43 protein-coding genes and 1 pseudogene are annotated in these 47,279 nt (G+C 71.2%); 32 read left to right on the plus strand and 12 right to left on the minus strand.

All coding sequences use genetic code 11. The features are described from left to right. From rimM to AB0B68_RS29080, 8 genes are all read left to right on the plus strand, one after another. On the plus strand, positions 1-434 hold a 434-nt coding region (gene rimM / locus AB0B68_RS29045), incomplete at its 5' end, for a ribosome maturation factor RimM (RefSeq protein WP_357264085.1). 11 nt (positions 435-445) lie between these two features. Next, positions 446-1,219 (plus strand): tRNA (guanosine(37)-N1)-methyltransferase TrmD, encoded by a 774-nt coding sequence (gene trmD / locus AB0B68_RS29050; RefSeq protein WP_357205591.1) that lies wholly within the window; start codon positions 446-448, stop codon positions 1,217-1,219. Between the two features lie 143 nt (positions 1,220-1,362). After that, positions 1,363-1,719 (plus strand): 50S ribosomal protein L19, encoded by a 357-nt coding sequence (rplS, locus tag AB0B68_RS29055; protein ID WP_088991045.1) that lies wholly within the window; start codon positions 1,363-1,365, stop codon positions 1,717-1,719. 183 nt (positions 1,720-1,902) lie between these two features. Beyond that, positions 1,903-2,772, plus strand: coding sequence for a signal peptidase I (gene lepB / locus AB0B68_RS29060; RefSeq protein WP_357205587.1), 870 nt, complete (start codon positions 1,903-1,905; stop codon positions 2,770-2,772). A gap of 10 nt (positions 2,773-2,782) precedes the next feature. Continuing rightward, positions 2,783-3,418: a signal peptidase I gene (gene lepB / locus AB0B68_RS29065; RefSeq protein WP_357205585.1), complete on the plus strand. Its 636-nt coding sequence runs from the start codon at positions 2,783-2,785 to the stop codon at positions 3,416-3,418. Between the two features lie 47 nt (positions 3,419-3,465). Further along, complete coding sequence (locus AB0B68_RS29070) at positions 3,466-3,951, plus strand: NUDIX domain-containing protein (protein WP_357205582.1); 486 nt, start codon at positions 3,466-3,468, stop codon at positions 3,949-3,951. Then, positions 3,945-4,757: a ribonuclease HII gene (locus AB0B68_RS29075; RefSeq protein ID WP_357205579.1), complete on the plus strand. Its 813-nt coding sequence runs from the start codon at positions 3,945-3,947 to the stop codon at positions 4,755-4,757. Before AB0B68_RS29070 ends, AB0B68_RS29075 begins: the two co-directional genes overlap by 7 nt. After that, positions 4,754-5,077 (plus strand): DUF2469 domain-containing protein, encoded by a 324-nt coding sequence (locus AB0B68_RS29080; protein ID WP_007075222.1) that lies wholly within the window; start codon positions 4,754-4,756, stop codon positions 5,075-5,077. Before AB0B68_RS29075 ends, AB0B68_RS29080 begins: the two co-directional genes overlap by 4 nt. Positions 5,078-5,140: 63 nt before the next feature. Here AB0B68_RS29080 and AB0B68_RS29085 read toward each other — a convergent pair whose 3' ends face one another. Continuing rightward, positions 5,141-6,292: a sulfite oxidase gene (locus AB0B68_RS29085; protein WP_357264089.1), complete on the minus strand. Its 1,152-nt coding sequence runs from the start codon at positions 6,290-6,292 to the stop codon at positions 5,141-5,143. A gap of 146 nt (positions 6,293-6,438) precedes the next feature. On the opposite strand from AB0B68_RS29085, the gene AB0B68_RS29090 reads away from it, so the two are divergent. Together AB0B68_RS29090 and AB0B68_RS29095 are read left to right on the plus strand one after the other, a co-directional pair. Next, the gene (locus tag AB0B68_RS29090) at positions 6,439-6,885 is read left to right on the plus strand and encodes a DUF4240 domain-containing protein (RefSeq protein ID WP_357264124.1); all 447 of its coding nucleotides are present in this window, start codon (positions 6,439-6,441) and stop codon (positions 6,883-6,885) included. A 142-nt stretch (positions 6,886-7,027) separates the two neighbouring features. Continuing rightward, positions 7,028-7,738, plus strand: coding sequence for a M23 family metallopeptidase (locus AB0B68_RS29095; protein WP_357264092.1), 711 nt, complete (start codon positions 7,028-7,030; stop codon positions 7,736-7,738). Here AB0B68_RS29095 and AB0B68_RS29100 read toward each other — a convergent pair. From AB0B68_RS29100 to AB0B68_RS29120, 5 genes are all read right to left on the minus strand, one after another. Next, the gene (locus AB0B68_RS29100; protein ID WP_357264095.1) at positions 7,672-8,853 is read right to left on the minus strand and encodes an aminotransferase class V-fold PLP-dependent enzyme; all 1,182 of its coding nucleotides are present in this window, start codon (positions 8,851-8,853) and stop codon (positions 7,672-7,674) included. The two genes, AB0B68_RS29095 and AB0B68_RS29100, sit on opposite strands and share 67 nt — an antisense overlap. A 76-nt stretch (positions 8,854-8,929) precedes the next feature. Further along, positions 8,930-9,916 (minus strand): tyrosine recombinase XerC, encoded by a 987-nt coding sequence (locus tag AB0B68_RS29105; RefSeq protein WP_357205568.1) that lies wholly within the window; start codon positions 9,914-9,916, stop codon positions 8,930-8,932. A 366-nt stretch (positions 9,917-10,282) separates the two neighbouring features. Beyond that, positions 10,283-11,500 (minus strand): DNA-processing protein DprA, encoded by a 1,218-nt coding sequence (gene dprA, locus AB0B68_RS29110; protein WP_357264098.1) that lies wholly within the window; start codon positions 11,498-11,500, stop codon positions 10,283-10,285. Then, positions 11,497-13,017: a YifB family Mg chelatase-like AAA ATPase gene (locus AB0B68_RS29115; protein ID WP_357264101.1), complete on the minus strand. Its 1,521-nt coding sequence runs from the start codon at positions 13,015-13,017 to the stop codon at positions 11,497-11,499. The genes dprA and AB0B68_RS29115 overlap by 4 nt, the downstream gene beginning before the upstream one ends. A gap of 30 nt (positions 13,018-13,047) precedes the next feature. After that, a complete protein-coding gene (locus AB0B68_RS29120) occupies positions 13,048-13,407 on the minus strand; it encodes a YraN family protein (protein WP_355005226.1) in 360 nt (119 codons plus the stop codon). A 166-nt stretch (positions 13,408-13,573) separates the two neighbouring features. Here AB0B68_RS29120 and AB0B68_RS29125 point away from each other — a divergent pair. The 8 genes and pseudogenes from AB0B68_RS29125 to AB0B68_RS29160 all read left to right on the plus strand — a co-directional run bounded on the left by AB0B68_RS29125 (position 13,574) and on the right by AB0B68_RS29160 (position 22,701). After that, positions 13,574-14,675 (plus strand): annotated as a pseudogene (locus AB0B68_RS29125) (hypothetical protein). Positions 14,676-14,958: 283 nt separating this feature from the next. Beyond that, the gene (gene rpsB, locus AB0B68_RS29130; RefSeq protein WP_357205559.1) at positions 14,959-15,858 is read left to right on the plus strand and encodes a 30S ribosomal protein S2; all 900 of its coding nucleotides are present in this window, start codon (positions 14,959-14,961) and stop codon (positions 15,856-15,858) included. Between the two features lie 134 nt (positions 15,859-15,992). Continuing rightward, a complete protein-coding gene (gene tsf, locus AB0B68_RS29135; protein ID WP_091400300.1) occupies positions 15,993-16,820 on the plus strand; it encodes a translation elongation factor Ts in 828 nt (275 codons plus the stop codon). Between the two features lie 161 nt (positions 16,821-16,981). Further along, positions 16,982-17,749 carry a UMP kinase gene (gene pyrH, locus AB0B68_RS29140; RefSeq protein ID WP_030335195.1) on the plus strand — a complete coding sequence of 256 codons (768 nt, stop codon included), beginning with the start codon at positions 16,982-16,984 and terminating at the stop codon, positions 17,747-17,749. 84 nt (positions 17,750-17,833) lie between these two features. Further along, on the plus strand, positions 17,834-18,391 hold the full coding sequence (gene frr / locus AB0B68_RS29145; RefSeq protein ID WP_088946658.1) for a ribosome recycling factor: 558 nt from the start codon (positions 17,834-17,836) through the stop codon (positions 18,389-18,391). 455 nt (positions 18,392-18,846) lie between these two features. Continuing rightward, complete coding sequence (locus AB0B68_RS29150) at positions 18,847-20,241, plus strand: phosphatidate cytidylyltransferase (RefSeq protein WP_357200206.1); 1,395 nt, start codon at positions 18,847-18,849, stop codon at positions 20,239-20,241. A 104-nt stretch (positions 20,242-20,345) separates the two neighbouring features. Then, positions 20,346-21,503, plus strand: coding sequence for a 23S rRNA (adenine(2503)-C(2))-methyltransferase RlmN (rlmN, locus tag AB0B68_RS29155; RefSeq protein WP_091400305.1), 1,158 nt, complete (start codon positions 20,346-20,348; stop codon positions 21,501-21,503). Between the two features lie 31 nt (positions 21,504-21,534). Further along, the gene (locus AB0B68_RS29160; protein ID WP_357200209.1) at positions 21,535-22,701 is read left to right on the plus strand and encodes a DivIVA domain-containing protein; all 1,167 of its coding nucleotides are present in this window, start codon (positions 21,535-21,537) and stop codon (positions 22,699-22,701) included. An 88-nt stretch (positions 22,702-22,789) separates the two neighbouring features. Here the strand turns inward: AB0B68_RS29160 and AB0B68_RS29165 are convergent, their stop codons facing one another. Next, positions 22,790-23,011 (minus strand): DUF2631 domain-containing protein, encoded by a 222-nt coding sequence (locus AB0B68_RS29165; RefSeq protein WP_036412111.1) that lies wholly within the window; start codon positions 23,009-23,011, stop codon positions 22,790-22,792. Positions 23,012-23,209: 198 nt separating this feature from the next. On the opposite strand from AB0B68_RS29165, the gene AB0B68_RS29170 reads away from it, so the two are divergent. Then, the gene (locus AB0B68_RS29170; RefSeq protein ID WP_357200213.1) at positions 23,210-24,790 is read left to right on the plus strand and encodes a Rieske 2Fe-2S domain-containing protein; all 1,581 of its coding nucleotides are present in this window, start codon (positions 23,210-23,212) and stop codon (positions 24,788-24,790) included. 118 nt (positions 24,791-24,908) lie between these two features. On the opposite strand, the gene AB0B68_RS29175 is transcribed toward AB0B68_RS29170, so the two are convergent. From AB0B68_RS29175 to AB0B68_RS29185, 3 genes are all read right to left on the minus strand, one after another. Then, a complete protein-coding gene (locus AB0B68_RS29175) occupies positions 24,909-26,504 on the minus strand; it encodes an NAD(P)/FAD-dependent oxidoreductase (RefSeq protein WP_357264105.1) in 1,596 nt (531 codons plus the stop codon). Between the two features lie 89 nt (positions 26,505-26,593). After that, complete coding sequence (locus AB0B68_RS29180) at positions 26,594-28,519, minus strand: HAMP domain-containing sensor histidine kinase (RefSeq protein ID WP_357200218.1); 1,926 nt, start codon at positions 28,517-28,519, stop codon at positions 26,594-26,596. Next, positions 28,509-29,204, minus strand: coding sequence for a response regulator transcription factor (locus AB0B68_RS29185; RefSeq protein WP_357264108.1), 696 nt, complete (start codon positions 29,202-29,204; stop codon positions 28,509-28,511). The genes AB0B68_RS29180 and AB0B68_RS29185 overlap by 11 nt, the downstream gene beginning before the upstream one ends. 113 nt (positions 29,205-29,317) lie before the next feature. On the opposite strand from AB0B68_RS29185, the gene AB0B68_RS29190 reads away from it, so the two are divergent. From AB0B68_RS29190 to AB0B68_RS29205, 4 genes are read left to right on the plus strand one after another with little or no spacing between them, the layout of a single operon-like run. Continuing rightward, positions 29,318-29,932, plus strand: a complete 615-nt coding sequence (locus AB0B68_RS29190) for a hypothetical protein (RefSeq protein ID WP_357200223.1) — start codon at positions 29,318-29,320, stop codon at positions 29,930-29,932. Next, positions 29,919-31,052: an efflux RND transporter periplasmic adaptor subunit gene (locus tag AB0B68_RS29195; protein WP_357200226.1), complete on the plus strand. Its 1,134-nt coding sequence runs from the start codon at positions 29,919-29,921 to the stop codon at positions 31,050-31,052. The genes AB0B68_RS29190 and AB0B68_RS29195 overlap by 14 nt, the downstream gene beginning before the upstream one ends. Next, positions 31,052-31,741, plus strand: coding sequence for an ABC transporter ATP-binding protein (locus tag AB0B68_RS29200; RefSeq protein ID WP_357200260.1), 690 nt, complete (start codon positions 31,052-31,054; stop codon positions 31,739-31,741). Before AB0B68_RS29195 ends, AB0B68_RS29200 begins: the two co-directional genes overlap by 1 nt. Beyond that, a complete protein-coding gene (locus AB0B68_RS29205; protein ID WP_357200229.1) occupies positions 31,738-32,949 on the plus strand; it encodes an ABC transporter permease in 1,212 nt (403 codons plus the stop codon). Before AB0B68_RS29200 ends, AB0B68_RS29205 begins: the two co-directional genes overlap by 4 nt. A gap of 86 nt (positions 32,950-33,035) precedes the next feature. On the opposite strand, the gene AB0B68_RS29210 is transcribed toward AB0B68_RS29205, so the two are convergent. After that, a complete protein-coding gene (locus AB0B68_RS29210; protein WP_357200233.1) occupies positions 33,036-33,908 on the minus strand; it encodes a YhjD/YihY/BrkB family envelope integrity protein in 873 nt (290 codons plus the stop codon). A gap of 51 nt (positions 33,909-33,959) precedes the next feature. On the opposite strand from AB0B68_RS29210, the gene AB0B68_RS29215 reads away from it, so the two are divergent. The 7 genes from AB0B68_RS29215 to ispG all read left to right on the plus strand — a co-directional run bounded on the left by AB0B68_RS29215 (position 33,960) and on the right by ispG (position 44,021). Next, positions 33,960-34,511, plus strand: a complete 552-nt coding sequence (locus AB0B68_RS29215; RefSeq protein WP_355005213.1) for a GNAT family N-acetyltransferase — start codon at positions 33,960-33,962, stop codon at positions 34,509-34,511. A 450-nt stretch (positions 34,512-34,961) separates the two neighbouring features. Further along, the gene (locus AB0B68_RS29220) at positions 34,962-38,933 is read left to right on the plus strand and encodes a CARDB domain-containing protein (protein ID WP_357200238.1); all 3,972 of its coding nucleotides are present in this window, start codon (positions 34,962-34,964) and stop codon (positions 38,931-38,933) included. Between the two features lie 173 nt (positions 38,934-39,106). Continuing rightward, positions 39,107-39,556: a hypothetical protein gene (locus tag AB0B68_RS29225; RefSeq protein WP_357264112.1), complete on the plus strand. Its 450-nt coding sequence runs from the start codon at positions 39,107-39,109 to the stop codon at positions 39,554-39,556. Positions 39,557-39,698: 142 nt separating this feature from the next. Beyond that, positions 39,699-40,328, plus strand: coding sequence for a Uma2 family endonuclease (locus tag AB0B68_RS29230; RefSeq protein ID WP_357264115.1), 630 nt, complete (start codon positions 39,699-39,701; stop codon positions 40,326-40,328). Between the two features lie 49 nt (positions 40,329-40,377). Then, positions 40,378-41,589 carry a 1-deoxy-D-xylulose-5-phosphate reductoisomerase gene (gene dxr, locus AB0B68_RS29235; protein WP_357200247.1) on the plus strand — a complete coding sequence of 404 codons (1,212 nt, stop codon included), beginning with the start codon at positions 40,378-40,380 and terminating at the stop codon, positions 41,587-41,589. Then, positions 41,589-42,839, plus strand: coding sequence for a site-2 protease family protein (locus tag AB0B68_RS29240; protein ID WP_357264118.1), 1,251 nt, complete (start codon positions 41,589-41,591; stop codon positions 42,837-42,839). Before dxr ends, AB0B68_RS29240 begins: the two co-directional genes overlap by 1 nt. Positions 42,840-42,848: 9 nt before the next feature. After that, a complete protein-coding gene (gene ispG / locus AB0B68_RS29245) occupies positions 42,849-44,021 on the plus strand; it encodes a flavodoxin-dependent (E)-4-hydroxy-3-methylbut-2-enyl-diphosphate synthase (protein ID WP_112588507.1) in 1,173 nt (390 codons plus the stop codon). A gap of 114 nt (positions 44,022-44,135) precedes the next feature. Here ispG and AB0B68_RS29250 read toward each other — a convergent pair whose 3' ends face one another. After that, positions 44,136-44,729 (minus strand): PadR family transcriptional regulator, encoded by a 594-nt coding sequence (locus tag AB0B68_RS29250; protein ID WP_357200254.1) that lies wholly within the window; start codon positions 44,727-44,729, stop codon positions 44,136-44,138. A 112-nt stretch (positions 44,730-44,841) separates the two neighbouring features. Between AB0B68_RS29250 and AB0B68_RS29255 the strand changes: the two genes are divergently transcribed. Together AB0B68_RS29255 and AB0B68_RS29260 are read left to right on the plus strand one after the other, a co-directional pair. Then, positions 44,842-46,095: an MFS transporter gene (locus AB0B68_RS29255; RefSeq protein WP_357264121.1), complete on the plus strand. Its 1,254-nt coding sequence runs from the start codon at positions 44,842-44,844 to the stop codon at positions 46,093-46,095. 5 nt (positions 46,096-46,100) lie between these two features. Then, positions 46,101-46,940 (plus strand): DUF4081 domain-containing GNAT family N-acetyltransferase, encoded by an 840-nt coding sequence (locus AB0B68_RS29260; protein ID WP_238662330.1) that lies wholly within the window; start codon positions 46,101-46,103, stop codon positions 46,938-46,940. Positions 46,941-47,279 lie beyond the last annotated feature (339 nt).

Below are 47,279 nucleotides of genomic sequence, written 5' to 3' on the forward strand. Positions count from 1 at the left end.
CGGGGGCGACACCCCCGCCGGCCAGCGATGAGCCCGGGGTGCCGTTCCGGGTTCCCGCGGAGCTGACCATCGAGGAAGCCCGCTTCCACCAGGGCCGGGTGCTGATCGCGTTCGAGGGCATCCCGGACCGCAACACCGCCGAGGCGCTGCGGGGGACGCTGCTCGTGGTGGACAGCGCCGACGTGACCCCACCGGACGACCCGGAGGAGTTCCACGACCACCAGTTGGTCGGGTTGGCCGTGGTGACCCCGGCCGGCGAACGCCTCGGCGAGGTCGCCCGCATCGACCACGCGCCCTCGTCCGACCTGCTGGTGCTGCGGCGCCCCGAGGGGCGTACCGCGTTGATCCCGTTCGTCCGGGCGATCGTTCCGGAGGTCGACCTGGCCGGCGGACGTGTGATCGTCGACCCGCCAGCCGGACTGCTCGACCTTTAGGACCAGCCCGCATGCGCGTCGACGTCGTGTCGATCTTTCCGGAGTACTTCGCCCCGCTGGACCTGTCGCTGATCGGACGGGCGCGGGCCAACGACGTACTCCAACTCGCCGTGCACGACCTGCGGACCTGGACCCACGACGTGCACCGCACCGTCGACGACACCCCCTACGGGGGTGGGCCGGGAATGGTGATGCGCCCCGAGCCGTGGGGTGAGGCACTGGACGCCCTCGCGCCGCTCGACGCCCCGCCGCCACGGCTGCTGGTGCCGTCGCCGGCCGGTGCCCCCTTCACCCAGGCCATGGCGTACGAGTTGGCGGCCGAGTCCCATCTGCTCTTCGCCTGCGGCCGCTACGAGGGGATCGACCAGCGGGTCCTGGCGCACGCCGCCACCCGGATGCCGGTCACCGAGGTCTCGCTCGGTGACTACGTGCTCTTCGGCGGCGAGGTCGCGGTCCTGGTGATGCTGGAAGCGGTCACCCGGCTGCTGCCCGGGGTGCTGGGCAACGCTGGCTCGTTGGACGAGGAGTCGCACGCGCACGGGCTGCTGGAGGCGCCGATCTACACCAAGCCGCCGAGTTGGCGTGGGCACGACGTGCCGGACGTGCTCCGCTCCGGTGACCACGGCAAGATCGCCCGCTGGCGGCGCGAGGAGGGCCTGCTGCGCACTGCCGCCCGCCGGCCGGATCTGCTGGCCGCGCTGCCGGCCGATCGGCTCGACAAACGGGACATCGCGGCCCTGGACCAGGCCGGATTTCAATCTCCACCGGGGGATGTGGCAAAGTAGGGGGGTTGCCGCATCCGTCCGCGCCCGCGGTCGGCTGCGAGGATCCCCGACCGGGGTCGGTCCGCCGATCACCACCCGGGAATCAGAATCACCCACCCGCGCACCGAGTGACGGTGCGCCGTGAGCCTTACGAGGACGCAGCGATGAACATCCTGGACGCCCTTGACGCCCAGTCGAAGCGGACCGACCTTCCCGACTTCCGGGCCGGTGACACCGTCAAGGTGCACGCCCGCGTCGTCGAGGGCAACCGGTCCCGTGTCCAGATCTTCCAGGGCGTCGTGATCCGCCGCCAGGGTGACGGTCTGCGCGAGACCTTCTCGGTCCGCAAGGTCAGCTTCGGTGTCGGCGTCGAGCGGACCTACCCGCTCAACGGCCCGGGCATCGACCGGATCGAGGTCGTGACCCGCGGTGCCGTGCGTCGCGCCAAGCTCTACTACCTGCGCGAGCTGCGCGGCAAGAAGGCCAAGATCAAGGAGAAGCGGGAGAAGCAGCCCAGCTGACTTCCCGCTCGCCACGCCGCCCGAGCTGCGCGTATGCCGTACCGACCAGAGCGCACTACGCTGGTCGGTACGGGCGCAGCGAGGCGGCGATCCCGCCCAGGTGGCGGGTAGTTGTCCACTACCGCCCGTGGGGCCTCGACGAGGCTCCCGGGCGGTGGTGTTTTCTGCGGACCGGGGAGTGGCGTGGTGCAGACGCTTGACGAGGACGGCACCGTCGATCCGTGGCGCCGACGGGCTCGCCGCACCCGCCGGCAGATGCCGCTCTGGCAGGAGTTGCCGCTGCTGCTGGTGGTCGCGTTCTGCCTCGCGGTGCTGATCCGCACCTTCCTGCTCCAGGCGTTCTTCATTCCGTCCGGCTCGATGGAGGACACCCTCCTCGTCGGTGACCGGGTGCTGGTCAACAAGGTCGTCTACGACGTTCGTGACCCGCTGCGCGGCGAGGTGGTGGTCTTCCGGGGCACCGACCGCTGGGCGCCGCAGGTCGACGAGCAGCCGAAGCCCGGCGTCGGCGGCCGGCTCGCCCGCACCGTCGGCGATCTGGTCGGGGTGAGCCGACCCGGTGAGAAGGACTTCATCAAGCGGGTGATCGGTCTGCCCGGTGACCGGGTCAAGTGCTGCGACAGCCAGGGCCGGGTGACCGTCAACGGCGTCCCGCTCAACGAGTCGTACGTCCTGCGGGACTCACCCCTGGACCTGCCACCCAACCCGGCGGAGTGTCGCTCCCGGCGCTTCGACGAGATCGTCGTGCCACCCGGTCAGATCTTCGTGATGGGTGACCACCGTGAGGTCTCCCAGGACGCGCGTTGCCAGGGGCCGGTGCCGATCGACAACGTGGTCGGCCGGGCCTTCATGGTGGTCTGGCCGTCGTCGCGGTGGAGCTCGCTGTCGGTGCCGTCCACGTTCGAGGACGTCTCCGGGCCGGCCACGGCGTCCCCCGGCGCGACTCCGGCGCGACCGACTCCGCAGGGCGGTGTGCTGCTGATGCTTCCGCTGGCAGCCGCGCTACGTGGTTCCCGCGCGTTCCGGACGGTGCCGTCCAGCCGGGCAACGTAGGCTCCTTTGCGTGATTGACGAGCAGACCGACAAGCCGCGCAGCTCCTTCTGGAAGGAGCTGCCGATCCTGCTGGGTGTGGCGATCCTGGTCGCGGTGCTGGTCCGCGCCTTCGTGCTGCAGACCTTCTTCATCCCCTCCCCGTCCATGGAGAACACTCTCAAGATCGATGACCGGGTGCTGGTCAACAAGCTGGTCTACGACTTCCGGTCACCGCACCGCGGCGAGGTGATCGTGTTCAAGGCACCGACCGCGTGGAGCGGCAACCCCGACGGTGAGGACTTCATCAAGCGGGTGATCGGCATCCCCGGTGACCACGTGGTCTGCTGCGACCCCGAGGAACGGTTGGTGATCAACGGCAAGTCGCTGGACGAGCCGTACATCTTCTCCATGGACGGGATTCGCGACAAGGCCGCCGATCAGGAGTTCGACATCACCGTGCCGGAGGGCCGGCTGTGGGTGATGGGCGACCACCGTTCCGCCTCCGGCGACTCACTGGAGCACTGGCAGCAGTCCCAGCAGGACATCACCGAGGCCACCATCCCCGAGAAAGATGTGGTCGGGCGGGCGTTCACCGTCTTCTGGCCGGTCAACCGGGCCACCTGGCTGACGGTGCCCGACGGGTTCGACGGCATTCCCAAGCCGTAGGCCGACGGGGCGTGGGCGATCCGCCGTCGGTCTGGCAGGCTGGTGCGGTGACCGTCTACACCCCTCGACGCGCGGCTCGCGTGCTGCTCGTCGACGCGGCCGGCAGGGTCCTGCTGTTCGAGGGCTTCGACCCGGCCCGACCCGGGCACCGATACTGGTTCACACCGGGCGGCGGGCTCGATCCGTTGGAGTCGCCGGCGGCGGGCGCGGCCCGGGAGTTGGCCGAGGAGACCGGCCTGCGGCTCGACCCGGCCCAGTTGGGCGAGCCGGTCTGGGCCGATGCGACCGAGTTTTCCTTCGACGGCACGTGGTACCGCCAGGAGCAGGATTTCTTCCTCTTCCGGGTGGACTCCTGGCAGGTGGACACCACCGGCTTCAACGACGTCGAGCGCCGCAGCATCGCCGACCACCGCTGGTGGGTTCCGGACGAGCTGGTGGCCAGCGGTGACCGGTTCTACCCGCCCGAACTGCCCGCCCTGCTGACCCGGCTGGGGCAGTCGACCGCCGCCGGCCAGGGCGGAGCGTCGTGCTGACCCCGCCGCGCACCGTGGTGCGCCGCGAGGCCGGCCTGTACGCCCTGGAGCGGGCGTTGCAGCGGCGTGGCTTCCGGCACGTCGCCGGCGCCGACGAGGCGGGCCGGGGGGCGTGTGCCGGTCCGCTGGTCGCCGCCGCGGCGGTGCTGCCCGAGGGGCGGCGCGGCGAGATCGAGGGGCTGGCCGACTCGAAGCTGCTCACCCCGGCCAGCCGGGAACGGGTGTACGCGGAGGTGGTGGACCGCGCGCTCGCGTACGCCGTTGTGGTGATCCCGGCCGAGGAGGTCGACGCCCGGGGTCTGCACGTGTGCAACCTGGCCGCGATGCGCCGGGCGCTCGCCTCGCTCACCACCCGCCCGGAGTACGTGCTGACCGACGGGTTCGGCGTGGACGGCCTGGGCGTGCCCGGTTTGGCGGTGTGGAAGGGCGATCGGGTGGCCGCGTGTGTGGCGGCCGCCAGTGTGCTGGCCAAGGTCACCCGGGACCGGCTCATGGTGGAGTTGGACGGGGTGTTCCCGGCGTACGGCTTCGCCGAGCACAAGGGCTACATCACCCCGGAACACTCGGCCGCGCTGCGGGAGCACGGGCCGTGCCGGGAGCACCGGTTCTCGTACGTCAATGTCGCCGCGGTCTCCGGCCGCGACGGCCGGCCGCCGCGCGCCCGACGGCCCGGCGGCCACGGCCCGGACGAGCCGATGGAGCGCTCGTGGGCGTCAGGGGGTACCGTCGGCGTGGCGTTGGGCGAGCAGCCTCGGCCTCAGACGCCGGTGGGGGAAGATGTGGCCATGGAAGGCGGAGTGCGATGAGCGCGGAAGATCTCGAGAAGTACGAGACCGAGATGGAGCTGCAGCTCTACCGGGAGTACCGCGACATTGTCCGCCAATTCTCCTACGTGGTGGAGACGGAGCGTCGGTTCTACCTGGCCAACCAGGTTGACCTGCACGTGCGTAACTCCGACGGCGAGGTCTACTTCGAGGTCGAGATGCACGACGCCTGGGTATGGGACATGTACCGTCCTGCCCGCTTCGTGAAGAACGTCCGGGTGATGACCTTCAAGGACGTCAACGTCGAGGAGCTCGAGAAGCCCGACATCTCACTGCCCGCCGACTCTGGCTTCGGCGGCTGAGCGCACCCGAACCGCTGGGCCGTGCCACGGGCCCCCCACCCGTGGCCTGACACCCGCCGCCGATCACTCGGCCGGCACCACGACCTCGACCCGCTGCACCATGTTGTTGGCGAAGCCGCCACGGTTCCACTGTTGCTCGACCGGCTGGGTCCGCCCGGACGCGTCGGTCGCCCGCGCGCCAAGCACGTACCGGCCGGGGGTGGCGACCCACTCGTGCCGCCAGCGCCGCCAGGCGAAGTCCCCCGCGTCCCCCGCGTCCCCCGGGTCCAGCTCGGCCTGCGCCCAGTTCCGCCCGCCGTCGGTGGTCACCTCCACGGCGACCACCGGGGCGTGCCCCGACCAGGCCCGACCATCCAGCGTGCACGGGCCCTGTCGCAGCACCCGACGACGGGACATGAAGTCGGGGAAGCCGGGCGGACGGACCAGCGCCCGTGGCTCGATCCGGGTGACCGGCACGCCCGGGTCGTCCGCGTCGCGACGTACGCGGTAGGCCACCGCGTTCTGGTACCCCTCGAACGGCTCGGTCCGCAGCTCGATCGAGTGGAGCCACTTCACGTGGGCCATCCCGTACCAGCCCGGCACGATCAGCCGCAGCGGCGCGCCATGCTGCGGCAGCAGGGGAGCGCCGTTCATCTCGTACGCCAGCAGCACCTCGTCGCGCAGCGCGTCCGCGACCGGAAGCGCCCGCTGGTAGTCCTGCTCGATCCCACGCTCCACACCGTGATCGGCGCCGGTGAAGACCACGTCCACCGCGTCCGGGTCGACGCCCGCCTCCCGCAGCAGCGGAGCGAGGGGGGTGCCGGTCCACTCCGCGTTGCCGACCGCCTCGACCAGCCAGGGCTGGCTGACCGGTCGAGGGTGCAGCAGGGCTCGCCCGTTGCCGGCGCACTCCAGGGTCACCTGCCGGGTGACGCGGGGCCGCTCGCGCAGGTCGGCGAGGGTGACAGTCAACTGACTGTCGACCGCGCCGCCGATGGTCAGTGTGTGCGTCTCCGGGTCGAGCTCCGGGATGTCGTAGTGGATCAGCAGGTAGTGCAACCCGGCCGGGGTGACGTCGTAGCGCAGCGCCTCCAACGGGATGCCGTGGTTGCGGGCCGCGAGTCGCAGCTCCTCGGCGCTGATCGTCTCGTCCGGCTCCGCGAGCCGGGACGGGCCGCTCACGTCGGCCACCGTGGGCCCGGTGAGGGACGACGTCCGGTCATCGAGAGTGGTCATGCGGCCTCCCCGGCACCGACGGCGGCACCCGCCGTACGCGGCCCAGCCTAGGCCCTGCGTGGCGGCCCGAGAACGACACCGGAGCTACGGCCGCGTGGGGGTGGTGAGTCGGTACCGGTTCGTCCGAGTGACCATTGAGGGTTGTGATGATTGCGGATGAGGAATTCTGGCGGCTCGTCGCGGTGCTGGGCGGCCGGCCCGAGGCGCACGACGACGGGCCGTACGAGCGGTTGACCGCCGTGCTGGCGGAAGAGCCGGTGGAGCGGATCATCGGCTTCGCGGAGGCGCTCGCGTTCACGCTCTACCAACTGGACCGTCGGGTGCTCGCTCAGACCGTCCTTCCCGGCGGCGACCGTCTGTCCGATGACAGTTTCCTGTACGCCCGTTGCGCGGTGGTGGTGGCCGGACCGGCGGCGTTCGATGCCGTACTGGTCGATCCGGCGGCGTTCGCGCGCTTCACCACCGACGAGGCCGCCCACGCGGAATCGCTTCTTGACGTCCCGTCCAACGCCTACCAGAAGGCGACCGGGCAGGAGTGGGAGCACGTCGAGGAGTACGACTACGAGACCGGGTCCAACGAACAGTGGTGGTGACCTGGTCTGTCAGGCGTCGGCCCAACGTCCGGGCATAGCAGATCATCGAGGGCGTCGGGTGGTCGTCCACAGCGCCTCCGGTTGTCCACAGCCTCGTCGGCCGGGCTGGCGGACGACCCGGCGTCGGCCGGAGGCTGCCGTCATGCGACAGCCCTCCGTCCGTTCGATCCGCCGCACCGTGCTGCTCTGCGCCGCGCTCCCGCTCGCGCTGACCGTCCAGCTCTGCGGGCTGGCGGTGCTGGTGGCGGCGGTGCCCGGCCAACCCCCGACCCCGACCGTGCCGGTCGCGGCCCTGGGGGAGCCGATCGTCGCCCCGACGCCCGCCGGGCGGTTCCGGTGGCCGCTTGACGGGCCGCCTCGTCCCGTGCGCCGGTTCGACCCGCCGCCGCGACCGTGGCTGCCCGGCCATCGCGGCGTCGACCTGGCCGCTCCCGCCGCAGCGGTGGTGCGGAGCGCCGGGCCGGGCACCGTGCTCTTCGCCGGTCTGGTGGCCGGTCGACCGGTGGTCACCGTGGGGCACGCCGACGGGCTGCGGACCACCCACGAGCCGGTCCGACCCGGTGTACGCCCCGGCCAGCCGGTCACCGCCGGCGCGCCGCTGGGCGAGTTGCTGCCCGGGCATCCGGGGTGCCCGGCCGAGGCGTGCCTGCACTGGGGCCTGCGCCGGGGCGAGGAGTATCTCGACCCGCTGGCCCTGCTCGGCCTCGGCCCGGTGCGCCTGCTCCCGGTCGGCCCGGTGTCGGCTCCCGGCCGTCCGGAGCAGCGTCTGCTCCCCGATGCGATCCGTCAGCGCTGGGCGAGCAGTGCCGGCAGCCGTGCGGCCAGCCGTTCGTACTCGTCGGTGGTGTTGTAGACCTGGCCGGTGAGCCGCAGCCACCCCCGGCCGTTCCAGCTCATCACCGCCACCTCGGCGGCGAGCCGCTCACCGATCCGCGCCTGCAACGCCCGCGCCGCGTCGATCGTGGTGCCAGTGCCGGCCGGCAGCGGGATGAGGCGCAGAGCCACCCCCGGCCCGCCGGGGTCGGGCAGATCGGCGGGAGCCACCCCCAGGGCGTCCCCCACCACCCGCTGGCCGTACGCGGCGAGCGCCGCGTTGTGGGCCCGCACCCGGTCGACGCCGAGACTGCGCATCGTGAACAGGCCCGCCGGGGCGGCCAGCCAGGACGTGTAGTCGAGCGTGGCCTGCCACTCGAGCCGGGCCGGGAAACCCGACTCCTGCTCCCAGGACACCACCAGCGGCTCGATCCGGTCCCGCCACTGCGGTGCCACAGCCAGCAGGGCGGTCCCACGGGGTGCGAACGCCCACTTGTGCAGGTTGCCCACCCAGAAGTCCGCGCCGATGTCGGCCACCGAAATGGGCAGCATGCCCGGGGCGTGCGCGGCGTCCACCAGGACCGGCACGCCGTGTTCGCGGGCCACCCCGACGACGGCGGCGGTCGGAAAGAGCTTCGCGGTGGCCGAGGTGAGCTGGTCGACGACGAGCAACCGGGTCCGCCCCGGGCGCAGGCCGGCGCGGATGCTCTGCACGATCTGCTCGTCGGTGGCGGCCAGGGGGATTGGCAGGACTCGGCTGACCGCGCCGGTGCGGCGGCACTCGCGCTGGATCGCCAGGCTCACCGCCCCGTACTCGTGGTCGGTGCTCAGCACCTCGTCGCCGGCCTTGAGACCAATCGACTGGAGCACCACTGCGACGCCGGTGGTGGTGTTGCCCACCAGGGCGCTGCCGTCCGGGTCGGCGCCCAGGAACCCGGCGAGGTGCCGCCGGGTGTGTGCGATCCGGTCCACCAGCCCCTGGGTGAAGAAGCGCAGCGGGTTCGCCTCCATCTCGTCGCGCAGCCGCTGCTGGGCGCGCTGCACGTTGATCGGCACCGCGCCGAACGAGCCATGGTTGAGGTGGCTGACCGCCGGGTCCAGGGAGAAGAGCAGGCGGGCGCCCGGGATCGGCTCAGGAGGATTCGGGACGCTCACCTGATGATCGTAACCGCCACGCTCGCGCGCCTGCGGCCCTTGATCAGGGCGGGCGTGCGTGCTCTCCGGCCCTTGATCAGGCGCGCGGGTGCGCCTGCCGGTAGGCGGTACGCAGCCGCTCGACCGAGACGTGGGTGTAGATCTGCGTGCTCGCCAGCGACGAGTGGCCGAGCAGCTCCTGCACTGCGCGCAGGTCCGCGCCACCCTCCAGGAGGTGGGTGGCAGCGGAGTGGCGCAGATCGTGCGGGCTGGTCGGGGGCAGCCCGGCGGCCTCGGCGTACGCACCGACAACCTGACGGGCGGTCGTCGGGTTGAGCCGACCACCTCGCGCACCCAGCAGCAGCGCCTCGCCGGAGCGGGCGCCCACCATCACCGGGCGGCCCCGGCGCAGCCAGTCGTCCAACGCCCGCTGGGCGGGCACCCCGTACGGCACCGAGCGCTCCCGCCCGCCCTTGCCGAACACCCGGATCACCCGTCGGCCGTGGTCGACGTCCCCGACGTCCAACCCACAGGCCTCGCTGACCCGTACGCCGGTGGCGTAGAGCAGCTCCAACAGCACCCGGTCCCGGAGCGGAAGCGCCTCGACGGCTTCGTTCGGGCCCGACTCGGCTGGCGGGTTCGGGGGAGGTGCCTGCCGGGACGGCGCCTCGACCAGAGCGGCGGCCTGATCGGCGCGCAGCACGCTGGGCAGATCCCGGTGCGCGCGAGGGCTGGCCAGCGCGGCGCCCACGTCGGCGGGGAGCAGGCCGGCCCGGTGTGCCCAGGCGCTGAATGCCCGCGCTGACGCGGCCCGCCGGGCCAACGACGTGCGGGCCGCACCCGTGGTGCGCTGCCGCGCCAGCCAACTGCGCAGCACCGACAGGTCCAGCTCGGCGAGGTCGACGCAGCCCATCCGGACGGCGTGGTCGAGCAGCGAGACCAGATCGGTGACGTACGCGCGGACGGTGTGCTCCGAGCGGTTACGCACCCGGGACAGGTGCTCGGCGAAGTCGTCGACAGCGTCGCGCAACGCTGGCGGGAGTGCCTGGTGCATGGCCCGGGTGCCCCGGTCCGGTCGGCTCATCGTGGCCGCGCCGACGTACCGGCCGGTTCCTCGGCCCCGGCACCCTCACTGACGGCTGACACGGCACCAGCCTACGGCCGGTCCGCGGCCGCCACCGCACACGACGCTGCCGGGCGTCCACCCCCGACTAGCGGCGGTTGTTCCTCTTGCTCAGCAACACGACCAGGCCGACAACGAGCACGGCGGTCACGACGAGACAGAAGAGCACGCTGATGTGCCACGGCTTGATTGCACCCATGAGCGGGCACGGTACCGGCAGTGTCGGCTGGTCGGGATCCCGACGGCGAGAGGCTGGCCGGGATCCGACCGCGAGAGGGCGCGGGTATCCGGACGACCACGCCGGCCAGGTTGCGGTGACGCACCCCTTCAGGCGACAGGCCGACCGGACGTCTCCGCCGCCGCACGCTGCTGTCTGGCGGGTGCGGCGAGGGCGTAGCCGTCGTCACGACGGACCACCATGGACAGTTCCTCCAGCAGCGACAGCTTGCGCAACGCGGTCCGTAGGTCGACGCCGGCGCGCGCGGAGAGCCGGTCCACGCCCATCGCGCCACGGCGGGGCAGCGCCTCCAGCAGCGACCGCGCGTCGTCGTCCAACGCGTCGGTGGCCCGCTGCGGTCCACGCGCCAGCGGGGCCAGGTCCGCGCCGATCCGACCCACCTCCTCCAACACGTGCGCCACCCCGGTGACCAGCCGGACCTTGTCGGGGAACTCGCGCAGGAACTCGTGCGCGCCGACGGACATCGCCGAGGTCACCGGCCCCGGCACCACCATGGCCACCCGATTGGCGTGGACGGCTCGCCGCGCGGTCTGCGTCGCGCCACTGCGCGCCGACGCCTCCACCACGACGGTGCCCCGGGTGCCTGCGGCGATCACCCGGTTGCGGATCAGGAACCGGGGCCGCAGCGGCTCGGCACCGGGCGGCCACTCGCTGACCAGCAGCCCCGTCTCGGCGATCCGGTCGAAGAGCGCGGCGTTGCCCATCGGGTACGGACGGTCGAGCCCGCAGGCGAGCACCGCGACGGTCAGACCGCCAGCGGTGAGTGCGCCCCGGTGGGCGGCGGCGTCGATGCCGAACGCGCCACCGGACACTATTGTCCAGTCCCGCTCCGCCAAGCCGTACCCCAGCTCGGTCGCGACGTGCTGCCCGTATCCGGTGGCCGCCCGCGCCCCGACCACGGCCACCGAACGATCCAGAGCCTCGCCGAGCGGCCAGCTCCCGCGCACCCAGAAGCACAGCGGCGGGGCGGTCTCAGCGTCCACCCGGCGGCTGACGTCCGGCAGCCGCAACGCGGCCAGGCTGGCGACCTGGGCCGGCCACTCCTCGTCGTCCGGCGTGACCAGACGGGCACCCAGTCGGTCCGCCCGCTCCAGGGCCTCCGTGGCCACTGCCCGCGCGTCGCCGGCCGCCGAGCGTGCGGCGACAGTGGTGTGCAGCCAGCCGTCCGGGCTGCCCCCGTCGAGCAGCAGTTCCAGGGTTTCCACCGGACCGTGCCGTTCGACCAGGTGATGCACAGCGCGCGTGCCCGGCTCCGCCAACCAGGTCAGGGCGACCCGGGCCAGCCGTCGTTCCTCCTCGGCGCTCATGCCGCCTCCCCCGTCCGTAGTTGAAGCGCCTCCCGGACGTCGTCCTGGTCAGGTCGGTCGCGGCCGTCGAGGTCGGCGATGGTCCAGGCCATCCGGATCACCCGGTCGAAGCCGCGCGCCGACAGCGAGCCGGAGTCGAGCCGGCCCCGCAGCTCCACTGTGACCCGGGCCGGCAGCCGCCACGGCGGTCGGCGCAGGTGCGGCCCTTCCACCTCGGCGTTGAGCCGTCGGCCGAGGTCTGCCCAGCGGCTGACCGCCGCCTGCCGGGCCGCCGCCACCCGGGCAGCGACCGTCGCCGAGGGCTCGACACCGCCGTCGGTCGCCATCAGTTCGGCCGCCCGCACCGGCATCAGCCGCACCTGGACGTCGATCCGGTCGAGCAGCGGCCCGGAGAGCCTTCCCAGGTAGCGGCGGCGAGCCAGCGGCGAACACTCGCAGTGCGCGTCGCCAGCCGGTTTCGCGCACGGACACGGGTTGGCAGCCAGCACCAGCTGGGTCCGGGCCGGATAGACGGTGCCGCCCCCGCTGCGGCTCAGCTGGATGCGGCCGTGCTCCAGCGGCTGGCGCAGCGCCTCCAGCGCACCCTTGCTGAACTCGGGAGCCTCATCCAGGAAGAGCACCCCGCGATGCGCCAGCGACACCGCGCCGGGTCGGGCCAGCCCCGAGCCACCCCCGACCAACGACGGAATGGTCGCGGTGTGGTGCGGCGCCTGGAACGGCGGGCGACGCAGCAGCCGACCACCCGGCGGCAGCAGCCCGGCGACCGAGTGCAGCGCGGTGACCTCCAGCGCCGCGTCGTCGTCCAGTTCGGGCAGGATCGACGGCAGTCGTTCGGCGAGCATTGTCTTGCCGGCCCCCGGTGGGCCGAGCAGTGCCACGTGGTGCCCACCGGCCGCGGCGACCTCCAAGGCGCGCCGACCCAGCTGCTGCCCGGCGACGTCGGCGAGATCCGGCCCACCGCTCAGCGGCTCCGGGATGTCCGCCGGTGGTTCGATCAGCGGGGTCCCGTCCCGAACGAAGGCGACGAGCCGGTGCAGGTTGTCCACCGCTCGCACCCGTACGCCGGGGATGACGGCGGCCTCGGCGGCGTTGCCGACCGGGACGATCACCCGCGCGACGCCGGCCTGGGCTGCGGCGGCGACCATCGGGAGTACGCCGCGCACCGGCCGGACCGTCCCGTCGAGCCCCAGCTCGCCGAGGACCACCACTCCCTCCAGTGGGAGCAGCGGCAACTCACCCGAGCCGCCCAGCAGCGCTGCGGCGATGGCCAGATCGAAGGCCGACCCGAACTTCGGCAGCGTGGCGGGCAGCAGGTTGAGGGTGATCCGCCGGTTGGGCCAGCGCTGGCCGGAGTTGACCACAGCGGCGCGGACCCGGTCGCGGGCCTCGTGCAGGGCGGTGTCCGGCAGCCCGGAGATCACCACCGCCGGCAGGCCGGCGGCCAGGTCGGCCTCCACCTCGACGAGGTGTCCGGTCACGCCGACCAATCCCACGCAGAGCACCTTGGCGTAGCTCACGGCACATCACCGATCCTCCGGGTAGGCATGTCAGAACGCGCCCTTGAGGTGGTCGACCTGCGCCGGACCGGCGTCGGGGAGCCGCACCGACAGCACGTCGAAGCGCACCTCCTCGGCGGTCGTGCCGGTCTCGGTCAGCCACCGCGCGGCGAGCCCCCGCAGCCGGCGGGCCTTGGCCGGTACGACCGCCTCGGCCGGGGTGCCGAAGCCCTCACCCCGGCGGGTCTTCACCTCGCAGAAGGCGAGCACGGGCCCGTCCCACGCGATGATGTCGATCTCCCCGGCCGGGCAGCGCCAGTTTCGGGCGATCGGGCGCAGCCCCGCCTCGGTCAGGTGCCGGGCCGCACACTGCTCGCCGTACGCGCCAACCGCCTGGTTCCGCTTCGTCATGGCCGGCACGGTGCCCGCCGGAGGGTGGTCGTCGCGACCCGGCAGCAGCCCACCTGTGGACAACAGGGGTGCTGTGGACAGTCGGACGATCATGCCCGCGCTGTGCTACGGAGCCACCCGTGTCTACGCTGCCCCGACGATCGAGGGCCCGTTCGGCGGGGTTGAAATGGCGCGGGCGTGGCCGGTCGCATACGGTGCCTGACGTGGACGGACGACGGAGTTTCCCGGAAGATCAGGAGTCGCGCTGGTACCCCGACGAGCGGGGTCGCGGTTACGGCGAGTCGGATTGGCGTGGCGCGGGCGAACCGCGGTACCGGGACGGTGAGATCCCCGAGCCGCGTGGCGCTGAAGACGGCCGCTCCGTCGAGGACACCGGCGTCGGCCGCCGCCGCGAGCCGGACTCGGGACGCTTCGGTGCCGTCGACGAGAGCCGCTTCGGTACGCCGGAGTCGGATTCGGGTCGCCTGAGCGCGGTGGACGTGGGCCGCTTCGGTACGCCCGAGTCGGACTCGGGTCGCTTTGGCGCCCTGGACGCTCAGACCGGTCGGCTCGGCGCGAGCGAGGCTGATTCGGGGCGTTTCGGCGCGGTCGACCCGTTGGGTGTGGCGCGGCCGGAGGCGGACGGTTACCGGGCCACGCGGTCGCGGCGGGCGGACCGGGACCCGTCGGAGACCTCCGGAGAGCTACCCGGACGCCGAGCCGCCCGAGAGACGACCACGGCGGGATCTCCGGTGACCAGCGCAGTGCCGGAGACCACCCGCGACAGCACGTCGACAGCGCCGGCCGGCGTGCTCGCTGACCAGGCTCGTCCCGCTCCGCTCGGCGGGTACCCGATCATCGAGCCGACCCGGGGTGGCGTCGACACGCCGCACCCGCTGGAGATGCCGACCGGCCCGATGCCCGGGATCGGCCCGCGACCCGACCTGCCCGCAGGTGAGCCATCGGTGTATCCGCCGGCCGCCGACGGCGTCTATCGGACCAGGCGACCGGTGCTGGCCGTACTCTTCGCCCTGTTGGTGTTGGTCTTCGAGGTCCCCGCGTTGCGGGTGCTGCTCGCGGGTGTGACCGGCGACCCGGTGGACGCTGGAAACGTGGTGGTGGGTATCGCCCTGGTTGCCGGACTGCCGATCTTCGCGACCGGGCTGTACGGGCTACGAACCGGAGGTCTGGCGCTCTCCGACAACGGTCGGGGCTGGCTGCGCCCACCGACGGCCTACCTGACCGTCGGCCTGGTGCTCTTCGTGGCCGCCGCGCTCGCCGCCGGCTGACCCGGCCCGCGTAACTCGCGCGAGAGAGCGGCGGGGCGGCGGGGCGGCGGAGCAGCACGCCACGCGCACCCCGGGGCAGCTGAACGGGTGAGGGGCGTACACTGGCCAACTGGCGACCGCCTCGTGCGGTCGACCTCGCGTGCCCTCTTCACGAATCGTCGTGGAGCGACGGCCTCCCTGGTCCCGATCTTGATCGGGTCCACCATGGGTCGGCGACCAGGCACCAGGACGCCCGGCCACCGGCCGGACGTGACAACCAGGGACCTTGAGGAGTACCCCAACCATGGCCGTCGTGACCATGCGTCAGCTGCTGGAGAGCGGTGTCCACTTCGGGCACCAGACCCGGCGCTGGAACCCGAAGATGAAGCGCTTCATCATGACCGAGCGCAACGGCATCTACATCATCGACCTGCGCCAGACCCTCGAGTACATCGAGAAGGCGTACGAGTTCGTGCGTGGGACCGTCGCCGAGGGCGGCAGCATCCTGTTCGTCGGCACCAAGAAGCAGGCCCAGGAGGCGATTGCCGAGCAGGCGACCCGGGTCGGCCAGCCGTACGTCAACCACCGCTGGCTCGGTGGCATGCTGACCAACTTCCAGACCGTTTACAAGCGGCTCCAGCGGATGAAGGAGCTGGAGGGCCTGGGCGACCTCAGCGGCACCGCCGCCGGTTACACCAAGAAGGAGACCCTGCAGCTCTCCCGCGAGAAGATCAAGCTGACCCGCACCCTCGGTGGCCTGCGGGACATGCAGAAGCTTCCCGCCGCGGTGTGGATCGTCGACACCAAGAAGGAGCACATCGCCGTCGACGAGGCCCGCAAGTTGGGCATCCCGGTGATCGCGGTGCTGGACACCAACTGTGACCCGGACGAGGTCGACTTCCCGATCCCGGGTAACGACGACGCGATCCGCTCGGCGGAGCTGCTGACCAAGGTCGTCGCCGCCGCCGTCGCGGATGGTCTGATCGCGCGCTCCGGCCGTCGCCGGGGCAACGACGAGAAGCCCGAGGGTGTCGCGAGCGACGAGCCGCTGACCGAGTGGGAGCGCGAGCTGCTGGAGCCGAAGAAGGCCGACGAGGCCGCACCGGCCGAGCAGCCCGCCGCTGCCGCCACCGAGCAGCCCGCCACCCCGGAGCAGCCCGCGCAGGCCGCCACCGAGCAGCCGGCGGCCGCCACCGCGGAGTGATCGCACCGTCGCTGCCCCGCCGTCCGTTTTCGCGGACGGCGGGCAGCGACGGTACGCCGGGCACTATCGGCCCGGATCCGGGTAACCGGCACCTCTGACCATCCACACGCCGTCTCAACATCGAAGAGAGAGCCATGTCCCAAATCACCGCCGCGGACGTCAAGAAGCTCCGCGACCTCACCGGCGCCGGCATGATGGACAGCAAGAAGGCGCTGACCGAGGCCGAGGGCGACTTCGACAAGGCCGTCGAGATCCTGCGCGTCAAGGGCGCCAAGGACGTCGGCAAGCGGGCCGGCCGTACGGCCGCGAACGGCCTGGTCGCCCACTCTGGCAAGGCGCTGCTCGAGCTCAACTGCGAGACCGACTTCGTCGCCAAGACCGAGTCGTTCATCGCGCTGGGCCAGCAGCTGGTCGAGCACGGTGAGCGCGCCGGCGTGAACTCCGCCGAGGAGCTGCTCGCCTCCGAGCTCGACGGCAAGGTCATCGCGGACCTGATCCAGGAGCAGTCCGCCAAGATCGGCGAGAAGCTGGTGCTCAACCGGTTCGCCCGGGTCGAGGGCACCACCGCCGTCTACCTGCACCGCAAGGCCCAGGACCTGCCTCCGGCCGTCGGCGTGCTGGTGTCGTACACCGGCAAGACCGACGAGGCCGGCGACGCCGACGCCCGTGGTGTGGCGATGCAGATCGCCGCGATGCGGCCGAAGTACCTCACCCGGGACGAGGTTCCGGCCGAGGTCGTCGAGTCCGAGCGGCGCATCGCCGAGCAGACCGCCCGCGAGGAGAACAAGCCCGAGGCGGCCCTGCCGAAGATCATCGAGGGTCGGGTCAACTCCTTCTTCAAGGACTTCGTCCTGATCGAGCAGTCGTCCGTCTCCGACAACAAGAAGTCGGTGAAGCAGCTGCTGGCCGAGGCCGGCATCGAGGTCACCCGCTTCGTGCGGTTCGAGGTCGGCCAGGCCTGAGCCGCCACCGGGCGCCACGCGCGCCCGTGGGCAGAAGACGTCAACGAGGAGGCCGCCGGTGTACGTGACAGGCACCGCGGCCTCCTCGTCACATAGGGTCGGCAGCGGCAGGTTCGCGGTACGCGCCGCACGGGGCGTGCGCGTGGGGAAGGGCGGGGCGGATGACGCAGGTTGTGAGTGACCGGACGCTGGAGCTGGACGATCCGACGGCACCGCCGCCGGGGCGCGCCCGCCGGGTGGTGCTGAAGCTCTCCGGTGAGGTCTTCGGTGGCGGCGCGATCGGCGTCGACCCGGACGTCGTCCAGGCCATCGCCCGGCAGATCGCCACAGTGGTCCGCCGCGGCGTGCAGGTCTCCGTGGTGGTCGGCGGAGGCAACTTCTTCCGCGGCGCGGAGCTGCAGAAGCGTGGGATGGACCGGGCCCGCGCCGACTACATGGGCATGCTCGGCACGGTGATGAACTGCCTCGCGCTCCAGGACTTCCTGGAGAAGGAGGGCATCGAGACCCGGGTGCAGAGCGCCATCACGATGGCCCAGGTCGCCGAGCCGTACATCCCGCTGCGGGCCATCCGGCACCTGGAGAAGGGCCGCGTGGTCATCTTCGGCGCCGGCGCCGGGATGCCGTACTTCTCCACCGACACGGTGGCCGCCCAGCGGGCGCTGGAGATCCGGGCCGACGTGGTGCTGATGAGCAAGAACGGCGTGGACGGCGTCTACACCGCCGACCCGCGGATCGACCCCACCGCCAGTAAGCTCGACTCGATCACCTTCTCCGAGGTGCTGCGCCGCAACCTGCGGGTGGCCGACGCGGCGGCGTTCAGCCTCTGCATGGAGAACGGCCTGCCGATGCTGGTCTTTGGCGCGCAGGGTGACGACACCATCATCCGCGCGGTGGGTGGCGACAAGATCGGCACCCTGATCACCGCCTGAGTCCCGCCCCATCGGCGACGACGACAGCGGTCTGACGACTTTCAGCAGAGCCCACCACGAGCACAGAAGGAGGCGAGGAGACCGGTGATCGACGACACCCTCCTCGAGGCCGAGGAGAAGATGGAGCGTGCGGTTGAGCACGCCAAGGAGGAGTTCGGCGCCATCCGTACCGGTCGCGCCAACGCCGCCATGTTCTCCAAGGTCATCATCGACTACTACGGCACGCCCACGCCGCTGACGCAGATGGCGTCCATCGCGGTCCCCGAGCCGCGGATGGCCATCATCAAGCCGTACGACAACTCGCAGATCAATGCGATGGAGAAGGCGATCCGCGACTCGGACCTCGGGGTGAACCCGAACAACGAGGGCAACCAGCTGCGCATCCTGCTCCCGCAGATGACCGAGGAACGCCGCCGCGACATGATCAAGGTGGCTCGGCACAAGGGCGAGGAGGCCAAGGTGGCGATCCGCAACGTCCGCCGCCGTGGCAAGGAGGAGCTGGACCGGATCGTCAAGGACGGCGAGGCCGGCGAGGACGACGGCCGCCGCGCCGAGAAGGAACTCGACGACCTGACCCAGCGGTACGTGGCCAGCATCGACGACCTGGTGAAGCACAAGGAAACCGAGCTGCTCGAGGTGTGACCCATGCTCCGAGGCCCGTTCCCGACGTCGGGAACGGGCCTCGTTCCATTCCTGGGTCAGCAGGGGATCCAGACGGTCCTGGTGCTCTCGGCGAACTGCTCGCCAGTGTCCAGCGCGCGGCACCAGCGGACCACGCCGGGTGGGTTCGCTCAGTAACCGATCGCGCACCGGACAAGTCGGATCGACGGCTGCGGATTGCCTGCTGTCTGCCGTACCGGATGGGTGTGCGTCGCTGGCCGGCGGGCCGGGGGCGCCGGGTGGCGTCGGTGGGCGTGCCTCGTCCGCCGTGCCGATCCGGCGTGTGCAGTAGGCTCGGCAGGATTCCCGGCCACCGGGTGGTGAACACCGGGGATCGACCGACCGTCGGGGCGGTCAATCGGAGGAACATCGCACGTGTAGGGGATGCTTGTGGTCTTGCGTCATGTGGTGGTTCTCGTGCCGCTTCGCGGTGCGTGATGTCCCACCCCGACCCCTACGGCAGCGAGCCTCGCGGCTGGGACCGGCCGGAGCGCCCGGTGGCGCTGCCCTGGCCGGACCAGGACCTGGAGGCCGGCCAGTGGAGCCGCCGTCCGGCCGCCGGCCCTGAGCTGTACGCCGATCCGCACGCCCGGCCGTCCGCTGAACCGTGGCCCGCGGACCCGTACGACGAGCGTGGCCGCCCGGTCCGCCCGGACGACCGTTTCGACGACCGGGACCGGCACGTCGACGACCGCAACCAGCCCGACCGGTACGACGACCGGGGTCGCGGTGACCGCTACGGCGACCGCGCGCCCGCCGGTGCGGACGGTGCCCCCTCCCGCGGCGGCCTCCCGCCGTTCGACGAGCCCGGCCGGTACAACGGCCCGGGACCGTTCGACGGGCCGTTCCGTCATGACGACGACGCCGATTACCCGACCACGCAGTTGGCGCCCATCGGGGCCGAGATCGGGCCGGATCCGGAGCCGGTTGTGGATCCGGAGCCGACGACCGGTCGACGGTCGAAGGGGCGACGTCGGGCCAGCCTCGACCGACCGGCCACCCAGCAGGTGGGCACCGGGCGGGCGGGGCGCAACCTGCCCGCGGCGATCGGGGTCGGGCTCGGCCTCGGCGCGTTGATCGTGGTGCCGCTGGCCTTCTATCCGTTGGCCTTCCTGCCGGTGATCGCCGCCGCGGTCGCCGTCGGCACCTGGGAGATGGCCCGCGCGGTGCGACGCAGCGGCGCGCACCCTCCGCTGGTGCCACTGATCGCCGGCGGCGTGTTGACGGTGGGCCTGGCCTGGTACGCCGGCCCGGACGCGCTCAGCCTGGGGCTGCTGGTCACCGTGCTGGGCACCATGGTCTGGCGGTTGGGTGACGGGCCGGCCGGCTTCCAGCGGGATCTCACAGCGGCCACCCTGATCGCCGTCTACGTGCCGTTCCTCGCCGGTTTCGCGGCGTTGCTGGCGGCGGCCCCCGACGATGGGCATCTGCGCATCCTGGCCACGCTGATCGGGGTGGTCCTCTCCGACACCGGTGGGTACGCGGCCGGGGTCTCCTTCGGCAAACACCCGATGGCCCCGTCGATCAGCCCGAAGAAGTCCTGGGAGGGCTTCGCCGGCTCGGTCACCGCGGCGGCCCTGGGTGGCGCGTTGCTGCTGTGGCTGATGTTCGAGGTGGCCCCCTGGTGGGGCGCGCTGTTCGGGGTGGCCGTCTCCTGCGCGGCGGTCCTCGGCGACCTGGCCGAGTCGATGATCAAGCGGGATCTCGGCGTGAAGGACATGAGCAACCTGCTGCCCGGCCACGGCGGTCTGATGGACCGGCTGGACTCGATCCTGTTCGCGGTGCCGACGGCCTACCTGCTGTTGGCGGTTTTCGTGCCGGTGGTGAGCTGAGGTATGAATCACGGCGTCCCGGTCATCCGGCTCCGGCGGTCGCGACCCGTTCGACACCTCCGGACCGGCAGCCGCCGCCGACGGCGTGACACACTGGACCAGCCATGACGAGCCTGCCCTTGATCCCCGCCATCTCGGTCGCCCCCGCCGCGCGCCGGGCCTCCATGCCCCCTCAGCACCTCGCTGACCTGGACCTGGCCGGTCGCCAGGCGTTGGTCACCGGGCTGGGTGAGCCGGCCTTCCGCGCCAAGCAGGTCTCCAACCACTACTTCGGGCGGTTGGTCCGCGACCCGCAGGCGATGACCGATCTGCCCGCGGCGACCCGGGAGCGGCTGGCCGACCAGTTGCTGCCGACCTTGCTCAACCCGGTGCGTGAGCTGGCCTGTGATGACGGCGCGACCCGCAAGGCGCTCTGGCGGCTGCACGACGGCGCGCTGGTGGAGAGCGTGCTGATGGGTTACCCGGACCGGGTGACCGTCTGCATCTCCAGCCAGGCGGGCTGCGGCATGGCCTGTCCGTTCTGCGCGACCGGTCAGGCCGGGCTCACCCGCAACCTGTCGACGGCGGAGATCGTCGACCAGGCGGTCTACATGGCCGGGGTGGCGGCCTCCGGCGTCGTGGCGGGTTCCCCGCCGAGGCTTTCGCGCGTCGTCTTCATGGGCATGGGCGAGCCGCTGGCCAACTACAACCGGGTGATCGCGGCGATCCGTCGGCTGGTCAGCCCGGCTCCGGAGGGTCTCGGCCTGTCCCAGCGGCACATCACCGTTTCCACGGTTGGCCTGGTTCCGGCCATCCACCGACTGGCCAGCGAAGACCTCTCAGTGACCCTTGCGTTGTCGTTGCACGCGCCCGATGATGATCTGCGCGACGAACTCGTGCCGGTAAACCAGCGCTGGAAGGTAGCCGAGGTGCTGGACGCAGCGTGGGACTACGCCGCCCGGACGGGCCGCCGCGTGTCGATCGAGTACGCGATGATCAAGGACGTGAACGACCAGCCGTGGCGAGCCGACCTGCTCGGGCGGCTGCTGGCCGGCAAGTTGGCCCACGTGAACCTCATTCCGCTCAATCCGACGCCGGGCAGCCGCTGGGACGCGAGCCCGAAGCCGGTCGAGCGGGAGTTCGTCCGGCGGTTGCGCGACGCCGGGGTGTCCACCACAGTTCGGGACACCCGAGGTCGCGAGATCGACGGCGCGTGTGGCCAGCTTGCCGCTGCCGAAGACAACGACACCAACACCGACCGCGCCGGAGAGGCACCGGCGTGACCGGGCGTGGCGAACGAGACCAGGAGACATAGTGGCGAGTCAGGGTCAGCGTTTCCGGCGCAAGGCGCTCCGCCGGGGATACAAGGTCGACGAGGTGGATGCCTTCCTCGACCGGGTCGAGGCGACGCTCGACGGCCGACAGGTCGGTGCCCCGGTGGCCTCCCAGGAGGTTCATGACGTCGTCTTCCGGGTCCGCTTCAACGGCTACGACGAGTGGCAGGTCGACCTGCACCTGGACCGGGTCGAGCGGCAGCTGGCCGAGCTGGAGGAGCGCAACAGCGCCGGACGCGGCGGCGACCCCCGGATGGGTGACCGGATGGGCCCACCGGACCGGCTGGGTCCGCCGATGCGTGATGACCGCGGCATGGTCCCGCAGCCGATGCCGCCCCGGCCGATGCCCGCGCAGCCCGGCCCGCCCTACGGTCGCTACGACGAGCCGACCGGTGCCTTCGCCGGTGGGTACGACGCCCCCCGCGGCGGTGGTTACGACGCGCCACGTGGCCCGGCCGGCCCGCCGATGGGTCCCGGTGGCCAGATGGGCCCCGGCCCGATGGGTGGCCACGGCATGCCGCAGCGCGGCCTGCCCGCCGGTCCCAGCGGGTACGGCCCCCCGGACGACCAGCGCTCACCCGGTGGCTACGGCCCGGATGATCAGCGCGGCGGGTACGGCCAGGACGACCAGCGCGCGCCCGGCGGTTATCCGCCGCCGCCGGAGGAGCCGCGCTTCGACGGCTTCGAGGCAGGGCGGCACGGTCGCGCCGACATGACGGCCGAGATCCGGATGCCGGAGCGGGATCTGCGCGACATGCGCCGTGGTCCGGCCGGTCCGCCTCCGCTGCCGCAGCCGGGCATGGGTGGCCCGCCGATGGCCGGTCCGCCGTCGATGGCTGGTCCTCCTGCGGTGGCCGGTCCGCCGATGGGTGGTCCTCCGATGGCCGGTCCGCCCGGCAGCGACCTGTACCGGGTCGACCAGATCCGTCGCAGCTTCCAGGTGCGCCGGTTCGGCAGCGGGTACGACCCCGACCAGGTGGACCGGTTCTTCGACACCCTGCTCGGTGGCATGCAGCGCCGCAACCCGATGCCGGTCGACCCGAAGGACCTGGACACGCTCCGGTTCGGCCTGGTGCCGGGTGGCTACTTCGAGGCCGAGGTCGACGCCGCACTGAAGGACGTGCAGGACATTCTCTTCGGGCGCTGACCCCCTACGCGATACGGACGAGGGCCCGTCCCCCAGGTGGGGGCGGGCCCTCGGCGTACGTCGGCCGGTCGTCCGGCGGTGGGTCGGGTCAGGAGCGCAGACCGCTGCGCCGCAACACGATGTCGCCGATCACGATGATCAGCAGCAGCGCGGCCAGGCCGATCAGCCAGATGTCCTCGACCCTGCCCTCGTGGTTGCCGCAGATCATCGCCAGCAGCGCCAGTGCGGACAGCACGGCGCCGATCTGCCCGGCCTTGCGGTGCCCGGGCTTGTGCTGGTCTGGCGACGTTACCGGCTCGCTTCCTGCCACTGTCGGTCCTTCCCTCGCGATCGGATCTTTGGTTAGTCTGGCACGCCTCGTACGCGGTGCGGTGGGGTGGGGGTTTCCTGGCCATCGGCCCTGCCCCACCCGGGCTGGATGGCACTACCGGCGTCGCGGGGCGGCGGTCAGACTCGCTCCGGTAGCGTTTGGCGTACACCTGATTGTCTGTTTGAGGGGGACTGTGCGGTGCGAGTGACCGGAACCGGGCACGCCAGCATGCGGATCGACACGGCTGCGGGCAGCATCCTGTGCGACCCGTGGGTCAACCCGGCCTACTTCGCGTCGTGGTTTCCGTTCCCCGACAATTCACTGCTGGACTGGGAGAGTCTGGGTCAGGTCGACTACCTGTACGTCTCCCACCTGCATCGGGACCACTTCGACGCGAAGCACCTGCGCGACTTCATCTCGAAGGACGCCACGGTCCTGCTCCCCGAGTTCCCCACCTCGGAGATGGAGGACGAGTTCCGGGCGCTGGGCTTCACCAAGTTCCTGAAGGCGCCCAACGAGCAGGTGGTGGAGCTGCCCGGCGGCCTGAAGATCATGATTCAGGCGTTGACCAGCCCGACCGACGGGCCGATCGGCGACTCCTCGCTCTGGGTCGAGTACGACGGGGTGCGGCTGCTCAACCAGAACGACGCCCGCCCCACCGACCTGAGCGTCTTCGCCGAGCTGGGGCACGTGCACGCGCACCTGCTCCAGTTCTCCGGTGCGATCTGGTACCCGATGGTCTACGAACTTCCGCAGGCGGCGAAGACCGCGTTCGGTAAGCAGAAGCGTGACCGGCAGTTCGACCGGACCTGGCGCTACATCGACGACCTGAAGGCCGACCACGTCTTCCCGATCGCCGGCCCGCCGTGCTTCCTGGACGACGCCCTGTGGCAGTTCAACGACATCCACGGCGACGAGGGCAACATCTTCCCCGACCAGTCCGTCTTCCTGTCGGAGTACGCAAAGGTCGGCGGCACCAACGGGATCGTGCTGCTGCCGGGCAGCGTCGCCGAGGTCACCACCGAGGGCGCGAGCACCACCCACCCCGTGCCGGTGCAGGAGTTCTTCGCGAACAAGGTCGCGCACCTGGAGGAGATGCGGGAGCGCAAGCGCCCGATCATCGAGGCGGAGAAGGCGTCCTGGCGGCACCCCGAGGTGGACGTGCTCGGCGAGATGAAGCGTCGGATCGAACCGCTGCTCGACGAGTCGATCTACCTGGCCAAGGGGGTCGGTGGCCCGGTCCGTTTCGACCTGGTGGGGTACGACGGCGAGAGTGTCGAGTCGATCGTGGTGGACTTCCCCGGCAAGGAGGTCCGGCCGTACGCGGACGAGAAGGTGCGCTACCGGTTCCGGACCGAGCGCTCGCTGATCGAGCACCTGCTCTTCATCGACGAGGTGGACTGGGTCAACTCGCTCTTCCTGTCCTGCCGGTTCTCGGCGGCCCGGATCGGCCAGTACAACGAGTTCGTCTACGCGTTCTTCAAGTGCCTCTCCGAGGAGCGGCTCCAGTACGCCGAGGGCTGGTACGACGAGCACGAGCGCAGCACCGACGCCGAGGACATCACGTTGGGCGACTGGGTGGTGCAGCGGCGGTGCCCGCACCTGAAGGCGGACCTGACTCGCTTCGGCATCGTCGACGGTGACCAGCTCACCTGCCAGTTGCACGGCTGGCGCTTCGACCTGCCCAGCGGCCGCTGCCTGACCAGCGTCGGGCACAAGGTGCGAGCCCACCGGGTGGACGCGGAAACCCCCGCCCCGGCCGGCGAAGCAGTGATCTGACCCCCGCCCCACCGGCGCTCCCACCGCCCACCCCCGTTGATCATGAAGTTATTGCCAGCTGCTGCGGCGTGTCGCGGCAATAACTTCATGATCAACTGCCTGGCGGGGTGGGACGCGGTCAGCGGCCGAGGTCGGTGAGGATGCGGCGGGCGGCGTTGTGGCCGGCCGCGCCGATGACGCTGCCGGCCGGGTGGCAGCCGGCGCTGCCGGCGTACACACCGTCGACGCCGGTGGCGTAGGGCATCCGGTCGGTGAACGAGACGGTGTTGTCGACGTGGTGGATGTGCCCGCCGGTGATGCCGAAGTGCTCCTCGATGCCGGGCGGCGGCAGCGGCACCGCGTCGGCGATCAGCTCGGCGGTGCCGGGGGCGTACCGCTCGACGATCCCGAGCAGCCGGTCGACGTAGCCGGGCAGCTCCGCGTCCCAGGTGGTGCCGGCCAACTCGTAGGGGACGGACTGGACGAAGAGCGCCGACGAGTGGTGCCCGGCGGCGTCGGAGAGCGACGGGTCGACAGTGGTGTGCAGGTACCACTCGATGGTGGGCTCCGCCGGCAGCAGCCCGGCCTGCACGTCCGCCCACATGGCGCGCAGCGCGGTCATCGGTGAGGCCTCCGCCCCGCCGACCAGCGACGCCGACCCTGGCAGCAGGTGGATGGTCGAGCCGAACGGGCTGGGCGTGCCGTCCGGCAGGCAGGAGAACCGCGGCAGCCCGGTGAGCGCCAGGTTGAGCTTGAGGGTGGTGCCGGGCCGACGGACCGCCGCCATCCGTTCGCCGAGCCGCGCCGGGAGCGCGCCGTCGGGCAACAGGTCCATCAGCCGGTACGGGTCACACGCGCCGAGCACCACCCGGGCGGCGACCTCCCGACCGTCGGCCAGCACCACTCCGCTCGCGGCGCCGCCGTCCATGGTCACCGCGCGGACCGGCGTACCGGTCAGGATTGTCGCTCCGGCGGCGCGCGCGGCCTCGGCGAAGGTCCTGGAGACGGTGCCCATCCCACCCTCGGCGATCATCCAGGTGCCGCCGGAGCCGGGCAGTCGGCACATGTTGTGCACGAGGAAGTTGTGGCCGGTGCCGGGGTCGTCCGGGCCGGCGTTGAGCCCGGACAGGCCGTCGGTGACCGCGTACATGCTGACCAGTAACTCCGAGCGGAACTCGAACCGGGCCAGGTAGTCGGCGACCGAGCCCTGCACGAGGTCGACGAAGACCTGGCGCAGCGCCGGACGGACGTGCCGCTCGGCGGTCTCCTGGACGCTCATCGGCTCGGCCAGCCAGGCCGGGGCGAGGTCTTCCCGCAGCGCGGCCAGCTCGGCCTGCATGGCGTCGTCGGCGGCCACGTCGGCGGGGGAGAAGAACTCGGCGAGCTGCGCCCGGGTGGCGGCGGTGTCACTGCCGAAGAGCAGGTACGGCGAGCCGAGGCCGCCCGGGGTGGGGAGGAAGTAGTGCGGGTCCCGGCGCAGCACCGGGATCCGTACGTCGAGCGTGGCGAGCAGCTCCGGGGGCATCAGCCCGAGCAGGTACGACCCCGTGGAGTGGCGCAGCCCCGGCACCTTCGGGAACGGGTTCTCGGTGCGGGTCGCGCCGCCGATCACGTCGGCTGCCTCCAGCACGAGGACGTCCAGGCCGGCCCGGGCCAGCAGGACAGCGGAGACCAGACCGTTGTGCCCGGCACCGATGATCACGACGTCGGCGCGGGCCGGAATCTCACTGCTCATGCCGCGGCAGCCTAGTCCGCCCCACCACCCCAGGTCACCCCTTCCACCCTCTTGCCTACCCCCACCCCGCCGTCCCGTTGATCATGAAGTTATTGCCGCGACACGCCGCGCCGAGTGGCAACAACTTCATGATCAACCAGGCCGGCCGAGTGGGGGAGGTGGAGGGTGAAGGTGGAGCCTTGGGTGGGGGTGCTGGTGGCGCGCACTGTGCCGCCGTGGGCCTCGGTGAGCTTGCGCACGATGGCGAGACCCAGGCCGCTGCCTCCGGTCTGCCGGCTCCGGGACTTCTCGGCCCGCCAGAAGCGGTCGAAGACCCGGGGCAGGTCCTCGGCGCTGATACCGCTGCCGGTGTCGGTCACCGAGATGATGACCTCGGCGTCGGTCGCGCTGGCGCTGATCGTCACGTGCCCGCCCGACGGGGTGTGCCGTACCGCGTTGGCCACCAGGTTGCCGACTGCCTGGCGGAGTCGGACCGGGTCGGCGTCCACCTGCGGGTCGGCCTCGGTGCGTACCGTGATGGTGACGCCGACCCGGTCGGCCTGGGCCCGGTGCGCCTCCGCCACCTGGGCGAGCAGGTCGCTGAGGTAGACCTGTTCACGGTGCAGCCGCAACGCGCCCGCGTCGGCCTCGGCCAGGTCCTGCAGGTCGGTGATCACATGTTGGAGCAGTGTCGCCTCCTCCAGCAGTGAGGAGAGCAGCCGGCGGTCGGGGGCCGCGACGCCGTCCTCGACCGCTTCGAGCCAACCCCGGATGTTGCTCACCGGCGTCCGCATCTCGTGGGCGATGTCGCTGACCATGGCCCGGCGTAGCTGCTCCAGCCGTTCCCGCCGTTCGGCCATGTCGTTGAAGGCCTCGGCCAGCCGGGCGATCTCGTCGCGGCCGGTCACCCGGACCCGGGCGGCGCCGTCGCCGTCGCGCATCCGTTGGGCGGCCCCGGTCAGCGCGTGCAGCGGACGCGTCAGCCGGATGCCGGCGAGGACGGTGAAGCCGATCGTCACCAGCAGGACGAGTCCGGCGACCGCGACGATGCGGGTCTGGTTGGCGGGGGAGAGGTCGAAGGTGGTCGAGGGGCGACCGCCCGGGTCGGTGACGAAGAGGGTCGCGGCCGGGGCGACGTACGGGAGGAGTTGTTCGCGTCGACTGGTGCCGACGCAGGCGCTGACCGCCCGGTTGTGCTCCTGGTCGACGCCGACCGCGCTGCGGGAGTCGGGTGCGCTGGCCGCCGGCTGCCTCGTCCAGGTCCAGTTCAGGTCCACCTGCACGGCGGGCAGGCGCCGCCGCGCCAGGCAGGTGTTCACCAGGGCGTTGAGCTGGGCGAGCGCCTTACCCTCGGTGGCCGTACGGGTCGCGAGTTCTTCCCTCAACTGAGCGCAGGCGGCACTGTCGGCGAGGTCGGTGCCGGGGGTGTCGAGGCGAGGGCGGCCGGTGGGTCCGTCCACGACGGTGGCGTCGATCTGCGCCCGCAGCCGCAGACACTGGGCCGCCCGGGCCGCCTTGTCGCGCAGCGCGGCGCGCTCCTCGGGCGGGAGCAGGTACGGCCCGGTGGTGCGCGGGTCGATGCGGCCGGTGCCGCCGTCACCGCTGCCCCTCGGCAGGGTGGTGCCGCCGTCACCGCCGCCCGCCAGTGTGGTGCCGGGTGTCAGGGCGGTGTCTACGGCGAGCGCGTCGACGGTCGCGGACGACGTCGTCGGCAAGGGGCCCGCGCCGGGGGCCGAGTCCGCGATCAGGGCACCGGTCTCGGTGGTCAGGGCGATCCGCCGGCCGACGTCCTGGGCGAGAGGCCGAAGGGCCGCGTCGACTCCGTCCCAGGTCGGGTGGGTCGCCGCGTACGCGAGCACCGTGTCATAGATGCGGGCGTCGTCGGCGAGCGCCTGCCCCTGCTCCTGCCGGATCGCTCCGGTGGTGGTGCGGACGGCCAGCCACGCGGTCGCCGCGATCGAGCCGATGGCGATGAGGACGGCCAGCGCCAGCAGTCGGAGCAGCAGGCTGCGGCGCAGCGGGACCTCACCCGACACGGGGTGGCTCTTCGACGAGCTTGTATCCGATGCCGTACACGGTCACCAACCGGGCCGGCTTGCGCGGGTTCGGCTCGATCTTCCGGCGGAGGTTCATCACGTGCACGTCGACGGTCCGGTTGGTGATGTACCTGTCGAACCCGTGCAGGTAGCCCAGGAGCTGATCCCGGGTGAACGCCCGCGAGGGCTGGGCGGCCATCGCCTGGAGCAGCTGGAACTCACCGGGTGTGCAGTCGACGAGGCGTCCGTCGCTGCGTACCTCGTGGCGCACGGGGTCGACGTGCACGGCGCCGACCCGCAGCACCGGGTCCGCCGGCGTCCGTTGGCCCCGCCGCAGCAGGCTGCGGGTCCGGGCGACCAGTTCGCGGGGGCTGTACGGCTTCGTCATGTAGTCGTCGGCGCCCAGGTCGAGGCCGAGCAGCAGGTCGTCCTCGGTCGACCTCGCGGTCAGCATGAGCACCGGCAGGTCGGACTCCCGGCGCAGGATGCGACACACGTCCAGGCCGTCGACCTTCGGCATCATCACGTCGAGGACGAGCAGCGCCGGGGGCCGTTGACGGATCTGCTCCAGGGCGGCCCGCCCGTCGGCCATCACAGTCACCTCGTGCCCCTCGCGTTCCAGATACCGGCGCGCCAACTCCGCCTGCTTCTGGTCGTCCTCGGCTACCAGCACGTACGCACACACGGCAGCGACTGTACGTGGCCCGGACCGGTTCCAGCAGGGCCGCTGAGCTGGGGCTATCGGATGACGACCGCTTCCTTACAGGTCTCTGACACCCGGGCGTGAAGCTGCACGCCATGACCAACTCAACCCATCGGGTCGCGGCCGGGTTCGCCGCGGTCGTCGTGCTCGCCGTCGCCCTCACCGGCTGCGGCGGCGGTGCGTCCAGCGCCCAGAAGGACACCGCCAGCGGCGACGTCGCGTCGCTCGTCACCCCGTCCGCCCCGGCGAGCGCCACCGCGGCCGGTGGTGCCACCAACGGTCGGCCGCAGCTACGCCTGGACATGACCGACGAGGAGGAGGAGCGGCTCTGGGGGACGTACAACATCTGCCTGCACGACAACGGCGTGAAGCTGAACGACGGCCGGTCACAACCCGGCCCGGTGGGGGACGGCACGGGCCTGTCGCTGGACCAGAGCGGGGAGCCGAAGGCGGCGTACGTGGCGTGCGCGAACAAGCTGCCGCTCCAGCCGCCGGAGCTGGACCCGGAGAAGAACCCGAACTACGTGAGTCAGTGGAACGACTACGTCCAGTGCCTGCGCGGGCGCGGGCTGAAGATCCACTCACTGCCGGACGGCTCCGGCTGGACCTACGACGACGGCGTCGCCGACCCGACCAACGGACTTGAGGGTCCCGCGATGGACAAGGTCGAGAGGGAATGCACGATGGAGATCTTCGGTGCCAAGAAGTAACCCGACCGACGATCCTGGCCGGCGGACGACCCGGCGTACCGCGATCGTGGTGGCGGCGGTGACCCTGGTGGTCGCCGTCGGTGCCGGCGTCGGTGCGCTGGCTCTGCGGCGCCACCCCGGCGGTGATGTCGCGAGCGCACCGCCGCCGGTCACCACGACGACAGTGACCCGGGCCGACCTGTCGGACAGCCGCTCGCTCAACGGCACGCTCGGCTTCGGCCCGGAGCGGTTGGTGAAGGGTGCCGGGGAGGGCGTTGTCACCCGGCTGCCGAAGGTGGGCGACACGGTGGCCCGGGGTAAGCCGCTCTACTGGGTCAACGACAGACCGGTGCCGGTGCTGTTCGGCGGGACGCCGCTCTTTCGCACGCTCGACAAGCCGGGCCTGGTGGGCAGCGACGTACGGATCGTGTCGGACAACCTGAAGGCGCTGGGCTACCACACCGGCTCGCAGCCGTTCCGGGCCACCGACGGCACGAAGATCGGCTCGGGTCAGGCCCTGCTCACCACGAGCCTCGTCGGCGCGATCAAGAAGTGGCAGCAGGCCCTCGGCCTGGACCCGACCGGGACGATCGGGGTCGGGCAGGTCGCGGTGCTGACCGGGCCGGCCCGAATCAGCGCGGTGAAGGCGCTGCCCGGTGACCCGGTCGCCGGTGAGCTGCTGGCCGTCACCGAGAAGGTCAAGCTGGTCACTGTGCCGGTCGGGGCCACCGACGTCGGCGCCATCACGGTGGGCGCCGCCGTGGTCGTCGCCCTGCCGGACAGCTCCGAGATCCCGGCAAAGGTCGCCTCGATCTCGCAGACGGTGCGCGGCGGCGGGTCGGACGGCGGCACCGGGCAGGGGAGCCCGCCCACCGTGGACGTCCTCGTCGCACCGACCCGGGCGGCGGACGTGGCCAAGCTGGACGCGGCCACGGTCCAGGTCCGCTTCACCACCGCCGTCCACAAGGGCGTACTCGCGGTGCCGGTCGGCGCGCTGGTGGCGCTCCGCGAGGGTGGGCATGCGCTGCAACTGCCCGACGGTGCGCTGGTGGCAGTGGAGACCGGGATGTTCGCCCGGGGCCTGGTCGAGGTCAGCGGCACCGGTGTGACCGAGGGCCTCGACGTGGTGACGGCATCGTGATCGCCGAAGCGGTGCTGAACGTCGAGGGAGTCAGCAGGACGTACCCCGGCGGGGTGACCGCACTGGATGACGTCTCACTGACCGTGCGTGCTGGCGAGATGCTCGCCATCGTCGGGCCGTCCGGGTCCGGCAAGTCCACGCTGCTGAACATCATGGGCACCCTCGACCTGCCGACCAGCGGTCGGGTACGCGTCGCCGGGCAGGAGGTCACCGCGCTGTCCGACCGTCGGCTCTCCGCGCTGCGGGGCCGCTGGCTCGGTTTCGTCTTCCAGCAGTTCCACCTCACCGACGGGTTGGATGCCGCCGAGAACGTCGCCACCGGCCTGCTCTACGCCGGGGTGCCCCGTCGTCGCCGTCGCCGCACCGCGATCGAGGCGTTGGCCCGGGTCGGCCTGGCGCACCGGGTGAACCACCTGCCGCAGCAGCTCTCCGGCGGGGAGCGGCAGCGGGTGGCGATAGCCCGGGCGCTCGTCAACGAGCCGGCGCTGGTGCTGGCCGACGAGCCGACCGGCGCCCTCGACACGGCGAACGGGGAGGCGGTTCTTGCCCTGCTCACCGACCTCAACGCGGAGGGCACCACCATCGCCGTGATCACCCACGACCGCGATCTCGCCGCCCGTACGCCTCGCCAGGTGGAGATCCGCGACGGCCGGATCGTCGCCGACACCGTCACCGGGAGCGGGGCGTGAGCGCGTCCCCGGGTGGCACCCGGTCGACCCGGCTCGCCCCGACCGACGTACTCCGGCTCGGTCTGCTCGGCCTGACCACCCGCCGGATGCGGGCGGTCCTCTCCGCCCTGGGCATCTCCATCGGCATCGCCACGCTGGTCGTCGTGGTGGGGATCCCCGCGTCCAGCCAGCGCGACCTGATGGAGCAGCTCTCCGCCCTCGGCACCAACCTGCTGCGGGCCGAACCCGTGCCCGATCAGAACCCGCCCGTCCTCCTGCCCGAGGACGCCGCCGCCATGGCGTCGCGGATCGGGCCGGTCCACGCGGCGAGCGCGGTCGCGAACACCCACACCGCCGTGCGCCGCAACGACCTGCTGGACCGGTACGACACGTCCGGGCTCACCGTGCTCGCGTCCCGGCCGGACCTGTTGGGGACCGTCAACGGCCGGGTCCGCAGCGGCCGGCCCCTCGACGACGCGTCGGCCCGGCTTCCGACCGCCGTCCTCGGCTACGTCGCGGCGAGCCGGCTCGGCTTCGCCACTGTGGACCCCCGGCAACCGCCCCAGGTGTTCATCGGCGAGCGCTGGTTCACGGTGATCGGCATCCTGGACCCGTTGCCGCTCTCCCCGGATCTCGACCGTTCGGTGCTGGTCGGGTGGGACGCCGCCAGGGCCATGCTCGGCTTCGACGGTCACCCCACCGTCGTCTACCTGCGGGCCAGGGAGGACGCGTTGGAGGACGTCCGTGCCGTGCTGCCGGCCACCCTCAACCCGCAGTTGCCCGGGCTGGTCCAGGTCAGCCGCCCCTCCGACGCGCTCGCCGCTAAACGGGCCACCGAGGACAGCTTCTCCGCGCTGTTCCTCGGGCTGGCGGCGGTGGCCCTGCTGGTCGGCGGCATCGGCGTGGCCAACACGATGGTCATCTCGGTGCTGGAACGCCGTCGGGAGATCGGCCTGCGCCGGGCGCTCGGCGCGAACCGCGGCCAGATCCGGGTGCAGTTCCTCACCGAGTCGGTGCTGCTCAGCGTGCTCGGCGGTGCCGCCGGGGCCGCCCTGGGGGTGCTCGCCACGGTCGGCTACGCCAGCTACCAGGGCTGGCCGCCCACCATCCCACTGCCCGCTGTGCTCGGCGGAGTGACCGCCGCCCTCCTGGTAGGCGTGGTGGCCGGCGTCTACCCGTCAATCCGGGCCGCCCGCCAAACCCCCACCGAAGCCCTATCAACCCCCTGACGACCGGCCCCCGCTGCGGTGACCTCCTTGGTTGATCATGAAGTTATTGCCACTCGGCGCGGCGTGTCGTGGCAATAACTTCATGATCAACGGGGCGGCGGGCCGGGGGAGTGGGTGGGGGTGGGGGTGGGGGTCCGGCGGGTGGTGCGCCAGTTTGAGAGGGCCAGGGTGGCGGAGTAGCCGGCCAGGACGATCACGTGGAACAGGTAGAGCCAGAGGAGGACGGCCACGCCGGCGCCGATGTCGTCGAAGCCGCCGAAGGGCACTCCCAGGTCCAGCGGGAGCGAGGCGAAGAGCACGAAGCCGTGCAGGAATCCGGAGAGGTTCGCCGCGGTGAACGACCCGACCCCGAGGGTGGAGAGCCAGTCCGGTGAGGCCGGCCCGACGACCCGGAACACCCACACCAGCACCGGCGTCAGCACCAGCCAGACCGCCAGGAACGACAGCACCACGCCGAGCACGCCGAGCCAACCGCCCTGGCGTACGAGGCGGGTGGTGAGCGGGAGCGCCAGCAGGATCGACAGCAGCAGCGCGGGGGCCGGCGCGAGCAGTGGCAGCAGCAGGAGTCGGCCCCGCCAGCCGACCAGGTGCTCGTCGGAGCGGGGCGCGGCCACCGAGACGAACGCCCGACGCAGGCCCTCGCCGTACAGCGAGGCGGGCAGCAGGGAGGCCAGCGCCAGCAGCGGAGTCAACCCCACCCCGGCGTCGACCAGCGCCTCCACCGCCCGGGGCGCGCCGATCGCGGTGGGCAGGGCCTCCACGGCGTACGAGGTGAGCCGGCGTACCCGGTCGGCCCCGGCCACCAGCGCGGTGAGCCAGATCGCCAGCAGGGCGACCGGCACCACGGCGATAGCCCCGTAGAAGGTGATCGCGGCGGCGTGCAGCGACAGGTCCCGTCCGCGCACCGGACGGAACGCCGCACTGGTGATCCGTTTCGTGCGCTGCCATCCGTTGCCCATCGGGTCCTCCTTCCCTGTCGTCGCGGCTGTCACTCCTTAAGATCGCCGGTCATGACTGTTCTCACCACCGAACGCCTGATCTTGCGCGATTGGACCGCCGATCCGGCCGATCTGGCCCGGATCTACGACATCTACTCCCGCCCGGAGATCAGCCGTTGGTTGGGAGTCGCGCCGGGCCTGCCGCTGACCGACCCGGCGCAGGCCGTCGAGCGGCTGCGGATCTGGCAGGAGCGGCACGCCGCCGACGGCGGCCGGTACGGCACCTGGGCGATCGAGGTACGCGAGACGGGCCAGGTGGTGGGCACGGTGCTGCTCAAGCCGTTGCCGGGGCGCGACGAGTCGCGCCGGAGCGACGACATCGAGGTGGGTTGGCATCTGCACCCGGACGCGTGGGGCCACGGCTTCGCCACCGAGGCGGCCCGCGCGGCGGTCGACCGGGAGTTCGCCGCCGGCACCCGGGAGATCTACGCGGTCGTGGCGCCGGGCAACGAGCCATCGATGGCTGTCGCTCGGAGGCTGGGCATGACCCATGTCGGTCAGCGCACCGACTGGTACGGCGGGGAGCTGCTGGAGACGTTCGTGCTGACCGCACCAGATGCCTGATCGTTCCCGCACGGCCTGACGCAAGATCCGCGCAACTTCGGGGAAGGTGCTGCCTCCAGTCGTCGGGAGGCAGCACCTTCCCCGAAATTGTCTGCCGGTCGGGCCATGGGTCGACGTCCAGGGCAGACAAGTCCGTCAATAGTCACGGTGGTCGAAGTGTTGACGCTCCCGTAGCACGTCAGTAACCTTTGGGCCAAAGTAATGCAAGATTTCGACAAACGCATGCACGGTTCTGTGCATGTGCTCGGAAGATTCAACGGGCCTCCTGGGGAGGCCCGTTGATGGTCGTACCCCTCTGGTGTTTCCACGGCGGTCGGCGCCCCCGCGCCGCCCGCACCCCCCGTCTCTCTCGACACCGGCCCTCTCGCGTCGGCCGGCGCTGCACCGCCGCACCCCCCACCCCCGTGGTCCAGCCACCGCGGCAACCGTCCCCCGACGACAAGGACAGTGATGAGACGAACGAACCTGTTCAGGATGGTGGCGGCCACGGCCGCCGCCGCGCTGATCGCGACGGCCGGGGCGACCGCCCTCGCGAACCCGGCCGCCGCCGCCCGCCCCACCGAGGCGGCCGCAGCAGCACCGAGCGCTTTCGCCCCGGCGGCCACCAACCTCGCCCAGGGCCGTCCCACCCAGGAGAGCGGCCACGCCGACGTCTACGACTCGTCGAAGGTCGTCGACGGCAACGCGGGCAGCTACTGGGAGAGCGTCAACAACGCGTTCCCCCAGTGGGTGCAGGTCGACCTCGGCTCGTCGCAGAGCGTCAACCAGGTAGTTCTGAAGCTGCCGACCTCCGGTTGGGGGACCCGGACGCAAACGCTGAGCGTCCGGGGCAGCACCAACGGTTCGTCCTTCACCGATCTGGTCGGGTCGCAGACATACACCTTCGACCCGGCGAGCGGCAGCACCGCCACGATCAACTTCAGCTCGACCTCCACCCGCTACGTCCGGATCACCATCACCGCCAACAGCGGCTGGCCGGCCGGGCAGCTCTCCGAGCTGGAGGTGTACGGCAGCGGCGGCACCACCCCGGACACCACAGCGCCGAGCGTTCCCGGCAACCTCTCGTACACCCAGTCGGGCACCACCATCAGCCTCAACTGGGTCGCGTCGACCGACAACGCGGGCGGCAGCGGCATCGCCGGCTACGACGTCTACCGCAACGGCGCGTTCCTCCAGTCCGTCGGCAACGTGACCACCTTCAACGACACCCAGCCGGCCACGGCGACAGTCTCGTACTTCGTCCGAGCCCGCGACGCGGCCGGCAACCTGTCCGGCAACAGCAACACGGTGACCCGTACCGGCAGTGGTGACACCACCGCGCCGAGCGTCCCGGGGACGCTGTCGCAGAGCACGTCGGGCAGCACGATCACGCTCACCTGGGGGGCCTCCACCGACTCCGGTGGCAGCGGGCTCGCCGGCTACAACGTCTACCGGGGCGGCAGCCTGATCGCCACGTTGGGCACCGTCCTCACCTATCAGGACACCCAGCCGGCGACGGCGACAATCTCCTACTACGTTCGGGCCCGCGACGGAGCCGGCAACCTCTCCGGCAACAGCAACACCGTCACCCGGACCGGCAGCAACCCGCCGGCCTGCACCAACGTGGCGCAGGGCAAGAGCATGACGGCGAGCGGCTCCACCTTCAGCTTCACCCCGGACAAGGCGAACGACGGGCAGCTCTCCACCTACTGGGAGGGCGCGGCGAGCTACCCGCAGAACCTGACAGTGGCGCTCGGCGCGAACCACTCCATCTCCGGTGTCACCGTGAAGCTCAACCCGGATTCGTCCTGGGGCACCCGTACCCAGACCATCCAGGTCCTCGGCCGCGACCAGGCCTCGTCCTCGTACACCAGCCTGGTGTCGGCGGCGGCCTACCAGTTCGCCCAGGGCAGCAACGTGGTGACCATCCCGGTCAGCGCGACCACAGCGGACGTGCAGTTGCGGTTCACCGGCAACACCGGTGCCCCGTCCGGCCAGGTCGCCGAGCTTGAGGTGTGCGGCACCCCGGCGCCCAACCCGGACCTGGTCGTCAGCTCGGTGACCTGGTCGCCCTCGTCGCCCAGCGAGGTCTCCCCGGTCACTCTCTCGGCCGTGGTGCAGAACATCGGCTCGGCGTCCGCCGGTGCGACGACAGTGAACTTCAGCCTGGCCGGCGCGGTCGTCGGCAGCGCCTCGGTGGGCGCGCTCGCCGCGGGCGCCTCGACCACTGTGTCGTTCAACGCCGGTACCCGGCCGATGGGCAGCTACGCCGTCTCGGCGGTGGTCGACCCGGCGAACACGATCGTCGAGCAGAACAACGGCAACAACAGCTTCACGGCGGCGTCGCCGCTGGTGGTGGCGCAGGCACCGGGCCCGGACCTTCAGGTGCTCAGCATCGCCTCGAACCCGCCGAACCCGGCCGTCGGGGCGTCCGTCACCTTCACCGTGACGGTTCGCAACCGGGGCACCACCGCGACCGGCGCGACCACCGTCACCCGACTGGTGGCGGGCAGCACCACGCTCAACACCAACACCGCCTCGATCGCCGCCGGCGCGACGGTCACCGTGGCCGTCAGCGGCACCTGGACCGCCACCAGCGGCGGCGCCACCCTCACCGCCACCGCCGACGCCACGAACGTGGTCGCCGAGACCAACGAGACCAACAACGCGTTCAGCCAGTCGATAGTGGTCGGGCGCGGGGCAGCCGTCCCGTACGTCTCCTACGAGGCGGAGGCCGGTCGTTACCAGGGCACGCTGCTGGAGACCGACGCCCTGCGGACGTTCGGGCACACCAACTTCGCCAGCGAGTCATCGGGGCGCAAGTCGGTACGGCTCACCAGCACCGGCCAGTTCGTCGAGTTCACCTCTGCCAACCAGGCCAACTCCATCGTGGTGCGCAACTCCATCCCGGACGCGCCCGGTGGCGGCGGCATCGAGGCGACCATCAGCCTCTACGTCAACGACGTCTTCTCCCGGAAGTTGACGCTGTCGTCGAAGCACAGCTGGCTCTACGGCAACACCGACGGGCCGGAGGCGCTGACCAACACCCCGCAGGCCGACGCCCGGCGGCTCTTCGACGAGTCGAACGCGCTGCTGGCGCAGTCGTACCCGGCCGGCACCCGGTTCAAGTTGCAGCGCGACTCGGGTGACACCGCCTCCTTCTACGTCATCGACATGATCGACCTTGAGCAGGTGGCGGGGCCGGCGAGCCAGCCGGCGGGCTGCACCTCGATCACCTCGTACGGCGCGGTTCCGAACGACGGAATTGACGACACCGCAGCCATTCAGCGGGCGGTGACCGACGACCAGAACGGTGTCATCAGCTGCGTCTGGATCCCGGCCGGGCAGTGGCGGCAGGAACAGAAGATCCTGACCGACGACCCGCTGAACCGGGGCATGCACAACCAGGTCGGCATCAGCAACGTCACGATCCGGGGCGCCGGCATGTGGCACTCGCAGCTCTACACGCTGACCGAGCCGCAGAACGTGGTGGGCGGCATCAACCACCCGCACGAGGGCAACTTCGGCTTCGACATCGACAAGAACACCCAGATCTCCGACATCGCCATCTTCGGCTCGGGCCGGATCCGCGGCGGTGACGGCAACGCCGAGGGTGGCGTCGGCCTGAACGGTCGCTTCGGCGCCGGCACGAAGATCAGCAACGTCTGGATCGAGCACGCCAACGTGGGCGTCTGGGTGGGTCGCGACTACGACAACATCCCCGACCTGTGGGGGCCGGCCGACGGGCTGGACTTCAGCGGCATGCGGATCCGCAACACGTACGCCGACGGCATCAACTTCAGCAACGGCACGCGCAACTCGCGGGTGTTCAACTCGTCGTTCCGCACCACGGGCGACGACGCGCTCGCCGTCTGGGCCAACCCGTACGTCAAGGACCGCACCGTCGACATCGCCCACGACAACCACTTCGTCAACAACACCATCCAGCTGCCCTGGCGGGCGAACGGCATCGCCATCTACGGCGGCTACGACAACTCGATCCAGAACAACCTGATCTACGACACCGCCAACTACCCGGGCATCATGCTGGCGACCGACCACGACCCGCTGCCGTTCTCCGGCACGACGCTGATCGCCAACAACGGGCTCTACCGCACCGGCGGCGCGTTCTGGAACGAGGACCAGGAGTTCGGTGCCATCACGATCTTCCCGGCCACCAGGGACATCGTCGGAGTCACCATCCGGGACACCGACATCATCGACTCGACGTTCGACGGCATCCAGTTCAAGAACGGTGGCGGCAACATCCCGAACGTCGCCATCACCAACGTACGGATCGACAAGTCCAACAACGGTGCCGGCATCCTCGCGATGAGCGGCGCGCGTGGCAACGCCAACCTGACGAACGTGACAATCACCAACTCGGCCGACGGCAACATCGTCATCCAGCCGGGCTCGCAGTTCGTCATCACCGGCGGCTAGGTCGCCGCTTGATCAACACGGTTTCAGTGAAGTCGGGGTGTCCGCGGACTGCGGATGCCCCGACTTCCATGAAGCCGGGTCGATCGCTTCGTCATGTTCTCGGCGGTGAGCCGGCCCGTGCGATGATCAAGGCCGGCTCGCTGGCGGGAGGCTGACGAATCAGGATGGGTGTCGTGACGACCGGGCTCTGCCTCGCCGTACCCGCTCTGCTCGTGCTCTGGTTGTGGGGCCGACCCCTGCTCACCGGCCGCTGGAAGACTCCGGGCTGGTTCGCCGCGACGGCCGGGCTCTCGGTCGTCGCCACCGCTGTCACCTGGTTCGTCGGCGCGTTCTCGGGTTCCTCCATGAGCTCGGAGGAGTCCTGCCGACAGGCCGGCGTCACCTACGACAGTGCCTACCGCGCCGCGCACTGGCGTGAGTCGTCGCGATGGTTCCCGCTCCACGACCGATGCAACGCCACCTACGACCTGGTGCCCGCCTGGGTCAACCCGGCACTGGTGCTGCTGTCCCTGCTGGCCGTCCTCTGCGTCGGCGCAGCGGTCTGGCTGGCCGTCGTGCGACAGCGGACCACGACGGGTCGGGCGCCGGCCCGCAGATCTTGGACACTTTCCGTTCGTCCATGACGGAAACTGTCCAAGATCTGCACGCGCCTCGCTGCGGTGCAGTCATTTCGGGCTGACGGACCCTGTGTGCGATGACGCGCTTCTGGGGCTGCGGTGGCTAGGCTGACCTGAGCAAAATGTCCCGCTGAGGGGGTGAGCCCGGATGGCCCAGGCAGCGTTCGCGCCGGAGCCGGCGCCGCAGCATGCCGAGCCGTCGTTCGACGTGCTGCGGTGGCACGACGAACCCTGGACTGCGCAGCTCGCCCTCGACCTGTTGCCGGAGACCAACGGCCCCAAGGTTGAGGTCCTGAGCGGAAGCGTGATCGTGACACCACACGCGGGAATCGATCATCAGTCGGTCGAGCGGGAATTGCCCTACGTGCTGCACCGTGCTGCGCGGAAGGCCGGATTCTGGGTATATCCGGAGATCAACGTCATCTCCGGGGATGACCTCTTCATCCCGGACATCGCTGTGCTGCGGAAATCAGGTGGTGGCCGCACGACGGTCCCCATCGCCGAGGCGGTGTTGTTGGGGGAAATCGTCTCGCCGGGTAACCGGCGTAAGGACGTGATCGACCGACCCCGCGAGTACGCCGCCGTCGGGGTGCCGTTCTTTCTCCGGGTGGACCTGCGTAACCGGGTGCCGACCATTGCCCTGTTCGAGCTGTCCGACGGGGAGTACCGGCCATTGGCCGCCGCTGCGGCGGGGAGCACCTTCGCGATGCGGGAGCCGTTCGAGTTCTCCATCGATCCGGCCGAGCTGCTGGACGAGGAGGAGCTGGCGGAGGGGTAGGGCTGAGGCTCCCAGCGGGCGTGCAGCGGCGGTGGGGAAGAATGGCCGGGTGACTACCCCCCGCGACCTTGTTCTGCTCGGGTCCACCGGCTCGATCGGCACCCAGGCCATCGACATCGTCCGGCGCAACCCGGACCGGTTCCGGGTGGTCGCCGTGGGTGCCGGCGGCGGCAACGTCGAGCTGCTCGCCACGCAGGCCCTCGAACTGGGCGTCGAGGCGGTCGGGGTGGCGAAGGCGTCCGCCGCGCAGGATCTGCAACTCGCGTTCTACGCGGAGGCGAGCCGGCGTGGGTGGGCCACCGGTGATTTCAAGCTTCCCAAGATCGTGGCCGGGCCGGACGCCATGACCGAGCTGGCCCAGTGGCAGTGCGACATCGTGCTCAACGGGGTGGTCGGCTCGCTGGGCCTCGCTCCTACGCTGGCCGCGCTGCGCGGTGGTCGTACCCTCGCGCTTGCCAACAAGGAGTCGCTCGTGGCCGGCGGCCCGCTGGTCAAGGCCGCGGTGACGCGGCCGGGGCAGATCGTGCCGGTCGACTCGGAGCACTCGGCGCTGGCCCAGTGCCTGCGCTCCGGGACGCGGGGTGAGGTGCGGCGGCTGATCGTCACGGCCAGCGGCGGCCCGTTCCGGGGTCGGCGGCGTGACGAGTTGACGCAGGTCACACCCGAGCAGGCCCTCGCGCACCCGACCTGGAACATGGGGCCGGTCGTCACGATCAACTCGGCCACCATGGTCAACAAGGCCCTTGAGGTGATCGAGGCGCACGAGCTGTTCGACGTGCCCTACGCCGACATCACCGTGATGGTGCACCCGCAGTCGGTGATCCACTCGATGGTCGAGTTCGTCGACGGGTCGACGATCGCCCAGGCGAGCCCACCGGACATGCGGCTGCCGATCGCCCTGGGCATGGGCTGGCCCGACCGGGTCCCCGAGGCGGCCACCGCCGTCGACTGGACGGCCGCGCACACCTGGGAGTTCGCGCCGCTCGACGACGACGCTTTCCCGGCCGTCGCCCTGGCCAAGGCCGCCGGGGAGGCCGGGCGCTGCCGGCCGGCGATCTACAACGCGGCGAACGAGGAGTGCGTGGCCGCGTTCGTGGCGGGCCGGCTGCCGTTCCTCGGCATCGTCGACACCCTCGAACGGGTGTTGGAGGAGGCTCCGGACTTCGACGAACCAGGTACCGTCGAGGACGTGCTCGCGGCCGAGTCGTGGGCGCGCGCGCATGCGCAGGAGATCATCGCGGGTTCGGTGGAAGGAGCTTGATGTCGTACCTGCTCGGGGTGGTCCTCTTCGCCCTGGCCATTCTCATCTCGGTGAGCCTGCACGAGGCGGGTCACCTGCTGACCGCCAAGGCGTTCGGGATGAAGGTCACCAAGTATTTCGTCGGTTTCGGGCCCACCATCTGGTCGTTCCGGCGAGGTGAGACGGAGTACGGCCTCAAGGGCATCCCCCTCGGCGGCTTCTGCAAGATCGTCGGGATGACGCCGCAGGACGACGACGTCGAGCCGGGCGACGAGTCCCGGGTGATGTGGCGCTACCCGGTCTGGAAGCGGACCATCGTGATGGCCGCCGGGTCGATCACCCACTTCGCGCTCGCCCTGGTCACCATCTGGATCCTGGCCGTCTCCGCCGGCCTGCCCAACCCCGACTTCCCGACCACCGACGCGCAGGCCCGCCAGGAGCCCGCCGTCATCCAGCTCAGCCAGTGCGTGGTCCCGGAGAACGCGGTGCGCGCCTGCACCTCGGCCGACGCGGCCAGCCCCGCCGCCCAGGCGCAGTTGAAGAACGGCGACCGGATCACCTCGATCAACGGCACCCCGGTCAACTCCTACGGCGACCTGCTCACCACGCTGCGCGGGCTCAAGCCGGGCGACACCGCGCAGATCGCGTACGTCCGCGACGGGCAGCCGGCCACCACCAGCACCGTGCTCGCGCAGACCCAGCGTCCGCCGCTGGACAACCCGACCGGTGCCGCCGCCCCGGTGGCCGCCCTCGGCGTCGGGCTCGTCCCCAGCACGCCCACCCGCGTGACGTACAGCCCGGTCGGGGCCTTCGGCGCCACCGCCGACTTCACCGGCGACCTGGCCGTCGGCACCGCCCAGGCGCTCCAGCGCCTCCCGCAGAAGGTCCCCGCCCTGTGGACCGCCCTCACCGGCGGCGAGCGCGACATCGACACCCCGATCAGCGTGGTCGGCGCCAGCCGACTCGGCGGCGAGGCGGTCGAGAACAACGCCTGGCTGGTCTTCTTCATGCTCTTCGTGTCGCTGAACTTCTTCATCGGCGTGTTCAACCTGCTGCCGCTGCTCCCGGTGGACGGCGGCCACATCGCCATCGCCTGGTTCGAACGGGCCCGATCCTGGGTGTACGCGAAGATCGGCCGGACCGACCCCGGCCGGGTGGACTACCTCAAACTGATGCCCTTCACGTACGCGGTGATCCTGATCGGTGGCGCGTTCACGCTGCTGACCATCGCCGCGGACGTCGTCAACCCCATCACGCTCTTCTCAAGGTGAGTGCCTGAAGTGACAGCTATCAGTCTCGGTATGCCCGCCGTGCCGCCCCCGCCGCTCGCTCCCCGTCGGGCCAGCCGCCAGATCATGGTCGGTTCGGTTCCGGTCGGCGGCGGTGCGCCGGTGTCCGTGCAGTCGATGACCACGACCCTCACCTCCGACATCAACGCGACCCTCCAGCAGATCGCCGAGCTGACCGCGTCCGGCTGCCAGATCGTCAGGGTGGCCGTGCCGTCCCAGGACGACGTCGAGGCGCTGCCGGCGATCGCCAAGAAGTCGCAGATCCCGGTGATCGCCGACATCCACTTCCAGCCCAAGTACGTCTTCGCGGCGATCGACGCCGGCTGCGCGGCTGTCCGGGTCAACCCCGGCAACATCCGGCAGTTCGACGACAAGGTCAAGGAGATCGCCCGTGCCGCGGGGGCGGCGGGGGTGCCGATCCGGATCGGCGTCAACGCCGGCTCGCTGGACAAGCGGCTGCTGAGCAAGTACGGCAAGGCGACCGCCGAGGCGCTCGTCGAGTCGGCGCTGTGGGAGTGCTCGCTGTTCGAGGAGCACGGTTTCCGGGACATCAAGATCTCGGTCAAGCACAACGACCCGGTCGTGATGATCCGGGCGTACCGGCAGCTCGCCGAGCAGTGCGACTACCCGCTGCACCTCGGCGTCACCGAGGCCGGGCCGGCGTTCCAGGGCACCATCAAGTCGGCGGTCGCCTTCGGAGCGCTGCTGGCCGAGGGGATCGGCGACACGATCCGGGTGTCGCTGTCCGCCCCGCCGGTGGAGGAGATCAAGGTCGGCAACCAGATCCTGGAGTCCCTCGGTCTGCGCGAGCGGGGCCTGGAGATCGTCTCGTGCCCGTCCTGCGGGCGGGCCCAGGTGGACGTCTACAAGCTCGCCGAGGAGGTCACCGCCGGCCTGGAAGGGCTGCCGGTGCCGCTGCGGGTCGCCGTCATGGGCTGCGTGGTCAACGGTCCGGGTGAGGCCCGGGAAGCCGACCTCGGCGTCGCCTCCGGCAACGGCAAGGGCCAGATCTTCGTCAAGGGGCAGGTCGTCAAGACGGTGCCCGAGGCCCAGATCGTCGAGACCCTCATCGAAGAGGCGCTGCGGATCGCCGACGAGATGGGCGCCGAGCTTCCCGAGGAGCTGCGAGGGCTGGTCACCGGCCCGACCGTCACCGTGCACTGATTTTCCATGTGGAAACAGCGGCCGTTCCCCGTGCGGGGAACGGCCGCTGTGCGTTTGTGCTGATCGTGCGCTTGTGCGCTGTGGTGTGGCCTGGCGCTGTGGTGCGGCCTGGCGTCACTCGGATTCGGCGAGGATCGCGTACAGCTTGCGCCGGGTCTCGTCGAGCACCTGGGCGGCCCGCTCACGCTGGTCGTCGGTGCCGTTCATCATCACCTGGCGCAGAGCGTTCATCGCCTGTGTGCCGGAGTCGCGGATGTCGTGCCAGCTGCTCACCGTGCCCTGGGCGACGTCCGCCCACGGCGGGGTCTGGGCGGCTTCGGTCGCCTCTGCCTGACCGGCCTCGGTGACGGTGAACCGCTTCCGCCCACCACCGGACTCCTCGGTGCTGGCGACGATCACGCCCTCGTCCTCCAGGAGCTGGAGGGTGGGGTAGATCGAGCCGGGGCTTGGCCGCCACGCACCGCCGGTGCGGGAGTCGATCTCCTGGATCATCTCGTAGCCGTGCATTGGCCGCTCGGTGAGCAGGGCCAACACGGAGGCTCGGACGTTGGGTCGTCGGCCCCGACCCCGACCACGGCCCCGGCCGCCCCAGGGGCCGCCGTGTCCGTGCTCGTGGCCATGACCGTGCGGACCGGGCGGGACCGGCGGGAAGCCGAACCCCCGCATCCGGGCCTCGTGCATCGGGTGGTGCTGTCGGTGGAACCTCATTGGGCTCTTCCTTCCCTAGGACTATCGCTGATGCATCAACGATATATCGGCAATGCATCGTAGACAACCCCCGTCTAGCAAACCGTACGTACGTCTTGTTAGGGTGCCGGTCATGCGCCTGCTTCCCCCGCCGGGTCCGGCCCGGGTCCTCACCCTCGGCACTCTGGTCAAGACCGTGGGGCGGGGCCTCTGGCTCGTCGCCAGCGCGCTCTTCCTCACCCGGTCGGTCGGCCTGTCGGCCACACAGGTCGGCATCGGGCTGACCATCTCGGCCCTGGTCGGTGTGTTGGCCAGCGCCCCGAGCGGCTACCTGGCCGACCGCGTCGGCCCACGCGGCGTGCAGGTCGGCGCGCTGTTCGTCGCCGGCACCCTGACCGTCGGCCTGGTCGCCGTCCGGTCGTTCCCCACGTTCGTGCTGGTGGGAGCCGCCACCGCGCTTGCCGACGCGGTCGAGCGAGGTGCCCGCGGCGCGTTGATCGCCGGAGCGATCCCGGCCGACCAGCGGGTCCGCACCCGCGCCTACCTGCGAGCCACCACCAACGTCGGGATCTCCGTCGGCGCCGTCCTCGGCGGCTTCGCCATCGCCGCCGACACCCGGACCGGGTACGTCGCGCTGATCCTGGCCTCGGCGGCGACATCCCTGGCGGCAGCGGTGGTCTTCCTTCAACTACCCGCCGTCGCCCCGGTCGCCGCCCCGACGCACGGCCCTCGGCTGGTCGCCCTGCGGGACCGCCCGTTCCTCGCCTTCACCCTGGTCGACGGGCTGATGTCGATGCACTTCAGCCTGCTCACCATCGCCCTGCCGCTGTGGATCGCCGGCCACACCCGGGCCCCGGCCTGGATGATCTCCGCGTTGACACTGGTCAACACCGTGGTGGTGGTGCTCCTTCAGGTACGCGCCGCGGGCACCGCCGCCACAGTGCCCGGAGCCGCCCGCGCCGCTCGTCGAGCGGGCGTGGCCATCGCCCTGGCCTGCGTACTCTTCGCCGCCAGCGGCGCGCTGCCCACCGCCGGGGCGGTGGGCCTGCTCGGCCTCGGGGCGCTCGCGCACGTCACCGGGGAACTGTGGCACTCCGCCGCCGGCTGGGGGATCTCCTTCGGGCTGGCGCCGGCGGACGCCCAGGGGCAGTACCAGGGGGCGTACGGCATGGGCTACGAACTGGGCAAGATGCTCGCACCGGTAGTGGTGACCACCCTGGCCCTCGGCTGGGGCGTACCCGGCTGGCTCGTACTCGGTGCCCTGTTTCTCCTGCTCGGAGCCCTGGTGCCCCCGGTCGTCCGGTGGGCCGGGCGGACCCGGCCTCGGGTAACCGGTGCCGGCCTTGTCACTCGACCGGCGAAGCGGGGGGCTGATCTGGCAGGCTGATAGCCGTGCTGACGGTGCCGGTACGCCAACTGGGGGAATCGGAGCGCCGCGCGGTCGAGCGACTGCTCGACCATGACCCGTTCGCGGGCGCGCAGGTCGCCGAGCGCATCGCCGCGCGCGGACTCTCGTGGTGGCGGGCCGAGGGCAGAATCCTGGGGTACGGAGCCCGCCGCAACCTCGAATCACTCTGCTGGCTCGGCGGCAACCTCACGCCGGTGCTGGCCAGCGACGCCGCGGTGGCTGCCTTCGCCGACCTGCTCGCGGGCGAGGAGCGGCTCTGCTCCTCCATCGTCGGCCGGGCCGATGCCGTCCTCGGGCTGTGGGACCGCCTCTCCGACACGTGGGGGCCAGCGCGAGACGTTCGCCCAAATCAGCCACTGCTGGTCACCGACACGCTGCCACCCGTACCGGCCGATCCGGAGGTACGCCAGGTTCGCTCCGGCGAGGTCGACCGGCTCTTCCCGGCGGCGGTAGCCATGTACACCGAAGAGGTTGGTGTCTCCCCGCTGGCCGAGGACGGCGGACGCAGCTACCGCCGACGGGTCAACGACCTGGTCCGGACCGGTCGCGCGTACGCCCGCGTCGTGGACGGCAAGGTCGTGTTCAAGGCCGAGTTGGCAGTGGTCACGAAACGGACGGCGCAGATCCAGGGCGTCTGGGTGGCACCGGAGTGGCGAGGCCGGGGGATCGCCACCGCCGCCATGGCAGCCGTGGTCCGTGACGCGCTGCTGCGGGTCGCCCCCACCGTCAGCCTGTACGTGAACGACTTCAACCTCCCGGCCCGCCGCGTCTACGAGCGCTGTGGCTTCCAGCCGATCGGCACCCTGGCCACCGTCCTCTTCTGACCGCTGCGGGTGAGCGTGGTGATGCATCCCCGCAGATCTTGGACACTTTCCGTTCTCGCCTAACGGAAAGTGTCCAAGATCTGCTGAGAGCCACCGAGCAGACGGCGCCAACCGATTCCGACGGCGCGACTGTGCGGCCACCGCCGTGCGCCTACCGGACGGACACGCACATGCCGCTGGCCGGCACCCCGGGTTGCGGGTGCCGGCCAGCGGCCGATTTCCTGGTGCTGTTCTGTGGTGGTGCGGGTCAGCTGTTCCAGTGCTGGCCGACCAGGTCGGTGGCCTGCTGCTCCCACTGGGCGTAGGCGTCCGGGTAGGCCGACACCTGCACCGTCTGCG

The sequence above is a fragment of the Micromonospora sp. NPDC049049 genome (assembly GCF_040649115.1).
GTDB lineage: Bacteria > Actinomycetota > Actinomycetes > Mycobacteriales > Micromonosporaceae > Micromonospora.

Bases quoted from the DNA above. Each gene is read 5' to 3' on its own strand.
- trmD (WP_357205591.1), top strand. From the start codon at position 446: ATGCGCGTCGACGTCGTGTCGATCTTTCCGGAGTACTTCGCCCCGCTG.
- rplS (WP_088991045.1), top strand. From the start codon at position 1,363: ATGAACATCCTGGACGCCCTTGACGCCCAGTCGAAGCGGACCGACCTT.
- AB0B68_RS29080 (WP_007075222.1), top strand. From the start codon at position 4,754: ATGAGCGCGGAAGATCTCGAGAAGTACGAGACCGAGATGGAGCTGCAG.
- AB0B68_RS29085 (WP_357264089.1), bottom strand. From the start codon at position 6,292: ATGACCACTCTCGATGACCGGACGTCGTCCCTCACCGGGCCCACGGTG.
- AB0B68_RS29090 (WP_357264124.1), top strand. From the start codon at position 6,439: ATGATTGCGGATGAGGAATTCTGGCGGCTCGTCGCGGTGCTGGGCGGC.
- AB0B68_RS29095 (WP_357264092.1), top strand. From the start codon at position 7,028: ATGCGACAGCCCTCCGTCCGTTCGATCCGCCGCACCGTGCTGCTCTGC.
- AB0B68_RS29105 (WP_357205568.1), bottom strand. From the start codon at position 9,916: ATGAGCCGACCGGACCGGGGCACCCGGGCCATGCACCAGGCACTCCCG.
- dprA (WP_357264098.1), bottom strand. From the start codon at position 11,500: ATGAGCGCCGAGGAGGAACGACGGCTGGCCCGGGTCGCCCTGACCTGG.
- AB0B68_RS29120 (WP_355005226.1), bottom strand. From the start codon at position 13,407: ATGACGAAGCGGAACCAGGCGGTTGGCGCGTACGGCGAGCAGTGTGCG.
- rpsB (WP_357205559.1), top strand. From the start codon at position 14,959: ATGGCCGTCGTGACCATGCGTCAGCTGCTGGAGAGCGGTGTCCACTTC.
- tsf (WP_091400300.1), top strand. From the start codon at position 15,993: ATGTCCCAAATCACCGCCGCGGACGTCAAGAAGCTCCGCGACCTCACC.
- pyrH (WP_030335195.1), top strand. From the start codon at position 16,982: ATGACGCAGGTTGTGAGTGACCGGACGCTGGAGCTGGACGATCCGACG.
- AB0B68_RS29150 (WP_357200206.1), top strand. From the start codon at position 18,847: ATGTCCCACCCCGACCCCTACGGCAGCGAGCCTCGCGGCTGGGACCGG.
- rlmN (WP_091400305.1), top strand. From the start codon at position 20,346: ATGACGAGCCTGCCCTTGATCCCCGCCATCTCGGTCGCCCCCGCCGCG.
- AB0B68_RS29175 (WP_357264105.1), bottom strand. From the start codon at position 26,504: ATGAGCAGTGAGATTCCGGCCCGCGCCGACGTCGTGATCATCGGTGCC.
- AB0B68_RS29190 (WP_357200223.1), top strand. From the start codon at position 29,318: ATGACCAACTCAACCCATCGGGTCGCGGCCGGGTTCGCCGCGGTCGTC.
- AB0B68_RS29210 (WP_357200233.1), bottom strand. From the start codon at position 33,908: ATGGGCAACGGATGGCAGCGCACGAAACGGATCACCAGTGCGGCGTTC.
- AB0B68_RS29215 (WP_355005213.1), top strand. From the start codon at position 33,960: ATGACTGTTCTCACCACCGAACGCCTGATCTTGCGCGATTGGACCGCC.
- AB0B68_RS29220 (WP_357200238.1), top strand. From the start codon at position 34,962: ATGAGACGAACGAACCTGTTCAGGATGGTGGCGGCCACGGCCGCCGCC.
- AB0B68_RS29230 (WP_357264115.1), top strand. From the start codon at position 39,699: ATGGCCCAGGCAGCGTTCGCGCCGGAGCCGGCGCCGCAGCATGCCGAG.
- AB0B68_RS29240 (WP_357264118.1), top strand. From the start codon at position 41,589: ATGTCGTACCTGCTCGGGGTGGTCCTCTTCGCCCTGGCCATTCTCATC.
- AB0B68_RS29250 (WP_357200254.1), bottom strand. From the start codon at position 44,729: ATGAGGTTCCACCGACAGCACCACCCGATGCACGAGGCCCGGATGCGG.
- AB0B68_RS29255 (WP_357264121.1), top strand. From the start codon at position 44,842: ATGCGCCTGCTTCCCCCGCCGGGTCCGGCCCGGGTCCTCACCCTCGGC.